55 protein-coding genes and 2 tRNA genes (1 of these 57 only partly in view) are annotated in these 56,370 nt (G+C 62.0%); 39 read left to right on the forward strand and 18 right to left on the reverse strand.

Annotated elements, in window-relative coordinates:
- On the forward strand, positions 1-318 hold a 318-nt coding region (locus F3H98_RS19160), incomplete at its 5' end, for a response regulator transcription factor (RefSeq protein WP_244621794.1).
- 158 nt (positions 319-476) lie between these two features.
- Here F3H98_RS19160 and F3H98_RS19165 read toward each other — a convergent pair.
- Complete coding sequence (locus F3H98_RS19165) at positions 477-1,148, reverse strand: TetR/AcrR family transcriptional regulator (protein WP_149761955.1); 672 nt, start codon at positions 1,146-1,148, stop codon at positions 477-479.
- A gap of 117 nt (positions 1,149-1,265) precedes the next feature.
- Here F3H98_RS19165 and F3H98_RS19170 point away from each other — a divergent pair, with 117 nt between their 5' ends.
- The 5 genes from F3H98_RS19170 (at position 1,266) to F3H98_RS19190 (ending at position 6,810) form a co-directional block, all read left to right on the forward strand.
- Entirely contained in the window at positions 1,266-2,477 is a 1,212-nt protein-coding gene (locus tag F3H98_RS19170) for an HlyD family secretion protein (protein ID WP_149761956.1), read from the forward strand.
- A 61-nt stretch (positions 2,478-2,538) separates the two neighbouring features.
- Positions 2,539-4,140 carry a DHA2 family efflux MFS transporter permease subunit gene (locus F3H98_RS19175; RefSeq protein ID WP_425294858.1) on the forward strand — a complete coding sequence of 534 codons (1,602 nt, stop codon included), beginning with the start codon at positions 2,539-2,541 and terminating at the stop codon, positions 4,138-4,140.
- 40 nt (positions 4,141-4,180) lie between these two features.
- Complete coding sequence (locus tag F3H98_RS19180; RefSeq protein WP_149762082.1) at positions 4,181-4,645, forward strand: MaoC family dehydratase; 465 nt, start codon at positions 4,181-4,183, stop codon at positions 4,643-4,645.
- A 69-nt stretch (positions 4,646-4,714) separates the two neighbouring features.
- Positions 4,715-5,350, forward strand: coding sequence for a VOC family protein (locus F3H98_RS19185; RefSeq protein WP_188130470.1), 636 nt, complete (start codon positions 4,715-4,717; stop codon positions 5,348-5,350).
- Between the two features lie 176 nt (positions 5,351-5,526).
- The gene (locus tag F3H98_RS19190; protein ID WP_149761959.1) at positions 5,527-6,810 is read left to right on the forward strand and encodes an epoxide hydrolase family protein; all 1,284 of its coding nucleotides are present in this window, start codon (positions 5,527-5,529) and stop codon (positions 6,808-6,810) included.
- Between the two features lie 11 nt (positions 6,811-6,821).
- On the opposite strand, the gene F3H98_RS19195 is transcribed toward F3H98_RS19190, so the two are convergent.
- Positions 6,822-7,316 carry a MarR family winged helix-turn-helix transcriptional regulator gene (locus F3H98_RS19195; RefSeq protein WP_149761960.1) on the reverse strand — a complete coding sequence of 165 codons (495 nt, stop codon included), beginning with the start codon at positions 7,314-7,316 and terminating at the stop codon, positions 6,822-6,824.
- A 150-nt stretch (positions 7,317-7,466) separates the two neighbouring features.
- On the opposite strand from F3H98_RS19195, the gene F3H98_RS19200 reads away from it, so the two are divergent.
- Complete coding sequence (locus tag F3H98_RS19200) at positions 7,467-7,862, forward strand: Ohr family peroxiredoxin (RefSeq protein ID WP_149761961.1); 396 nt, start codon at positions 7,467-7,469, stop codon at positions 7,860-7,862.
- A gap of 174 nt (positions 7,863-8,036) precedes the next feature.
- On the opposite strand, the gene F3H98_RS19205 is transcribed toward F3H98_RS19200, so the two are convergent.
- The 3 genes from F3H98_RS19205 to F3H98_RS19215 form a co-directional block, all read right to left on the reverse strand.
- Positions 8,037-9,911: an adenylate/guanylate cyclase domain-containing protein gene (locus F3H98_RS19205; protein WP_149761962.1), complete on the reverse strand. Its 1,875-nt coding sequence runs from the start codon at positions 9,909-9,911 to the stop codon at positions 8,037-8,039.
- Positions 9,912-10,018: 107 nt separating this feature from the next.
- Complete coding sequence (locus tag F3H98_RS19210; protein WP_149761963.1) at positions 10,019-10,810, reverse strand: hypothetical protein; 792 nt, start codon at positions 10,808-10,810, stop codon at positions 10,019-10,021.
- A gap of 320 nt (positions 10,811-11,130) precedes the next feature.
- Positions 11,131-13,536: a putative bifunctional diguanylate cyclase/phosphodiesterase gene (locus tag F3H98_RS19215; protein WP_149761964.1), complete on the reverse strand. Its 2,406-nt coding sequence runs from the start codon at positions 13,534-13,536 to the stop codon at positions 11,131-11,133.
- 347 nt (positions 13,537-13,883) lie between these two features.
- On the opposite strand from F3H98_RS19215, the gene F3H98_RS19220 reads away from it, so the two are divergent.
- Positions 13,884-15,275, forward strand: a complete 1,392-nt coding sequence (locus tag F3H98_RS19220; RefSeq protein ID WP_149761965.1) for an aminotransferase class I/II-fold pyridoxal phosphate-dependent enzyme — start codon at positions 13,884-13,886, stop codon at positions 15,273-15,275.
- A gap of 11 nt (positions 15,276-15,286) precedes the next feature.
- The gene (locus tag F3H98_RS19225) at positions 15,287-15,688 is read left to right on the forward strand and encodes a response regulator (RefSeq protein ID WP_149761966.1); all 402 of its coding nucleotides are present in this window, start codon (positions 15,287-15,289) and stop codon (positions 15,686-15,688) included.
- A 384-nt stretch (positions 15,689-16,072) separates the two neighbouring features.
- Here F3H98_RS19225 and F3H98_RS19230 read toward each other — a convergent pair whose 3' ends face one another.
- A complete protein-coding gene (locus F3H98_RS19230; protein WP_149761967.1) occupies positions 16,073-17,962 on the reverse strand; it encodes an ATP-binding response regulator in 1,890 nt (629 codons plus the stop codon).
- Between the two features lie 288 nt (positions 17,963-18,250).
- Between F3H98_RS19230 and F3H98_RS31140 the strand changes: the two genes are divergently transcribed.
- Entirely contained in the window at positions 18,251-18,412 is a 162-nt protein-coding gene (locus F3H98_RS31140; RefSeq protein WP_188130472.1) for a hypothetical protein, read from the forward strand.
- 76 nt (positions 18,413-18,488) lie between these two features.
- Here the strand turns inward: F3H98_RS31140 and F3H98_RS19235 are convergent, their stop codons facing one another.
- The gene (locus tag F3H98_RS19235) at positions 18,489-19,067 is read right to left on the reverse strand and encodes a TetR/AcrR family transcriptional regulator (RefSeq protein ID WP_149761968.1); all 579 of its coding nucleotides are present in this window, start codon (positions 19,065-19,067) and stop codon (positions 18,489-18,491) included.
- Between the two features lie 203 nt (positions 19,068-19,270).
- On the opposite strand from F3H98_RS19235, the gene F3H98_RS19240 reads away from it, so the two are divergent.
- From F3H98_RS19240 to F3H98_RS19250, 3 genes are read left to right on the forward strand one after another with little or no spacing between them, the layout of a single operon-like run.
- Positions 19,271-19,783, forward strand: coding sequence for a (2Fe-2S)-binding protein (locus F3H98_RS19240; RefSeq protein ID WP_149761969.1), 513 nt, complete (start codon positions 19,271-19,273; stop codon positions 19,781-19,783).
- The gene (locus F3H98_RS19245) at positions 19,780-20,838 is read left to right on the forward strand and encodes an FAD binding domain-containing protein (protein ID WP_149761970.1); all 1,059 of its coding nucleotides are present in this window, start codon (positions 19,780-19,782) and stop codon (positions 20,836-20,838) included. The genes F3H98_RS19240 and F3H98_RS19245 overlap by 4 nt, the downstream gene beginning before the upstream one ends.
- Positions 20,828-23,080 (forward strand): xanthine dehydrogenase family protein molybdopterin-binding subunit, encoded by a 2,253-nt coding sequence (locus tag F3H98_RS19250; RefSeq protein WP_149761971.1) that lies wholly within the window; start codon positions 20,828-20,830, stop codon positions 23,078-23,080. Before F3H98_RS19245 ends, F3H98_RS19250 begins: the two co-directional genes overlap by 11 nt.
- 193 nt (positions 23,081-23,273) lie before the next feature.
- Here F3H98_RS19250 and F3H98_RS19255 read toward each other — a convergent pair.
- Positions 23,274-23,348 (reverse strand) — tRNA-Thr (locus F3H98_RS19255).
- A gap of 155 nt (positions 23,349-23,503) precedes the next feature.
- Between F3H98_RS19255 and F3H98_RS31145 the strand changes: the two genes are divergently transcribed.
- The 10 genes from F3H98_RS31145 (at position 23,504) to F3H98_RS19300 (ending at position 29,654) form a co-directional block, all read left to right on the forward strand.
- Positions 23,504-23,680 (forward strand): hypothetical protein, encoded by a 177-nt coding sequence (locus F3H98_RS31145; protein ID WP_188130473.1) that lies wholly within the window; start codon positions 23,504-23,506, stop codon positions 23,678-23,680.
- 135 nt (positions 23,681-23,815) lie between these two features.
- A complete protein-coding gene (gene murA / locus F3H98_RS19260; RefSeq protein ID WP_149761972.1) occupies positions 23,816-25,108 on the forward strand; it encodes a UDP-N-acetylglucosamine 1-carboxyvinyltransferase in 1,293 nt (430 codons plus the stop codon).
- 188 nt (positions 25,109-25,296) lie between these two features.
- Entirely contained in the window at positions 25,297-25,731 is a 435-nt protein-coding gene (locus tag F3H98_RS19265) for a DUF2948 family protein (RefSeq protein ID WP_149761973.1), read from the forward strand.
- A gap of 2 nt (positions 25,732-25,733) precedes the next feature.
- Entirely contained in the window at positions 25,734-27,026 is a 1,293-nt protein-coding gene (hisD, locus tag F3H98_RS19270) for a histidinol dehydrogenase (RefSeq protein WP_149761974.1), read from the forward strand.
- Positions 27,027-27,032: 6 nt separating this feature from the next.
- Positions 27,033-27,518, forward strand: coding sequence for a UPF0262 family protein (locus tag F3H98_RS19275; RefSeq protein ID WP_149761975.1), 486 nt, complete (start codon positions 27,033-27,035; stop codon positions 27,516-27,518).
- Between the two features lie 5 nt (positions 27,519-27,523).
- On the forward strand, positions 27,524-27,973 hold the full coding sequence (locus F3H98_RS19280; RefSeq protein WP_149761976.1) for an arsenate-mycothiol transferase ArsC: 450 nt from the start codon (positions 27,524-27,526) through the stop codon (positions 27,971-27,973).
- Between the two features lie 113 nt (positions 27,974-28,086).
- Positions 28,087-28,305 (forward strand): translation initiation factor IF-1, encoded by a 219-nt coding sequence (infA, locus tag F3H98_RS19285; protein WP_149761977.1) that lies wholly within the window; start codon positions 28,087-28,089, stop codon positions 28,303-28,305.
- A gap of 38 nt (positions 28,306-28,343) precedes the next feature.
- On the forward strand, positions 28,344-28,973 hold the full coding sequence (locus F3H98_RS19290) for a Maf-like protein (protein ID WP_149761978.1): 630 nt from the start codon (positions 28,344-28,346) through the stop codon (positions 28,971-28,973).
- Positions 28,974-29,049: 76 nt separating this feature from the next.
- Positions 29,050-29,265, forward strand: a complete 216-nt coding sequence (gene yacG, locus F3H98_RS19295) for a DNA gyrase inhibitor YacG (RefSeq protein ID WP_149761979.1) — start codon at positions 29,050-29,052, stop codon at positions 29,263-29,265.
- A 313-nt stretch (positions 29,266-29,578) separates the two neighbouring features.
- Positions 29,579-29,654: transfer RNA gene (locus F3H98_RS19300), tRNA-Phe, on the forward strand.
- A gap of 199 nt (positions 29,655-29,853) precedes the next feature.
- Here the strand turns inward: F3H98_RS19300 and urtE are convergent.
- The 5 genes from urtE to urtA all read right to left on the reverse strand — a co-directional run bounded on the left by urtE (position 29,854) and on the right by urtA (position 35,806).
- Entirely contained in the window at positions 29,854-30,549 is a 696-nt protein-coding gene (gene urtE, locus F3H98_RS19305) for an urea ABC transporter ATP-binding subunit UrtE (RefSeq protein WP_149761980.1), read from the reverse strand.
- Positions 30,550-30,735: 186 nt separating this feature from the next.
- Positions 30,736-31,482, reverse strand: a complete 747-nt coding sequence (gene urtD, locus F3H98_RS19310; RefSeq protein WP_149761981.1) for an urea ABC transporter ATP-binding protein UrtD — start codon at positions 31,480-31,482, stop codon at positions 30,736-30,738.
- A gap of 3 nt (positions 31,483-31,485) precedes the next feature.
- Entirely contained in the window at positions 31,486-32,712 is a 1,227-nt protein-coding gene (gene urtC, locus F3H98_RS19315) for an urea ABC transporter permease subunit UrtC (protein WP_149761982.1), read from the reverse strand.
- Between the two features lie 13 nt (positions 32,713-32,725).
- Positions 32,726-34,315, reverse strand: a complete 1,590-nt coding sequence (gene urtB, locus F3H98_RS19320; RefSeq protein ID WP_149762083.1) for an urea ABC transporter permease subunit UrtB — start codon at positions 34,313-34,315, stop codon at positions 32,726-32,728.
- Between the two features lie 213 nt (positions 34,316-34,528).
- Positions 34,529-35,806 carry an urea ABC transporter substrate-binding protein gene (urtA, locus tag F3H98_RS19325; protein ID WP_244621800.1) on the reverse strand — a complete coding sequence of 426 codons (1,278 nt, stop codon included), beginning with the start codon at positions 35,804-35,806 and terminating at the stop codon, positions 34,529-34,531.
- On the opposite strand from urtA, the gene F3H98_RS31150 reads away from it, so the two are divergent.
- The 14 genes from F3H98_RS31150 to F3H98_RS19390 all read left to right on the forward strand — a co-directional run bounded on the left by F3H98_RS31150 (position 35,778) and on the right by F3H98_RS19390 (position 47,520).
- On the forward strand, positions 35,778-36,032 hold the full coding sequence (locus F3H98_RS31150; RefSeq protein ID WP_188130480.1) for a hypothetical protein: 255 nt from the start codon (positions 35,778-35,780) through the stop codon (positions 36,030-36,032). The genes urtA and F3H98_RS31150 overlap by 29 nt on opposite strands.
- 285 nt (positions 36,033-36,317) lie before the next feature.
- Positions 36,318-37,649 carry an ABC transporter substrate-binding protein gene (locus F3H98_RS19330; RefSeq protein WP_149761984.1) on the forward strand — a complete coding sequence of 444 codons (1,332 nt, stop codon included), beginning with the start codon at positions 36,318-36,320 and terminating at the stop codon, positions 37,647-37,649.
- A gap of 63 nt (positions 37,650-37,712) precedes the next feature.
- Entirely contained in the window at positions 37,713-38,711 is a 999-nt protein-coding gene (locus F3H98_RS19335) for a carbohydrate ABC transporter permease (RefSeq protein ID WP_425294857.1), read from the forward strand.
- Positions 38,708-39,655: a carbohydrate ABC transporter permease gene (locus F3H98_RS19340; protein WP_149761985.1), complete on the forward strand. Its 948-nt coding sequence runs from the start codon at positions 38,708-38,710 to the stop codon at positions 39,653-39,655. Before F3H98_RS19335 ends, F3H98_RS19340 begins: the two co-directional genes overlap by 4 nt.
- A complete protein-coding gene (locus F3H98_RS19345) occupies positions 39,652-39,858 on the forward strand; it encodes a hypothetical protein (RefSeq protein ID WP_149761986.1) in 207 nt (68 codons plus the stop codon). Before F3H98_RS19340 ends, F3H98_RS19345 begins: the two co-directional genes overlap by 4 nt.
- A 3-nt stretch (positions 39,859-39,861) precedes the next feature.
- Positions 39,862-40,971, forward strand: a complete 1,110-nt coding sequence (locus F3H98_RS19350) for an ABC transporter ATP-binding protein (protein WP_149761987.1) — start codon at positions 39,862-39,864, stop codon at positions 40,969-40,971.
- Complete coding sequence (locus tag F3H98_RS19355) at positions 40,964-41,980, forward strand: ABC transporter ATP-binding protein (protein WP_149761988.1); 1,017 nt, start codon at positions 40,964-40,966, stop codon at positions 41,978-41,980. Before F3H98_RS19350 ends, F3H98_RS19355 begins: the two co-directional genes overlap by 8 nt.
- Positions 41,981-41,997: 17 nt before the next feature.
- Positions 41,998-42,600, forward strand: a complete 603-nt coding sequence (dhaL, locus tag F3H98_RS19360) for a dihydroxyacetone kinase subunit DhaL (protein ID WP_149761989.1) — start codon at positions 41,998-42,000, stop codon at positions 42,598-42,600.
- Complete coding sequence (gene dhaM / locus F3H98_RS19365; RefSeq protein WP_149761990.1) at positions 42,597-42,986, forward strand: dihydroxyacetone kinase phosphoryl donor subunit DhaM; 390 nt, start codon at positions 42,597-42,599, stop codon at positions 42,984-42,986. Before dhaL ends, dhaM begins: the two co-directional genes overlap by 4 nt.
- 16 nt (positions 42,987-43,002) lie before the next feature.
- Complete coding sequence (locus F3H98_RS19370) at positions 43,003-43,314, forward strand: HPr family phosphocarrier protein (RefSeq protein ID WP_149762085.1); 312 nt, start codon at positions 43,003-43,005, stop codon at positions 43,312-43,314.
- On the forward strand, positions 43,298-44,890 hold the full coding sequence (gene ptsP, locus F3H98_RS19375; RefSeq protein WP_149761991.1) for a phosphoenolpyruvate--protein phosphotransferase: 1,593 nt from the start codon (positions 43,298-43,300) through the stop codon (positions 44,888-44,890). The genes F3H98_RS19370 and ptsP overlap by 17 nt, the downstream gene beginning before the upstream one ends.
- A gap of 2 nt (positions 44,891-44,892) precedes the next feature.
- Positions 44,893-45,321 carry a hypothetical protein gene (locus tag F3H98_RS19380; RefSeq protein WP_149761992.1) on the forward strand — a complete coding sequence of 143 codons (429 nt, stop codon included), beginning with the start codon at positions 44,893-44,895 and terminating at the stop codon, positions 45,319-45,321.
- A 36-nt stretch (positions 45,322-45,357) separates the two neighbouring features.
- Positions 45,358-46,344, forward strand: coding sequence for a dihydroxyacetone kinase subunit DhaK (dhaK, locus tag F3H98_RS19385; protein ID WP_149761993.1), 987 nt, complete (start codon positions 45,358-45,360; stop codon positions 46,342-46,344).
- Positions 46,345-47,013: 669 nt separating this feature from the next.
- Positions 47,014-47,520, forward strand: a complete 507-nt coding sequence (locus F3H98_RS19390) for a DUF2380 domain-containing protein (RefSeq protein WP_149761994.1) — start codon at positions 47,014-47,016, stop codon at positions 47,518-47,520.
- 42 nt (positions 47,521-47,562) lie between these two features.
- Here F3H98_RS19390 and F3H98_RS19395 read toward each other — a convergent pair whose 3' ends face one another.
- The 3 genes from F3H98_RS19395 to galE form a co-directional block, all read right to left on the reverse strand.
- Complete coding sequence (locus tag F3H98_RS19395; protein ID WP_188130474.1) at positions 47,563-48,366, reverse strand: SphA family protein; 804 nt, start codon at positions 48,364-48,366, stop codon at positions 47,563-47,565.
- Between the two features lie 295 nt (positions 48,367-48,661).
- Entirely contained in the window at positions 48,662-49,327 is a 666-nt protein-coding gene (locus F3H98_RS19400) for a glutathione S-transferase family protein (RefSeq protein WP_149761996.1), read from the reverse strand.
- A 120-nt stretch (positions 49,328-49,447) separates the two neighbouring features.
- Positions 49,448-50,509, reverse strand: a complete 1,062-nt coding sequence (gene galE / locus F3H98_RS19405; RefSeq protein WP_149761997.1) for a UDP-glucose 4-epimerase GalE — start codon at positions 50,507-50,509, stop codon at positions 49,448-49,450.
- A gap of 282 nt (positions 50,510-50,791) precedes the next feature.
- Between galE and hemA the strand changes: the two genes are divergently transcribed.
- Positions 50,792-52,069 (forward strand): 5-aminolevulinate synthase, encoded by a 1,278-nt coding sequence (hemA, locus tag F3H98_RS19410; RefSeq protein ID WP_149761998.1) that lies wholly within the window; start codon positions 50,792-50,794, stop codon positions 52,067-52,069.
- Between the two features lie 69 nt (positions 52,070-52,138).
- Here the strand turns inward: hemA and F3H98_RS19415 are convergent, their stop codons facing one another.
- A complete protein-coding gene (locus tag F3H98_RS19415) occupies positions 52,139-53,308 on the reverse strand; it encodes a pyridoxal phosphate-dependent aminotransferase (protein ID WP_149761999.1) in 1,170 nt (389 codons plus the stop codon).
- Between the two features lie 116 nt (positions 53,309-53,424).
- Positions 53,425-53,844 carry a large conductance mechanosensitive channel protein MscL gene (mscL, locus tag F3H98_RS19420; protein ID WP_149762086.1) on the reverse strand — a complete coding sequence of 140 codons (420 nt, stop codon included), beginning with the start codon at positions 53,842-53,844 and terminating at the stop codon, positions 53,425-53,427.
- Between the two features lie 261 nt (positions 53,845-54,105).
- On the opposite strand from mscL, the gene F3H98_RS19425 reads away from it, so the two are divergent.
- Positions 54,106-56,370, forward strand: partial view of a hybrid sensor histidine kinase/response regulator gene (locus F3H98_RS19425; protein WP_149762000.1) — the 5' portion only. It continues 1,230 nt past the right edge of the window; 2,265 of the gene's 3,495 nt are visible here — the first part of the coding sequence; its start codon is at positions 54,106-54,108; the stop codon falls past the right edge of the window.

Below are 56,370 nucleotides of genomic sequence, written 5' to 3' on the forward strand. Positions count from 1 at the left end.
CAAACGCTGCTTGATGCGGTGATCGCGGGCATTGCGATGGACGCGGCGCGGCGCGAGGAAGCCCGGATCGTCAAGCGCAATGTCGACCGCCTCGAGACGCTGACGCCCCGCGAGCGCGAGGTGCTGCATGAAGTGGCGCATGGACGCCTCAACAAGCAGATCGCCTTCGACCTCGCCATCAGCGAAGTGACGGTCAAGCTGCATCGCGGCAATGTCATGCGCAAGATGGAGGCCGCCTCCATCGGCGAGTTGATACGGGCATGGGAAACGCTGCCCGAGCCGATGCGCGAGCCTGGCGCGGCGAAGGCTTCGGCTTGAACCATCCTCGCAGCCGTCTACAGCGCGTAGCGCCGAATGGGACTCGGCGGCCACGCTGCAGCTTGTTGTTTATGCGCGTCGTTTCTCCCGAAACCGAGGACACTTTCGGGCGACGCATCAGCGATCCCGCGGTCGCGCCAATCCCCGGATGGAATTGATCACGGGATAGGGTCATGGAGGCTCCGCGGCCGGCACCCGTCGAGGAAAAGACGCGCGCAGTACTGCGCCCGCCTCGCAATCTCGGACCGATCCGGTGGCGTGCGCAGGCCGAGCATGATGGCGCGCTGCGGCTCCATGATCATCATGCCTCTGAGCATGCCAACGGCAATCGTTGGATCATCCACCTCGATTTCCCCGTGCTCGTGTTGTCGTTTCAGCCATTCCTCCATGGTTTCGGTGGTGCGGCGGATGGCGATTTCGAAGAACGCTGCGGCGATCTCGGGAAAGCGATCGCTCTCCGCGAAGACGAGGCGGAGGTTCGAAACGGTGTCCGGGTCGAGGCTCAAGTTTCCGTAGGTGATGAGTATGTGCTCGAGGGCCTGCTCGATCGGCAGAGTATCGAGATGCTTCTCGTCCATCTCCAGCACGAAGCGCGATATCCGATCGGAGATGACGTTTTGGAACAGCTCGGCCTTGGTCGGGATCAGGCGGTACATCGTCTTCGTCGACACGCCCGCTCGCTCGGCCACGCGAACCATGCTGGAGCCCGCATAGCCATCGGCATGAAACTCCTCACGCGCCGCGGCGAGGATCAGTTGCCGCGTCTCTTCGTCGGGCCGGATCTGCGGACGTCCGCGAGAGCGTTTTATAACTTTGGTATTATGGACCATGTTCGTTTTCCAAATTCCATTGACAACCGTTTGTGGCACGACTATTTACGAAACTATCAGTTTTCCTAAATAGAGCAAGCCGGATTTCCGGCTCTCGCTGGACGAAAAGGGACGGCCATGAGCCAGCACCAGACAGTCTTCACAATGGAAAAGTCACTTCCGGCTGGTGAGGCGGCGCCTGGCATCGAAATGCCGCAAGACCCCGTCTCAGCCCCCCAGGTGCCTGCGGTGGTTGCCGATGCACCAAAGCCGGTTCGCAGGCGGTGGCTGCGTCCGCTGCTCTTCGCCAGCGTGGCTGTGGCTGCCCTGGCGGGCGCGGCCGACTTCGGCTGGAATTACTGGACGGCGGGTCGCTTCGAGGTGTCGACGGACGACGCCTATGTGAAGGCTGACAGCACCACCATCGCTCCGAAAGTCTCGGGTTATATCGCCACGGTGCTCGTCGGCGACAACGAAACCGTAAAGGCAGGGCAGATACTGGCCCGCATCGACGATCGCGATTTCAAGGTCAGCCTCGAGCAGGCCAAGGCCCAGGTGGAGGCAGCCGAAGCCAACATCGCCAACAAGCAGGCGGCCCTCGCCGCTCAGCAATCCGCAATCGACGCGGCCAAGGCGACTGTCGAAGCGGACAAGGCCGACGAAACCTTCGCCGAGCAGGACGACCAGCGTTATGCCAGGCTGGCGAAGAGCGGATACGGCACAGTTCAGAACGCGCAGCTGGCCGCCTCTCGCATCGCCGCCGCGCGTGCCGCGGTTACGCGGGACGTCGCAACGCTTGCCAATGCGACCCGGCAGCTCGACGTGATCAGGGCCGAACTCGCCCAGGCCGAGGCGGCGCTCGACAGCGCCAAGGCAGTTGAAGATCAGGCCGAATTGAACCTCTCCTACACCGCCCTCGTCGCCCCCATCGACGGCGTGATCGGCAACCGCACATTGCGGGTCGGCCAGTACGTCCAGGCGGGCACGCAACTGATGGCCGTGGTGCCAACCCACGCCGCCTACATTGTCGCCAACTACAAGGAGACCCAGCTCACCAAGGTGCGCACCGGACAGAAGGTGGAGATCGAAGTCGATACCTTCCCCGGCCAGGTCTTCCAGGGGCATGTCGACAGCATCTCGCCCGCCAGCGGCCAGGAGTTCGCGCTGCTGCCGCCGGACAACGCGACCGGCAACTTCACCAAGGTGGTGCAGCGCATCCCCGTGAAGATCGTGCTCGACGATGGCAGCCCGCTTTCGGTGGTGCTGCGGCCGGGCATGTCGGTCTACCCGACCATCGACACCAAGCAAGCAATGACCGAAGTCGCCTCGGCATCGGGGCGTGTCAACTGAGGCCGATCAGCCCCCTATCTCACCAGCCGAGGCCCGGCAGGAGAGTGCGATGTCCACCACAATGCAATCAGTTTCGCCTGGCTCTCCTGCCGCCCCTGCTGCGGCCGTCACTTCCGAGAGAGCCAGCGCCACCGCATGGATCGCAGTACTCGCCGGTATGATCGGCGCGTTCATGGCGATCCTCAACATCCAGATCACCAACGCGTCCCTGCTCGAGATCGAGGGCGGCATCGGCACCGGTGTCGACAACGGCGCCTGGATATCGACCTCATATCTCATCGGCGAGATCGTGGTGATCCCCCTCACCGATTATTTGAGCCGCGTCTTTTCGTTCCGGCGCTACATGCTGGCAAATGCCATCCTGTTCCCGCTCTTCTCCGCCGCCTGCTCCTTCGCCCATGACCTTGGGACGATGATCGTGCTGCGCGGCCTGCAGGGCTTCGCAGGCGGCGTGCTGATCCCGATGGCCTTCACCATGGTGCTGACCAAATTGCCGAAGGCGCAGCAGCCGTTCGGCCTGGCGCTCTTTGCGCTGTCGGTTACCTTCGCCCCCGCGATCGGCCCGACCATCGGCGGTTACCTGACCGAGAATTATGGCTGGCAGACCATCTTCTTCGTCAACACACCGCCCAGCATCGCGATGGTCATCGCACTCTACTTCACGCTGGAAAAGACGCCGATGCAGCTGTCGCTGCTCAGACAAGGCGACTGGGCCGGAATCGTCACCATGGCGATCGGGCTCTCCGCTCTGCAGACCGTGCTCGAGGAGGGCAACAAGGACGACTGGTTCCAGTCGCCGTTCATCGTCAAGCTCGCCCTGACGGCCGCCGTGTTCCTGATCGCCTTCGTGATCATCGAACTGACCGTCGAGAAGCCGCTCGTGCAGCTGCGCCTCCTGAAGCGCCGTAACTTCGGTATCGGCGTCCTGGTCAACGTGCTGGTCGGCGTTGCGCTGTTCGGCACGGTCTACATCCTGCCGCAGTATCTCGGGCAGGTGCAGCGCTATAACGCAGAGCAGATCGGGCTGGTGCTCGCGTGGACCGGCCTGCCGCAGCTGCTCATTATTCCGCTTGTTCCGCTGCTGATGAAGCGGTTTGATGCCCGCTACATCGGCTTTGTCGGCATCAGCATCTTCGCTGCGAGCTGTTTCATGAACATCACCCTTTCACTCGACAGCGCCGGCGACCAGTTCTTCGTGCCCAACATCGTGCGCGCCATCGGCCAGGCACTGGTGCTGACGCCGATTACCGTGATCACGACAGCCGGCATTGCCCCGAGCGAGGCAGCTGCCGCATCCGGGCTTACGAACATGCTGCGCAACCTCGGCGGTGCGGTCGGCACGGCTACGCTCGCGACGGTGCTGACCAAGCGCGAGCAGTTCCACTCGAACATCATTGGCCAGTCGGTCACAACCTTTCGGGATGAGGTACGCGACAGGATCAACGACCTGACGCAATATTTCATGACGCATGGCGTGACTGATCTTGCCGTTGCGCAGCACAAGGCGATCGCCGCAATCGGCGCGACCGTGCGCCGTCAGGCCCTCATCCTGGGCTTCAGCGACACCTTCGCCGTGATCGGCGTGGTGCTTGCGCTCGCCGCAGTGGCGCTGCTTTTCACCCGAAAGATTGAGGTCGGCGGTGCGGGTGCGGGCGCCCACTGAACTGCTGACCATCGAAACTGACCAAGCCAAGGAGGAAATGATGAGCAACGCCGCGTCCCCTCGCCTTTATCTGGACGAACTCCATGTCGGACAGCAGTTCAAAAGCGCGACCCATACGATTGACGAAGCACAGATCAAGGCGTTCGCGGCTCAATTCGACCCGCAGCCGTTCCATACTGACGAGGAAGCGGCCAGGGACACATTCTTCAAGGGCCTGGCGGCAAGCGGATGGCACACAGCCGCCATCACAATGCGTCTCAACGTGGAGTCCGGCTTGCCCTTGGCTGGTGGAATCATCGGGGCGGGAGGCGAGATCAACTGGCCGGCTCCGACGCGCCCTGGCGATACCCTGCACGTGGAAAGCGAGGTGATCGAGATCACGCCTTCGCGTTCGAAGCCCGACCGGGGCATCGCAGCCATTGTGAGCCGCACGGTCAATCAGCGCGACGAGGTTGTCCAGATCCTCAAGGCCAAGCTCGTCGTTTTGCGCAAAGCAGCAAACTGAGGCTCGCCACAGCGCTGCCAGCAGCCGCCAGCGTTACCATTCTCAACGTCCAAATCTATGGAGATAAAAATGAGCGATACTTCGACAGCCACAAAACCAGCGGTAGACCTGAAGCTGGAAGTCGTCATCATCCCTGTTGCAGATGTCGACCGCGCCAAGAAATTCTATGGCGGCCTGGGCTGGAGGCTCGACGCCGACTTCGTTAATGGCGAGGCGTTCCGGGTCGTCCAGTTCACGCCGCCTGGCTCTCCTGCCTCGATCCACTTCGGCAAGGGGCTGACGTCGGCAGCGCCGGGGTCGGCGCAGGGGCTCTATCTCATCGTTTCCGACATCGAGGCAGCACGCACCGAACTCATTTCTCAGGGCGCCGATGTCAGTGAAGTGTTCCACCGCACCGCCATCGGAGGACCCACGGTCAGCGGCCGTGATCCGGAACGGCGCACCTATAACTCGTTCGCAACCTTCAGCGATCCGGACGGCAACAGCTGGCTGTTGCAGGAAATCACCGCGCGACTGCCCGGGCGCGTGGAGGCGGGCGACACGACGTTCACCTCATCGACAGAACTCGAGGCCGCACTCATACGTGCCGCGACCGCGCACGGCGAACATGAGAAGCGCAATGGTGGCCAGCACGATGAGAACTGGCCCGCCTGGTACGCCCAGTACATCGTCGCCGAGCAGGCCGGCAAGACGCTCCCGCAGTAGGCAGCAACGGTAGGTTCGGCCCGAATTTGAAATGGCCACCGGTCTGCGCAGCTATCGCATGCACATACCCCGCCACCCGAGCATCGTGAACAAGCACTGCCGAGGCTCGGGTGGACCGCCCGCTGCAGGGACCAATCGTAAGTATCCACAACAGATCACTTAGATCGGAGGATATCATGTCAGCACTGTCGCTTACCCGGCGCGAATTGCTTGCTGCCACCACTGCAGCCGGCGCCGTCAGCCTGTTTCCACGAGCCCTGCGCGCGGCGGCCGGCCCCGAGGCAATCCACCCGTTCACCATTGATTTTCCTGACGCGGACCTCGCCGATCTGCACCGGCGCATCCAGGCGACCAAATGGCCGGACAAGGAACAGGTGCCGGATACAACGCAGGGCGTGCAACTCGCGACGATGCAGCAAATGGTGCAGCACTGGGCCAATCACGACTGGCGCAAGGTGGAGGCACGGCTTAACGCGGTGCCAAATTTCATCACCGAGATCGACGGGCTCGATATTCACTTCATTCATGTTCGTTCGAGGCATGACGACGCATTGCCGATGATCGTCACACATGGCTGGCCCGGCTCGATAATCGAGCAGCTTAAGATCATCGGTCCGCTGACCGACCCCGAGGCGTACGGCGGGACGGCGGCGGATGCCTTCCACCTCGTAATCCCATCGCTGCCAGGCTACGGCTTTTCCGGAAAACCGGCGGCGGTCGGCTGGAATCCTCCTCGCATCGCGAAAGCATGGGCGGTGTTGATGCAGCGCCTCGGCTACACGCGGTATGTGGCGCAGGGTGGCGACTGGGGCAATGCCGTCACCGAGTTTATGGCGGTACAGGAGCCGCCTGGATTGCTTGGCATCCACACCAACATGCCGGCGACGGTGCCGGCAGAGATTTCCAAAGCACTTGCAGCAGGCAGTCCGCCGCCCGCCGGGCTCTCACCCGACGAGAAACATGCCTGGGACCAGCTCGACTTCTTCTTCAAGAACGGCCTGGGCTACGCAATCGAGATGAACAACCGCCCGCAGACGCTGTACGCCCTCGCCGATTCGCCCGTAGGATTAGCGGCATGGATGATCGACCACGACGATCGCAGCCAGAAGCTGATCGCCCGCGCCTTCGCCGGCCGGACCGAGGGGCTGTCGAAGGACGATATCCTCGACAACGTCACACTCTACTGGCTCACCAATACCGCGATCTCGTCGGCGCGCCTCTACTGGGACAACGCGCACCATCCGACGGGCGGCTTCTTCGACCCTCGGGGCATCAAGATCCCGGTCGCGGTGAGCGCCTTCCCCGATGAGCTCTATCAGGCGCCCCGCAGTTGGGCGGAGAAGGCGTACGCCAAGCTCATTCACTACAACAAGCTCGACAAGGGCGGTCACTTCGCCGCCTGGGAGCAGCCTGAGATTTTCTCAGAAGAGCTTCGCACGGCATTCAGACCACTGCGATGAGGCGAGCCGTATCACTCTGGTCGAGCCTGCGTGGCTCGCAGGAGGTTGTCGCGCAGCCTTGCCACGGTCTGCTGCACCACCGGGAAGTCGTCTCCAAGCCCAGTCGCATCAAACAACGCCGCGCCGGGATTCATTTCAACCAGCTTGCGACCGGCGGGCGTCAGGCTCAGCCGCACCTGCCGTTCGTCGGCGGGATCGCGCTGGCGTCGGACATAGCCCATGGACTCCAGCTTTTTGAGGATGGGCGTCAGCGTGTTGGACTCCAGGAAGAGCTTTTCGCCGAGCGCCCCCACGGTCTGGTCGTCTGCGTCGGAAAGCGCCACCATCGCGATATATTGGGTGTAGGTCAGGCCGAGCTTGTCCAGGATCGGCTTGTAAGCCCGACCGAAGGCCAGATTCGCCGAATAGATCGCAAAGCACAGAAAGCTTGAAAGCTTGCCGCCGCTGCTGTCGGCCTGCTGAGAGAGCCCGGAATCATCAGGATATTTCGCTGTTTGGGTGGGCATAGGCACACATCCTATAGGGTTTGTGGTTCGTCCCTATATAAATCGTATGCGATTTAATCGCAATGGTATTGACATCGGTTCCAAGGGATATATATAGATCGCATCCGATTAAAACGGACGCGATATAAATCGAATGGAAAAAATTTCGCTATGACTGAGAAAGTTGTCTTTACCGGTAAGACCCACAACACTGGTGGCCGCGACGGCGGCACGCGCAGCAGCGACGGCCAACTGGACCTGCGGTTGTCGCAGCCGCACCCGGCCGCCGAAAACCTCTTCGGCGCTGCCTGGTCAGCCTGTTACATCGGCGCGATCGAGCTCGCCGCCGCACAAAGAAAGATCAAGCTCCCCGAGGGTCCCGCTGTCGACGCAGAAATCGATCTGAACGTCAACGACGGCTCCTATTTCCTGCGGGCGCGCCTCAACGTCAGCCTGCCGGGCATCGACCGAGATATTGCACACGAACTGATCCACGCGGCCCACGAGATCTGCCCCTATTCCAAGGCGACGCGCGGCAACATCGACGTTGCAACCAACCTGATCTGAACGAAATCAGGTCACCATTCGCGGGCGGCGCCAGGATGACGCCGCCCGGATCCATGCAAGCAATCTGCCCAATGGGCTACGCGATATCGCAGAGAAAGGCGGTCCTTGGCATCAGGCTTAGCGGCGAGATGGAACCTTATCTCGCAAGTCCGCGAAAGCAGATGGCAGCTCGGTTTAGGTGCCGGGAGGTCCCGGCGGCAGGCCAGCCTTTTTAAGATCGGCGACCTCTGCCTCCAAGATCTTGGGATCGCTGTAAAAATACGAGCTTGCCCAGGTGGCGCAGGTGAAGTCCGGACGCATCGCCAGCGCTGCTTTGACTTGTGCCCGGGCCTCGTCGAGCTTGTCGAGCCGAACCAGGTTGATGGCTCTGAGAAGTGGCACGTCGACCCAGTCTGCGGCATCCTCAAGACTGGCCAGCGCTTTCTCCTCCTCGCCGAGTACCGTGTAAGTCCAGCCACGCCTGTAGTTGTAGACGGCCTCTTGACCAGGCTCCCTCTTCGCAGCGTCTTCGATCCATTCGAGACCTTTTTGCGGCTGTCCATTTTCAACGAATGTCGCGGCAACATTACCGAGCATGAAGGCGTCGTATGGAGCAAGCTGACGTGCCGTCTCCGCCTCCCGAAGGGCAGCTTCCGGATGTCCTTGCGCAGAAAGTGCACGCGCCAGAAGGAAGTGTCCCAGCCGGCGGACATGGGGCGAGACGGAATCGCCTTCCAACCCTTCCCGTGCCAGTTCAACGGCGCGGTCGACGTCGTGCTTCACATCGTTGCTCCAGAAATTGAAGACGTTCTGGAAGTGATACCAGCCAAGCTTGATCTTCAGCAGACCGGAGCCCGGAAACTTCGCCAAACCCTCCCGCCAGATCGCCTCCGCCTTGTCATTGTCGGCTCTCGACTGAGCGTTCATGAAGACGTCGTGGCCGCGAAGGTAATAGTCGTACTCTCCGAGCTTGGTCACGTCCTTTCCCCAGGCATCGCGATACTGCGCCTGCTTGATCTGCCCCATCTCGCCTGTCAAAGAGCTGATGATCTTGCCGGTGACCTCGTCCTGCAGCCCCCAAGGGTCGGCGCCCGCCTTGTCGAAGCGCTCCGCCCACACATGTTCGCCCGATTTGCTGTCGATCAACTGGGCGACGATGCGCACCATGTCGGCATCCTTGCGGACGCTGCCTTCGAGCACGTAGTCGACGTTGAGATCTTTGCCGATCTGGCGCACGTCGGTGGCCTTGCCCTTGTAGGCGAAGGACGAGTTGCGGGCGACCACCGAGAGATCGGGGGAGCGCGCAAGCATCGAAATGATGTCTTCGCTCACCCCGTCACTGAAATAGCCGAAGCCGGGATCGCCGCTCATATTGTCGAACGCGAGCACGGCTATCTTGGGAACTCCGGTCCCGGCAACCGGCAAGTCGCGTTGCTGCCGGCCGAGATAGAACCAGCCCGCGGCAAGAACGACCGCGGCAAGCGCAGCGGCCGCCGCGATCCAGCGCAACGAACCCCAGTGGCGCCGAGACAGCAAGCTCTTGGCCGGTGGCGGATCAGCCAACCTGATGCGGAAGACCGGCACAGGCTCGGCAATATTCTTGACCCGCTGCTCGCCCATCGATTCGAAGCCAAACGCGAGCTTCTTCTCCACTTCCTTGGCGACCTTGCCTGACACGTAGATGCCGCCAGGTTCGGCGATCTGCTCCAGTCGAGTGGCGATGTTGACGCCCTCGCCGTAGCGGTCGTCGCCCTCGACGATCACTTCCCCGAGATTGATGCCGATACGAACCTCGATACCCTCAGGTTCCGGGACCGCAGCATTGCGCTCGGCGAGGCCTCGCTGCAACGCCACCGCGCATTCGACCGCATCCACCACGCTGGAGAATTCGGCGAGCAGGCCGTCTCCCATCAGCTTGAAGATACGGCCATGGTGACGGGCGATTTCCGGCTCGAAAAGCTCTTTGCGGCCCCTTTTCAGGCGCTCGAACGTGCCTTGTTCGTCCCGCTCCATGTGGGCGGAATAGCCAACAACGTCTGCTGCGAGAATGGCGGCAAGCTTACGATCCATGGTCTCCCCCATGAGGATCGCTTTGTCTAAATATATTAGCACGCCTCTAATAAGCAGTCATCCGGCCTAGGGGACGCCTGTGAAGGACTGCCTAGCGGTTCTCAGGCTTAGAACCGCACCACCATTCCGAGAATCGGGCCCTGTTGCACGACATCGAAGACAAATCCATCGTTGCTGTAGTCGACGCCCAAGGCCCGGTACCCTGCCACCGCCGAAATCTTGTCGTTGAACCGGTAGCCGATCGCTCCGGCGACGTCCCAGTCGAGGTCGGCTTCGCCGCCACCAACGAGGCCCCATCCGGTCAAATAGACCTTTGGCGTGATCGCATAATTTCCGCGAAGTCCCGCCATGGCATCGACCCACGTCGCGCCATCGCTCACCGACACGCCATCCAGAACACCGCCGCTGAAGGAGATGTCGTTGTCGACCGACCACACCCTGGCGCCACCGACGACTTCAAGACGTGCGGCTTCGGTGTCGATCAACGCGTAGCCTGCGCCGATCAAACCCGCAAACGTCTCCGACGACACCGTTGCGCTGGACGCTAGAATGCCTCGGGGGGTGCCGGCGGAGCCCGATATCTTTGAGTACATGATGTCGCCGAAGATGCTGTAGCGGCCGTAGCGCGCTTCGGTGATCGCCATCGCGGCGAAGTCCAGGTGGTCGAAGATGTTGCTGAAGCTCGCGTCGATATCGACCGGCGGCAGTCCGAACTGTCCGACTTCCCCGGATAGTCCCGCTGCCCAGAAGTAAGGGGCGACCGAAAAGGTCCAGCCCGCTTCGGTAACGATTTGCTGGGGCTCCGGCGTCACCGGCGTATAGACGTCTGCGGCTGTCGCGCCGTCGGCAAGCATGAGAATTCCGGCACATGTCGCCGCGCATACCAAACCGAGTTTCATCACATTCCCCTCCAGCAGCTCAAGTTTTGTCTGGATTTCCCTCGTCGTGCTCTAGATTTTGACCGCGGTACGGCACATCAATTCCTCAAGCTTACTTCTTCGGTATCCGCGTGGACAGCCTTTTGCTTGTCCGGCACGTCTGCAGACTACCGGTCGCACACGCTCCCCGCCACTGTCCTTATGGGCATTCCAATCGTTGCTGACTGTGTTTTCACTTGTCCGACGGGCACAGTCATACCAGCGATGGCCGTTATGTTGTCGCCGAGTTGACGTGCGGTGGCACCCATCTTGAAGATTGTCCCCGCGGAAGAGACCTCTGCTCATCCCGCTTTTTTTGAAGCTGCCTTCGTCAGGCGTCGCCCACTTCCACCTGTAAAACTCACCGTTGCAAAATGGGTGAGAAGGTAGCTTGCAAGGTCAAGCTCGCTCAGCGGCTTCGCAAAGTAGTAGCCCTGAAGCTGGGTGCACGCGATCTTGCGGAGAAACTCGGCCTGCGTCTGGGTTTCCACCCCCTCGGCTGTGATATGCATGCGCAGGGTTTTCCCGAGAGATGCAATCGAGCGGAGGATATCTCGCGCCACCGCATCCTCTGTCAAAGCCGCGACGAAGGATTTGTCGATCTTGATCTTGTCGAACGGAAATTTGAGCAAATACGACAAGCTCGAGTAACCGGTGCCAAAATCGTCCATGGCAACAGTGACACCCAGCGCTTTGAGGTCGGTCAGCTTGGCAAGCACCTCGTCCGGGCATTCGATCAGGAGACTTTCTGTGATCTCCAGCTCCAGACGGCTCGGGGAAAGACCGGACTGCGCCAGCGCATCGCGGACGACTGCCGCGATATCGGACGCCTCAAAATGCTTGGCCGAGAGATTGACTGCAACGAGAAGTTCATTGGGCCAACGGCTTGCCGCCATGCAGGCCTCGCGGATGGTCCAATCGCCGATCTCGCGAATGACACCAATCTGTTCGGCGATCGTGATAAATTCCGCTGGCTGTACCATGCCGCGGATAGGGTGGTTCCAACGGATCAACGCCTCGAAGCCACTCGGCTTGTTATCGTCGGCGGAGACCAGTGGCTGGTAGTGAAGCACAAATTCGCCGGCTTTCAGCGCTTCCCGCAACTCGACTTCGAGCATCCGGCGCTCCCGCGCCTCCGCGTCCATCTGAATTTCGAAGAACCGATAAACGCCACGGCCATCGGCCTTGGCCCGGTAAAGGGCGAGATCCGCATTGCGCAGGATCTGATCCGGGCGAGTGCCATTCTTCGGCGCCATCGCGATACCGACCGAAACTCCAATTGAAACTGTCTCGCCGTCGAAGTCGTAGGGTTCGCTTACAGCATCAATGAGCCGAAGAGCCAACGCCGCTGCGTCCTGCGCCCCGCAGTGGCTTGTGACAATGATGGCAAACTCGTCACCGCCCAAGCGCGCGGCAAAATCCGTCTCTCGCAACTGAGCGTGGATGCGCTGGCCCACCTGAATGAGCAGCTTATCGCCGGCCAAGTGGCCGCGGCTGTCATTGACTGACTTGAACTGATCCAGGTCGAGATAGAAGACCGAAAACGGGCAGCCATAGCGCTCCAGGCGAGCCACGCAGTGCTTCAGATGCTCGGTGAATTTCGCGCGGTTTGAAAGGCCGGTCAGAGCGTCGTGGTGTGCGAGAAAGTTGATGCGCCGCTCGGCGTTCTTTTCCGCCGTGATGTCGGAGGCTGTTCCGATGTAGCCTACATATTGGTCCGCCTCGTCGAAGGCCGGCTTGCCTGTCAGCCGCCACCAGCGCTGCTCTCCGCCGTGCTTGATGGTCGCCTCGATCCCCTGAAAAGTCATTCGCCTGGCAATGTGCCGCTCGAGTTCGGCGGCCAGCAATTCACCGTCATTGCACTTTCTGCGGAAGAAATCACAGAAGCCCTCCCCCGAAAGCTCCTCCGCCTGACAGCCGGCAGCCGCCGCAAAGCGTGCGGAAGGCCGCACGATGCGCCCATCGCTATCCAGCTCCCACAGCCAGTCACCGGAGTTTTCTTCGAACTCCTTCAAGAGCAAACTGATGATGTTGCCCTGCTCCCTGACCCGAGACTCGGTGAAGAGGTGCCGGACGACTTTCCTGACGAGACCCGCGCTCGTCATTGCTGCTATGGATGAGCAAGTCAGAAGGAGCACGACAAGGACATTGGCTTCGGCGGCGTTGTCCAACATCGAAGCCGCCCACAGCGCCCCGCCCAGCACGGGTAGCCCCAGAGCGAGCGCAGCCTGCGGGAAAATGGCAAGGGCGAAGCACGACGCAGCGAGAACACCGACGACCGCTATCTCCACGGTCAGCTTCAGAGCGGCTTCCGCTCCAGGCAACAGAAGGATCGGCAGGATCCCCCAAAACAGGCCCTGGACAAGCGCGGCCAAAGCCACAACACGAGCGGAATCCGCCAAGGCGGCCCACGCGCCGGAATCCTTGCGCGATCCCAACCACACCGCCATGCAGAAAAACTGCACCGCGTGCAGCCCCGCAGCCCAAATTATCACGAAATGGAAAACCTGCGTCCCGGCCGTGAGCGCCAGAAGCAGAAACGAGGTGATTACCGCTCCCGCAGCCAGGATCGGCATCGTTTGCACGAGCGAGTGAATTTGCTCTTTTTTGAACTGCGCCCTGAGGACCGGGCCCAGATGATGCGCGCCGACCAGCTTATCTATAGGCGCGCTCAATGACCAGAAGAAGTGACTAATACGCACGCTCACCCCCGCCTTAACCCCAAAGCGAAAATAGGCGCAAGTGCTTAACGTTCCGTGTTTTGCGTGCAGTACTTTCAGAAAATACTTGAAAGCGCCAAAGAAGTCATAGACCCATCTTCACTAAACCAATGGTTGCACCATAGAAAAATTTACACCTGCGCTCCATTGGATTTGGCGCAAATCGCTAGTTATACGCCGTAGCTTCATTGTAATACTCCGATTGTGTCGTCGTCTAAGAAGTCTTCCCCCAGTATCCGTTACGTAAAATAAACCAAGGAGCTTAAAGGGATGTTCAAGCCTTTTCGCCATGTTTTGAGAGCGCGACATGACCGCGCCGGGTTTCGGGGGAAACAATGAACAACGCGAATAGCAAGATATCGCATGAAGGTGAGCGGGTGCCACAGGCAGCCCTCGTCGGAAGTGTAAGAGATTTTCGCACGCCGGCGGGAACGGACCTGCTCGGCCGTGTCGCGGGTTTCTTCGACTGGCAGGAAGTTCGTCGTCGGCACAATCTATGGCCCTACGCGAAATCGACGGCCACGGCCCCAACGACCCGTTGCCTGGCACGAACCGATTCCGGCCTGGAAATTTCCGGCGTCAATTTCGCCTCGCAGGATTATCTGAGCCTTTCGTCCCATCCTGCGATCAAACAGGCGGCGATCGACGCGATCTCGGAATACGGCGTCCATAGCGCTGGATCGGCGGCGCTGCTCGGCAACACGCGGCACTCGCTGAAACTGGAAGAGGCCATCTCGGACTTCGTCGGGGGGCGCGAAGTGGTGCTCTATCCCACCGGATGGTCAGCGGGATTTGCTTCAGTCCAGGGCCTGGTCAGGCCAAACGATCACGTCGTGCTCGACGTCCTGGCGCATTCCTGTCTACAGGAAGGCGCGCGGGCAGCCACGCAAAACATCCATTTTCATGGCCACCTCAACGTCGAGAGCCTTGCACGCCGGCTCGAACGGATCCGCGCCAATGATGCGGTAAATGGTATCCTTGTCGTGACGGAAAGCCTGTTTTCCATGCATTCCGACACGCCAGACATCGGCGCCATGAAAGCGATTTGCGATCTCTACGATGCGAAGCTTCTGGTCGATTGCGCCCATGATTTCGGATGCATAGGAGAGGACGGCCTCGGTCACCTCGGCCTGCAAGACATGCTGGACAAGGTCGATATCGTTGTGGGGAGTTTCTCCAAGACCTTCGCGTCGAACGGCGGCTTCATCGCAGTGAAGACCCGAGCCGTTGCGGAATACCTCAAATATTTTAGTGCGACCCAGACCTTCTCGAACGCATTGTCTCCGGTCCAGGCGGCGTCCGTCCTGACGGCCTTGGAGATCGTCCGTTCCGAGGAAGGAAAACAGCGCCGGCGCGCCCTCATGGACAACATCCTCTATGTGCGGGCCGAGATGTCGAAGGCCGGACTGGAGACGCTTGGCGACCCTTCGGCAATCGTACCCGTCCGGGTGGGCGCGGAGGGACTTGCCCGCATCGCGTCGCGCGAACTCGCCTCGCTCGGGGCGATCGCCAATCTTGTCGAATATCCGGCTGTCCCGCAGGGCGGAGCACGTTTTCGTGTGCAGGTCATGGCCGACCACAAGCGCGATGACATCGATTTGCTTGTGGGCGCCATGCAAACGGCGATGCGCAATGCGGATCTCGAATTCCGCTCCTATCGCGAAACCGGGTCGGAGGCTGCGCAAACGGCGCCGCAACGGCTGGAAATGACGTCGGACGCGGCCTAGGGAAAATTGCAATGGAAAGGATAGTAATCCCGCCCAGGCTCCTCGCCGTTGACGATGACCCGTCCTCCGCAGAACTCGTGGTGCGAGTGGCTGAACGTTGCGGATATGAGGCTTTCGCCACTTCCGATTCGCGGGGCGTCGTCAACCTGGTCGATGCGCTGAAGCCCGATCTTCTGGCCGTCGACATCTGCATGCCGAACATCGATGCGGCAAGACTGTTCGAGCTTCTTGCGGCGTCAGGTTACGGCGGGCGCATTCTGATCGTCAGCGGACAAGATCATGCCGTCCTGGCTGAAACCCGTGCAAAGGCCGAGTCACTCGGACTTTCCGTGCCCTATGTCCAGCAGAAACCGCTGGATTTTCACAAACTGAGGGCAATGCTTGCGGCGCGAGGCGTCCGGCCAGAAGCATAAGGACTCTCGGCTGTCCCCTTCCCGATCCGCACCCTTGGCCGACGCCGCCCGGGGGATTGTGGGGCGGCCGCGGCCCCGGGCCTACGCGCCATATTATCGAGGGGCCGCACCGGGTCGACAGACTTTGGGTCAGACCGCCGGCTGCAAGCATCTGGCGGCCTGACTCAAAGGCGTTCGCGATCAATTACAAGAATGACGAAAAGCTCCGGACCGGCTTTGCGTCGGGTTATTCAGGCCGGAGCTTTCGGATCGCCGCGATGCCGCCAGGCTGTCCTCGGCGAACCCGGTGCGCCGTAGCTCTGGCATTCCACGCGAACGCCGCGCGTGATCGCATTGACCCTGCGACAAGCATCAAAATCTTGAGCCGTCACCCATTGTGGCCTTTCACACTGCCTGAGGCAGGTTGGAAACGCCCTTGCTGGTTTGCTGCTGTCTGTGCAACTTGGCGCTGGCCAGAACCCCTGTGAGCTTGCGGCCGTCGAGGGGCTTTGCCACAAAACCGTCGGCGCCGTTGTCGATCGCCGCCTTCCTGTCTTCCAGTATGCTGGTGATAACAATTGGAATGGCGGCCGTGGCGGGATCGGCACGCAGGCTGCGAAGCACCTGCCAGCCGTCGATTCCTGGCATGAGGATGTCCAGCAATATCGCCGACGGGCGGACAGTTCTCGCAAGCTGCAGCGCGGCTTCCGGTGCATCCGTGGCGATCGGACTATAACCTTCCTTCACCAGCAGACGTTCAGCCAGTTGGAGAAATTCGCGGTCGTCGTCAACAATCAGTATCTTGCCCTGCACGCCGTGCTGGGTGGAGGCGCCAGACAATCCAGCAAAGCCGCTTTTGCGCTCCTTGGCTTCGGCGTTGGCTGCAATCATGGACTGTCGGTCTTCGTTATTTGGCAAAGCGGCAGTCGTGACCGGCACATGAATGGTGAAACAGGAACCACGCCCCAACTCGCTGTCCACCGTAATTAGGCCGCCCATCAGCCGGCAGAGGTTCTGGCTCAGCGACAGGCCAAGTCCCGTTCCGCCAAACTTTGCCGCGATCGCCGGGCTCGCCTGCGAGAAGTTGGTGAACAAATTGGCCTGCTGCTCCTGGCTGATTCCGAGGCCCGAATCCTCCACGCCGATCCTCAACCACGGTTTTCCATCCACATCCACCTGATCGACCGAAAGCGTGATATGGCCGTTGTTCGTGAACTTGGCGGCGTTACTCAGAAGATTGAGCACAGCTTGGCGAAGCTTTGTCGCATCAACGTGAACCGCGCCCAGACTTTCGCCACGGTGGACGGAGAAGATATTGGTGTTCTTGGCGGCGAGCGGCCGGCCTGTGAATTCCACTTCGTCAATAAACTTGTCGAGATCGACCACCTCCTGGTGGAGATCCATTCTTCCTGCTTCGATTTTTGAAATGTCCAGTATGTCGTTGACCATGGCCAGCAGGTGCTTTCCTGCCGCGCTGATCTTTTGCAGGTCGGCGATCTGTTCCCCGCGACCGTCGAGTTCGGCATCCTCCAGCATTATCTCACTGTAGCCAAGGACAGCGTTGAGCGGTGTTCTGAGCTCATGGCTCATCTTGGCCAGGAAATCCGATTTCGCGCCGTTGGCCCGTTCCGCTTCATCCTTGGCTTCGGTCAGCATCAGCATCGTCTCACGGTGCCGGTCGATTTCCCTCAGGAGTTCCGACTGCGAATCCACGACGCGCGTGTAGTAGCTCGCCATGAAGAACACATAGGTGGTCGCGCAGAAGGCAGAGATTATCCCCACTCCGACCATCTCATGAATCGGGATATGGGAGGGGAAACTGTTTTCCTGAAGGAACGCCAGATAGAACGCACCCAACCCGACCGCGGTCTGCGTAAAGATCACGGCGCGCGTCAGCAGGCTCGAGCCGAGATAGAAAAAGGCCAGCAGCGGAACAACCAGAAGCCACATCAGGAACGGCGAACTTGCACCGCCGTAGTGATACGACCCCCAGAGGATCGCGAAGCTCAGATTGAGCACGGATGTTATTGCCAGCCACGTATAGTGGCGGGCAAGTGGCCGCACAGCGAACGGAAATACCCAGAAAGCGAAAATCGACAGCGCCAGGATATGGACATGCGGCCACGGATTCTGGTCGTTCAGAAAAAGAAACAGCGGGATCGGAAAGCCAAGAAACGGTCCGAAGAGATGGCTGATGAGGAACATCCGCACGCGCTTCTTGACATGCGGATCGACCTTCAACGCGTCAGGCGTGAACCAGTCCAAAGCTGCTTCAAGTCGCCTTAGCAGTCCCATTGCCCCGTCCCCCGACAGCTTGGTCCCGATCTTGTCGGATAGTATTTTAGAACTCGTTAAGCTCGTAATAGGCGTGAAAGCGACATGGACATTGCCGTTCTATTTGAAGCTCGAGCCAAGCCCGCGAGGCGTCGAGAGGCCCGGCGCAACAAATGTACCAGCGGCGTATGACATCTACTTGCAGGGACTGGAGTTACGAGCATCGTGACGCGCCGGAAGCATGCGCACGCCTCCGCATGGAACCTTAGGATGCCATGGCAGTTTGTCTCGGCAACCAAGGAACTGGCCATGACCAAGAAAATCAACGCCCCACCGCCGAAACCCGGCCCGAAGAGAAAGCCTGCACGCGGTCGCGATGCACAAGCGTCGCCGGAACCTGAGCATATCGATCCGCCGCCGCGAGACGTGCGCGAGGCGCCGACTCCAAACCCGGACGATGCGAGAAATTAGATAGCTGCCAGCGGTGGTGCCTTGATACGCCTACCCGCGTGGCCGCAGTCAGACGTCAGGCAACACAGGGTTAGCCTCAGCGCTTGCGCAGCCCGTCGACGAAGATGTCGACCAGGCGAAGCGCAGTCGGCTGCCAGTCAGCCGTTCCCTGCGAATAGAAAATGCCGACAAGGGTCCGCAGAAGATCCTCCGGTGCGATATCGGCGCGTAGCTTGCCCTCCGCGACCCCGCGATGGAGCAGCAGTCCGATCGCATTTGTCAGTCGCTCGAACGAGTAGGCCTTCAACTCGGTGGAACCGTGCGCGACGAGTTGGAATGCCTCGATCATACCCTTCTTGGTCGCCACGAGGCGAACGTTGGCATGCAGCCATTTTCGCAACGCCTCGACCGGGTCGGGGTCGCGGGCGAGCTCTTCCGCGAGTTCGCCGAGGTGATCCACCTCGTGGCGGTAGACCGCTTCGAACAAATCCTCGCGCGTGGGGAAATGGCGATAGAGCGTGCCGATGCCGACACCCGCCTGCCGTGCGACGGCATCCAGGCTCGCTTGAGGGCCGCCTGCGCTGAAGACATGCGCCGCCGCCTCAAGCAGGAGTTCGCGGTTGCGGATGGAATCCGCACGTGGTTTGCGCCTTGCCTTTACGGTCTCAGTTCCCATTTTTTCCAAACAGGGCTCGTCCCCCCTTGATAAACGGAGGCATCCTCCGTATAACTAGCATGCAGGCCGGGAAAACGCACCAAGGCACGCATTCCCGGTCAGGGCAGTCGGACGGTCATTTCGGAACCCTCCCGGCGCCCGCATCTTCTGCCGCAGACTGCGGCTTCGATCCATACATCACAATCACTGAATGGAGTACTTTGATGTCGCTCTCCATTACTCTCACCGTCAATGGACAGTCGCGCATAATCGCGCTCGACGATCCGCGCGTGATGCTGCTCGACCTGTTGCGCGAGCGGCTCGACCTGCCGGGAACCAAAAAGGGGTGCGACCGGGGCCAGTGCGGTGCCTGCACCGTGCTCGTCGACGGACGACGCGTCAATTCATGCCTCGCGCTGGCCGCTAGCCTCGATGGGGCGACAGTCACCACAATCGAGGGACTTGCCGAGGGCGAGATGCTGCATCCGGTCCAGGCGGCCTTCATCGCCCATGATGGCTTGCAATGCGGCTACTGCACGCCGGGCCAGATCATGAGCGCTGTCGGTCTGATCGCGGAAGGCCATGCCGGGGATGATGCCGAGCGCATCCGCGAGCTGATGAGCGGCAATATCTGCCGCTGCGGCGCCTATCAGGGCATCACCGAAGCGGTGCTTGAAGCGCAAAGAACGCTCGCCGACAGAAATGATGCCGAGCGCAACAGGAAGGATGCGGCATGAACCGGTTCGACTACATTCGCCCGGCCAGCATTCCCGAAGCGGTCGCGGCAGCGGCCGAGCAGGGCTCGGCCTATCTTGCCGCAGGCACCAACCTGCTCGACCTGATGAAGGGTGGCGCGGCGCGGCCGCAGCGGCTCGTCGATATAACGCGGCTGCCGGGCCTCGACCGCATCGAATGGCAGCCTGACGGCGGCGTTCGTGTCGGCGCCATGGTTCGCAATGCGGACCTGGCCTATGACGAGCGCTTCGCCGGAACCTTCCCGGCGGTCGCGGAAGCGCTGCTGTCGGGTGCTTCCGCGCAACTTCGCAACGCGGCGACCGTCGGCGGCAATCTGATGCAGCGCACGCGCTGCGCCTATTTCCACGATCTCGCGAGCGCCTGCAACCGGCGGGCGCCAGGCTCCGGCTGTGACGCGTTGGGCGGCGAGAGCCGCCTGCACGCGGTTCTCGGGTGGAGCGAGCACTGCATCGCCACCCACCCGTCCGATTTCTGCGTGCCGTTGACGGCGCTGGACGCGGTGGTCGAGGTGGAAGGCCCGCATGGCCGCCGGGAAATTGCGGTGGATGCGCTGCACATGCTGCCCGGCGCGACGCCGGAGCAGGAGACGTCGCTCTTGCCTGGCGAACTGATCGTGGCGCTGAGGCTCCCGGCGGAAGCCGCGGCCTTCTCGCGCAATGCCCGCTACTTGAAGCTGCGCGAGCGCACATCCTATGCCTTTGCAGTCGTCTCCGCGGCGGCAGCGCTCAAGATCGAAGGCGGTGCGATCCGCGCGGCGCGTATCGCGCTTGGCGGCGTCGCTGCCAAGCCGTGGCGCGCGCGTGACGCTGAGGTTTCCCTCGTAAGCCTGCCGGCCAGTCCCGAGGCATTCATCCACGCCGCCAACCTGGCCCTCGCCGAGGCTCGGCCGTCCGGCGACAACGCTTTCAAGATCGAACTGGCGCGCCGCATTGTCGTCCGCGCCCTGACGCTTGCCCTTGAGGGGACGCCGGAGACCATGCCTGCGCTGCCGGCTTCGCCCCTCTCCATGAACCCTGGAGTAAACCATGTTGCATGAGACCGTTTTGCGCCAACATGCCCGGCATGGTTCGAATGCCGGCCAGCCGCTGACGCGCCGCGACGGTGTGCTCAAGGTCACCGGCCGTGCGACCTATGCCGCCGACAACCATCCAGAAGGCATGCTTTATGCGGTGACCGCCGTCAGCCGCATCGCACGCGGCCGTGTGACCGCGCTCGACGTCGACGCCGCCAGGGCGCATCCCGGCGTCGTCGAGGTGATCACGCCAGCCAACCGGCCGCCGCTGGCTCACGATCCCGACGAGAAGATGCCGCCCTTCGGCTTCCGGGTGGAGGTACTGCAGGATGATAGCGTGCGCTACGTGAACCAGCCGATCGCGCTGGTCGTCGCCGAAACGCTGGAGGCAGCAACGGAAGGCGCTGCCCTGCTCAATCCGCAATATGAAGCCGAGAGTGCCCGCACAGGTCCGCACAACGGCGAACACTTCGCGCCGCCGGCAATCGGTGTCGGCGCGCCGCCGCGGACCGCGCATGGCGATGTCGAGGCCGGCCTTGCCGCTGCCGCGCGCGTGACGGAGGCGGAATACGTCACGCCGCCGCAATACCACAACGCGATGGAGCCGCACGCGGTCGTCGCCCAGTGGGACGGCGACCGGCTTACCCTGGATATGCCCAACCAGGCGCTGGCGCTGAGCTGTGCGTCCTATGCGGCCTATTTCGGCATTCCGGTCGAAAACGTGGTGATCCGTTCGCCCTTCCTGGGCGGCGGCTTCGGCTCGAAGGCGATCCTCAATGGGCCTCACATCCTGGCGATCGTCGCCGCACGCATGCTCAACAGGCCGGTGAAGCTGGCGCTTACGAGGACACAGATGTACGGCCCGGTCGGTCATCGCGGCCGCACCTGGCAGAAGCTGCGCATCGGTACGGACAGCGATGGCCGCCTCACGGCGCTTCACCATCATGCACTTTGCGCCACATCGAGCTTCGACGAATTCATCGAGCCGGCCGCCAACGCGTCGCTGCCGCTCTATGCCAGCCCCGCCATCCTTTCCGAGCACGAGGCCCTCCGGCTCGACATCGGCACGCCCGGGCCGATGCGCGCGCCCGGCGAGGCGTCCGGATCGGCGGCACTCGAAGTCGCGATGGACGAAGCGGCGGAGGCCTGCGGCATGGACCCGCTCGCGTTCCGGCAGGCGAACTATGCGGAAACCGAGCCGGGAACCGGCAGGCCGTTTTCGTCCAAGGCACTGCGAGAGTGCTACACCGAAGGGGCCAAGCGCTTCGGCTGGTCCCGCCGACCGCTTGCGCCGCGCACAATGCGAGACGAAAACGGCTTGCTGGTCGGCTGGGGCATGGGTACTGCGGTGTTCCACTGCCCCCATTTCCCGGCGCAAGCACGCGCCACATTGCGTGCCGATGGCTCTGCATTGGTCGAAACTGCGGGCGCCGACATGGGACAAGGCGCGTGGACCGCGCTCGCCCAGATCGCTGCTGAAGCGCTTGGCCTTGAACCGGATCAGGTGGAACTTCGCTCGGGCATTTCGACACTTCCGGACGGCGGCATTGCCGGAGGCTCCGGCCATACGGCAAGTGCTGGACTGGCGCTCCACAATGCGGGAGATGACGCGATAGCCAGACTTGCCGAGATTGCGGTGGCCGATCCGGCGTCGCCGCTGTTCGGCGCCGGCAACATCGGCGTTGTGGCCCGCAACGGACGGCTTCACCGCCGCGATGACGAAGGACGCAGCGAAAGCTATTCCGACATTCTGGCGCGCGCGGACCGCAGCGAGGTCATTGGCACCGCGAAGGCCGCCCGCGACCCGGCGGTCGCTGAAGCCCATGCGATGTTTTCGCACGGCGCCGTCTTTGCCGAGGTGAAGGTCGACCCCGACCTCGGCCAGGTGCGCGTGAGCCGCCTTGTCGGCGCCTTCGCTGCCGGCCGCATCATCAATCCCCGTCTTGTGCGCAGCCAGTATTTCGGCGGCATGATCTGGGGCCTATCGTTCGCGCTGCAGGAGGAGGCGATCACCGACCGAAGGACCGGGCGGATCATGAATGCCGATCTTGCCGAGTATCATGTGCCGGTCAACGCAGACGTGCCCTCCCTCGATGCAATCCTGGTGCCGGAGGACGATCTTTACGTCAATCCGCTCGGCGTGAAAGGGGTCGGCGAGATCGGCATCACCGGCACCGTGGGTGCGATCGCCAATGCGGTCTGGCATGCGACCGGGGTGCGCGTCCGGCGCTTCCCGATCCGGATCGAAGATCTGCTCGTCAACTAGTCAGCAAGAGTGCCCCGCATTCGGGAACCAAGGCCATCCCTCAGTGGGGTGGCCTTGCGTCAAAGCGGCGTGTGTGCACCAACTCCCTCAAGCTAACGCCCTTTCGCCATGCCGGCGCCGAACGGTGCATAAGCGCCTTAAGGGCGGCCCTCGGTCCAACTAAGCAGACTTCTGATTTGGAAGGAGAAACGCATGGTGCTGCCAGAGAGGATTGAACTCTCGACCTCTCCCTTACCAAGGGAGTGCTCTACCACTGAGCTACGGCAGCTAAAAGCGAGTGCGGGCGCCTTCTGCCATATCAATCCGGCATGCGCAAGCGATGTGTGCACAATGATTGAAACTTGCGGCAATCGCCATCGGACAGCCACAATAAGGCATAGTTTGCATCTGCATCGGCAATTATCTCGCGGGGGATCGCAGGCGATGGCCAAAAAAGTCGCGGAGAAGGATGGGAAAGACGACTTGCGCAAGGCCCGGCTGGCCGAGGAACTGCGCGCCAACCTACAGAAACGCAAAGCGCAATCGCGCTCGCGGCGCACGGGTGACGCCGACAGCAGACCGGAAGGCATCGCGGCCAGCGCCAAGAACTCGAAAGACTGATTCCCGCTGCCGCCTACCAAAACGGGTATGCTGCCGGTCATGAAACGCAATTCCTTGAACGATACGGCCCGATAGTCTAGACGGACCGATCACATTCAAACTGAGACCGGCCTTCGCCCGGAGAAATGCTCCCACATGGATCGCATCCGCATCGTCGGCGGCAATGAACTGACCGGCAGAATACCGATTTCGGGCGCCAAGAACGCCGCCCTCCCGCTGATGATCGCGTCGCTCCTGACCGACGACACACTGACGCTCGAAAACGTGCCGCACCTGGCCGACGTGGAACAGCTCATCCGCATCCTCGGCAACCACGGCGTCGACTATTCGGTGAACGGCCGTCGTGAAAAGCAGCAGGAAGGCTACGCGCGCACCATCAATTTCACCGCGCGCAGCATCGTCGACACCACCGCGCCCTACGAGCTCGTCTCGAAGATGCGGGCGAGCTTCTGGGTGATTGGACCGCTCCTGGCGCGCATGGGCGTGGCCCGCGTCTCGCTGCCCGGCGGCTGCGCCATCGGCACGCGGCCGGTCGACCTGTTCATCGAGGGACTGCAGGTACTCGGCGCCGAAATCGACATCGACAGCGGCTACATCAACGCCAAGGCGCCCAATGGCCGCCTCGTCGGCAACCGCTACGTGTTCCCGAAAGTCTCGGTCGGCGCCACCCATGTGATGATGATGGCGGCGAGCCTTGCAAAGGGCGAGACGGTGCTGGAAAACGCCGCGCGCGAGCCGGAAATCGTCAATCTCGCCGACTGCCTCAACGCGATGGGCGCAAAAATCAGCGGCGCCGGCACATCGACCATCACCATCGATGGCGTCGATTCGCTGTCGGGGGCTCGCCATGCGGTCATTCCGGATCGCATCGAGACGGGCACCTACGCCATGGCGGTGGCGATGACCGGCGGCGACGTGACACTGGAGAATGCACGCCCCGATCTCCTGCAGGGCGCGCTCGACATCATCGCGCAGACCGGAGCAGAAATCATCCCGGTCAACTCCGGTATCCGGGTGAAGCGCAACGGCGCCGGCATTTCGCCGGTAGACGTCACGACCGAACCCTTCCCCGGCTTCCCGACCGACCTGCAGGCGCAGTTCATGGGCCTGATGACCATGGCCAAGGGCAAATCGCGCATCACCGAGACCATTTTCGAAAACCGCTTCATGCATGTGCAGGAACTCGCCCGCCTGGGCGCCCACATCACGCTCGCCGGGCAAACGGCGATCGTCGACGGCGTCACAAAGCTGAAGGGGGCGCCCGTCATGGCGACCGACCTTCGCGCCTCGGTGTCGCTGGTCATTGCCGGCCTCGCCGCCGAAGGCGAAACGACGGTCAACCGCGTCTACCATCTCGACCGCGGCTTCGAGCGGCTGGAAGAAAAGCTGTCCGGCTGCGGCGCCACCATCGAACGCATCTCCGGCTGATCGAAATCCGGCACGAGCAGTTCCGGTTCTTTCAGAACCGGTAACTCGCTCTAACTATTTGTTTTGCCGCATTTATGCGACGCCAAATGTTTCCTCTTGGCTGCAAAATGCTCTATCGGTTGCACCGCACCCAAAGACCGCCTAACAAGGCCGGAAATGCAACGCTCCGGACAAGGCGCCGATATTCCATGGACCAGCTCAAGCTTGTCGCCCTCGACGAACAAGATCTGAATATCATCTCGGCGCATGTCCAGGACGCTGTGATGAAGATCGGCGACCTGGAATTCCTGCCGCGAGCCAAGCGCTTCGTGGTTCCTATGAACCGTTTTGCCTGGGAGGCGGTTTCGGGCGTCCTGCGCAAGCGTGGCGAAAGACGCCAGAGCGTGCTGCATTTCGACCGGGTGCTTTCGGCCAAAACGGCGGGGATGGACCGCGACAAGCCAGCCGACATCCTGTCCCTGCTGGCGATCCGGTTTGCCGAGGCGGAGACACCGGCCGGCGCCATCGAGCTCGACTTTTCCGGCGGCGCCACCGTCCGCCTTGAGGTCGAGTGCATCGAGGCCCGCCTCGCCGATCTGGGCGCCGCCTGGGAAGCCTCCTCGCTGCCTTCCCACAAGGTGTGACCATGGCGATATTCTTGCGGCAGTCAGACCCGGATTTCGAACGCCAGTTCCAGGAATTTCTCGGCACCAAGCGCGAAGCCTCGCCGGAAGTCGACGCAACCGTCCGGCAGATCATCGCCGACGTGCGCCAGCGCGGCGACGCGGCATTGAAGGAGCTGACGCTCAAATTCGACCGCGCCGACCTCGACCGGATCGGCATGGCGGTGACGCCGGCAGAGATTGCCGCCGCCTATGAGGGCGCCGACCAAGAAACCGTGGCGGCCCTGAGATTCGCGCGCGACCGCATCCATGCGCATCACGCGCGGCAGATGCCGAAGGACGACCGCTACGTCGACCCGATCGGCGTCGAACTAGGCTCGCGCTGGACAGCGGTCGAGGCGGTAGGGCTTTACGTGCCGGGCGGGCTCGCCAGCTATCCGAGTTCGGTGCTGATGAATGCGGTGCCGGCAAAGGTCGCCGGCGTCGAGCGCATGGTGATGGTGGTGCCGCCGACCGGCGGCGGCATCGACCCGCTGGTGCTGATCGCCGCCGACATCGCCGGCATCACCGAGATCTACCGCGTCGGCGGCGCCCAGGCGATCGCCGCCCTTGCCTACGGAACCGAAACGATCCGCCCGGTGTCGAAGATCGTCGGCCCCGGCAACGCCTATGTCGCCGCCGCTAAGCGCCAGGTATTCGGCGCCGTTGGCATCGACATGATCGCCGGGCCGTCGGAGGTGCTGGTGGTCGCCGACAATGGCAACGATCCGGAATGGCTGGCCGCCGACCTTCTGGCGCAAGCCGAACATGGCATGGGGGCGCAGTCGATCCTCATCAGCGACGATGCGGATTTCGCCCGCCTGGTGGAAGCCGCGGTCGAGCGCCAATTGAAGAGCCTGCCCAAGGGAGAGCTCGCCGCGGAAAGCTGGCGCGACTTCGGCGCACTCATCGTCGTCGATTCGCTCGACGACGCCTTGCCGCTGGTCGACCGGATCGCCGCCGAGCATGTCGAACTCGCCTTCGACGATGCCGAAGCCTTCTTCGGCAGGATGCGCAACGCCGGCGCGGTGTTCATCGGCCGTCACACACCGGAGGTGATCGGCGATTATGTCGGCGGCTCCAACCACGTCTTGCCGACTGCCCGTTCGGCGCGTTTTTCTTCCGGCCTCTCCGTGCTTGATTTCGTCAAGCGCACGTCCGTGCTGAAGCTCGGGCCCGAACAGTTGCGCCAGTTGGCCCCGGCGGCGATCGCGCTCGCCAAGGCGGAAGGGCTCGAGGCGCACGGACGCTCCGTCGCGATCCGGCTGAATATGTAGGCGGCGATGGCGAAGAGCGGCTCCGACCATGCAAAACTGATCGACGTCCAGCTGGACGAATCGATCGGCCGGTCGACGCCCGACGTCGAGCACGAGCGCGCCGTCGCCATCTTCGACCTGATCGAGGAAAACAGCTTCGCCCCGGTCAACGACGCGGGTAGCGGCCCCTACCGGCTTAAACTGTCGCTGATCGATGCCCGCCTGGTGTTTGCCATCTCGCGCGAGAACGGCGAGGACGTGGTGACGCACATCCTGTCGCTCACCCCCTTTCGGCGCATCGTGAAGGACTATTTCATGATCTGCGAAAGCTATTACGACGCCATCCGGTCCTCGACGCCGAGCCATATCGAGGCGATCGACATGGGACGGCGCGGCCTCCACAACGAAGGCTCGCAGACGCTGATGGACCGGCTCGCCGGCAAGGTCGAGATCGACTTCGACACCGCGCGCCGCCTGTTCACGCTGGTCTACGTCCTGCACTGGCGCGGCTGAGCTGAATGGCGGACGGCCGGGAGCAGCCCCAGGCGGAAATACCGAGATCGGTGCTGTTCATGTGCGGCATGAACGCGGTGCGCTCTCCTATGGCCGAAATCCTGGCGCGGCAGGTGCTTCCAGCCACCACCTTCGTTGCTTCGGCGGGTGTGCGGGCGGGCGAACGCGACCCGTTCGTCGATGCTGTTCTGGCCGAGGAAGGGCTGTCGCTCGACAGCCGGCAGCCAAGGACCATCGACGACCTGGAAGACAATTATTTCGACCTGGTCGTGACTCTGGCGCCGGAAGCGCACCACGCCGCACTGGAACTGACGCGCGCGATGGCAGTCGATGTCGAATATTGGCCGACAGCGGACCCGACCACCGCCACCGGAACGCGCGAGCAAATCATGGCGGCCTACCGCGACGTGCGCGAACGGCTGAAAGCGCGCATAGGCAAGCGATTCGGCCTGTAAATAGAGGCAGGACAACCGAAGAATAAGCGTGTTCACAAAGAACACATAATCATATAGGTTCCGCGCCAATTCCGGCACGAGAGCCGGAGAGACAATCCAAACAAAGGTATCGAATGCCGAAGGAAGAAGTCCTAGAATTTCCGGGTATCGTGACGGAGCTGCTGCCCAACGCGATGTTCCGGGTAAAACTCGAAAATGAACACGAAATCATCGCCCATACGGCCGGTCGCATGCGCAAGAACCGTATCCGCGTTCTCACCGGCGACAAGGTTCTCGTCGAAATGACGCCATACGACCTATCCAAGGGCCGTATCACCTACCGCTTCAAGTAGGCGGCCGCGCTCGCTGCCGACAGGATCCATCGACCGCCATGAGTGTCCTCCAGAAGCTGGTGCTTGCCTCAGGGTCGCCGCGCCGGATCGAACTACTGCAGCAGGCCGGCATCGAGCCGGAGCGGCTTTTCCCTGCCGACATCGACGAAACGCCGCTGAAGGCCGAGCATCCGCGTTCGCTTGCCAAGAGGCTCTCGCGAGGTAAGGCCGAAAAAGCCTTCGAGGCGCTGAAAACCGATGCCGAGGCAGCAGGATCGTTTGTTCTTGCTGCCGATACGGTGGTGGCGGTGGGACGCCGTATCCTGCCCAAGGCGGAAATGATCGACGAGGCGTCCAACTGCCTGCGCCTTTTGTCGGGACGCTCGCACCGCGTCTATTCGGGCATCTGCCTGGTGACGCCGGCCGGCAAGGTGCGCCAGAAGCTGGTGGAGACGCGTGTGCGTTTCAAGCGCCTGTCGCGCGACGAGATGGAAGCCTATCTCGCGTCGGGCGAATGGCGCGGCAAGGCTGGCGGATACGCCGTGCAGGGACTTGCCGGCGCGTTCGTGGTCAAGCTTGTCGGTTCCTATACCAATGTGGTGGGGCTGCCGCTCTACGAAACCGTCGGCCTTCTGACCGGCGAGGGTTTCGCTGTGCATTTCAACTGGCTTTCCGGCGCGAAAACCTGACCTATCTTCCGGCAAAACCATAATCTGCTTCGGAAACGGTTCCCCGTCTTCCGGGTCATGGCCTGGATATCCAGCAATGAAGCAATCCGCGAAAGTCACGCCCCTTCGCCCGAAGCACCCTTGCCCGATCTGCGGCAAGGCTTCGGTGCGCGACATCTACCCGTTCTGTTCGGCCCGCTGCAAGGACATCGACCTCAACCGCTGGCTCTCCGGCAGTTATGCGATACCGGTGCGTGACGACGAAGAAGAGATCGACGGCGGCTCCAAGCGCGACAGCAATCCGGCAAACTAGAAGCCATGCCTGGAGTCCGGGCTTGGCTGGTATATCTTCAGGGCTTTGCGCCGCCGGCGGCTGGCCGCCGGTTTTCGCTCTCCAGCAATTTTTTCATTCAAAAATAAACACTTAGGGTAGAAAATTGCCTCCGCGTTGTGCCATCCCGCCATCACAGTGAGGTGCGCGCATTTTGCCACGGCGATTCCGTCACCAAAATGGGTGGAGGTGGCTGGACAGCCCGGATTCTCGTGCTATAACCCACGCGCTTTCGGGCGGTGGCGCAGCGCCGCTGCAGGTCGGGATACCAACCCGAGCGTTCGAAAGACGGTATGCCCAGATAGCTCAGTTGGTAGAGCAGCGGACTGAAAATCCGCGTGTCGGTGGTTCGAATCCGCCTCTGGGCACCATCTTCTTCTATCTCACGCCAGTTCGCTTCGCTCACGGCTCCGATGGGGCGGCCTGAACGGCCGACGGGCAGTCGCCCTTGCGAACCCTTCGAGTTCGAATATGCGCCGCTCAGGCGCACCAAATTTTACACTAAATGAAACTTCAAACCGCCCGAAACCAGAGCGAACTGCTGGCGCAGCCCGGCTGGCGCGGCCGGCGTCAAACGGTCAGGAATTTCCGGACGTCGGGCCTATCGAGATCCGAAGCCGGCCCGGTGTGCACGATCTGGCCGCGGTCCATGATGTTGACCTCGTCGGCGAGTTCGCGGCAAAAATCGAGATACTGTTCGACAAGAAGCACGGCGATCCCGGCGGTGTCGCGCAAATAGCGTATGGCGCGGCCGATATCCTTGATGATCGACGGCTGGATGCCTTCGGTCGGCTCGTCGAGCACCAAAAGCTTCGGCCGCATCACCAACGCGCGCCCGATGGCCAACTGTTGCTGCTGGCCGCCGGAAAGATCGCCGCCGCGTCGGCCAAGCATCTGCTTTAGCACCGGAAACAGCTCGAACACATGCGGCGGCACATTGCGGTCGACGCGCTTGAGCGGCGCAAACCCGGACTCCAGGTTTTCGCGCACCGTCAGCAGCGGAAATATCTCGCGGCCCTGCGGTACGAATGCGATGCCCGACCGGGCGCGATCATACGCCGCGCTCCGGTCGAGCGCCTTCCCCTCGAAGGCTATGCTTCCCGATGTCAGCCGATGATGGCCGGCGATCGATTTCATCAAACTGGTTTTGCCCACGCCGTTGCGACCGAGCACGCAGGTGATCTTCGCCGCATCCGCCTTGAGCGACACGCCGCGCAGCGCCTGGGCCGCGCCATAGTGGAGGGTGGCGTCGGTCACCTCAAGCATGGCTGGCAATCCTGAAACCTGGTCCCCCTGCACCCCCGGGGACGGGGGTGGCCGACCTTCTGGCAGGCCAGAGGGGGTTCGTGAAAACTCTGATTGCGCGCGTGAACCGGGCGAACAGGCGCCCTGCCCCGCCCGAGGCGGCCGCCTCCACCTGAAATCTGTTCAAATCCACACGCCACCACATGCCTAGCGCCCCAGATAGACTTCAACGACGCGCTCGTCGGCTGACACGAAATCCAGCGTACCTTCCGACAGCACCGAGCCTTCATGCAAACAGGTGACCTTGACGCCGAGCTCGCGAACAAAATGCATGTCGTGTTCGACCACGATGACCGAATGCTCGCGGGCGATGTCCTTGAGAAGCCGCGCCGTTTCTTCGGTCTCGGCGTCGGTCATGCCGGCTACCGGCTCGTCGACCAGCAGAAGCTTCGGGTCTTGCGCCAGAAGCATGCCGATCTCCAGCCATTGCTTCTGGCCGTGCGAAAGGTTTGCCGCGAGATCGCCCCGCCGGTCGCCCAGCCGCGTGATGCCCAGGATGTCATCGATGCGGCAGTTTTCTTCAGCCGAGCGGCGATGGAAAAGTGCCGGAAAGATCGAGCGCGGCCCTTTGAGTGAAAGCAGAAGGTTGTCCTCCACCGAATGGCTTTCGAAGACGGTCGGCTTCTGGAACTTGCGGCCGATACCCATCATGGCAATCTCCGCCTCGTCGTGGCGGGTGAGATCGATGTCGCCGTCGAAAAAGACCTCGCCGCTGTCTGGCCGTGTCTTGCCCGTGACGATGTCCATCATCGTCGTCTTGCCGGCACCGTTGGGTCCGATGATGGCGCGCATCTCGCCGCGATCGAGCACCAGAGAAAGGTCGTTGATCGCGCGGAACCCGTCGAAAGAGACCGACACGCCGTCGAGGTAAAGGATGGTGTTTCCCCGGCTCATCGTTCACTCCGCCGGTTGTGGTTCTGGTAAGCCCGGCTCGTCTTTCCAGCCGCTGACCTTGTCGGACGAGACCCGAACGATCGCGGGCGGTTCCGCCGGCGGCGGCGATGCTTCCGCCGAAGCGGCATGGCGGACCTTCGTGTAGCTCCGCCACTGATCCCACATGCCGACGATGCCTTTCGGCAGGAACAGCGTGACTGCAACGAACAGGCCACCGAGCGCGAAGAGCCAGAGTTCCGGCAAGGCACCCGTGAACCAGCTCTTGCCGGTGTTCACGAGGATGGCCCCTATGATGGGACCGACAATGGTGCCGCGACCGCCGATGGCCGTCCAGATGACAACCTCGATCGAATTGGCGGGGTCGAACTCGCCCGGGTTGATGATGCCGACCTGCGGCACGTAAAGCGCGCCGGCGATGCCCGCCATCACCGCCGAGACCGTAAAGGCAAAGAGCTTCACGTTCTCAGCCCGCCAGCCGAGGAAGCGGGTGCGGCTTTCGGCGTCGCGCACGGCCATCAGCAGCTTGCCGTATTTGGAGCCGACGATCCGCCAGGTGACGAAGACTGCAAGCGCCAGCGCCAGCGCGGTCGCGGCAAACAGCGCGGAGCGCGTGCTGCTCGCCTGCACGTTGAAGCCCAGAATGTCCTTGAAATCGGTGAGGCCGTTGTTGCCGCCAAACCCCATGTCGTTTCGGAAGAAGGCAAGCAGCAGCGCATAGGTCATCGCCTGGGTGATGATCGAGAGATAAACGCCGGTGACCCTGGAGCGGAAGGCGAACCAGCCGAAGACGAAGGCCAGCAGTCCAGGCACCAGCATCACCATCAGGGCGGCGAACCAGAATTGGTCGAAACCGTACCAGAACCACGGCAGTTCCTTCCAGTTGAGGAACACCATGAAATCCGGCAACAGCGGGTTGCCGTAGACGCCGCGGTCTCCGATCTGCCGCATCAGATACATGCCCATGGCATAGCCGCCGAGCGCGAAGAAAGCTCCATGGCCGAGCGAAAGGATGCCGCAATAGCCCCACACCAGATCGAGCGCCAAGGCGAGCAGCGCATAGCAGAGATATTTGCCGGTGAGCGCCACGATGTAGCTCGGCAAATGCAGGCCGCTTGTGGGCGGCACGGCCAGGTTCAGGATGGGCACGATCACCGCCGCTGCCAGCAGCAAGAGGATGGCGATCAGGATGCGGCGATCCGCGCCCGCGGCGAAAAAGCGGCCCGTAATCATGCAAAGGCCCCGATCATGCTTCCACCGCCCTGCCCTTGAGCGCGAACAGGCCGCGCGGGCGCTTCTGGATGAACAGAATGATGAGCACCAGCACCAGGATTTTACCCAGCACGGCGCCGGCATAGGGTTCGAGGAACTTGTTGAGGATGCCGAGCGAGAAGGCGCCGACCAGTGTGCCCCAGAGATTGCCGACGCCGCCGAACACCACGACCATGAAGCTGTCGATGATGTAGCCCTGGCCGAGATTGGGCGACACGTTGTCGATCTGGCTGAGCGCCACCCCGGCAATGCCGGCGATACCCGAACCCAAAGCGAATGTCAGCGCATCGACCCATGGCGTGCGTATCCCCATCGACGAGGCCATGCGCCGGTTCTGGGTAACGGCGCGCATCTGCAAGCCCCACGGCGTGCGTTTCATCACGTAGAGCAGGATGGCGAAAACCCCGAGCGAGAAGACGACGATCCACAGCCGGTTCCAGGTGATCGCCAACTGACCGATTTCGAAACCGCCTGACATCCAGGATGGATTACCGACCTCGCGGTTGGTAGGGCCGAAGATGGTGCGCACCGCCTGCTGCAGGATCAGCGATACGCCCCAGGTGGCGAGCAGCGTTTCCAGCGGGCGGCCGTAGAGGAAGCGGATGATGCCGCGCTCGATGGCCAGTCCGACCGCACCAGCAACCAGGAAGGCGAGCGGCAGTGCGATCGCCAGCGACCAGTCGAACAAGCCGGGAAAGGAGGTACGGATGACGTTCTGCACGACGAAGGTGGTGTAGGCGCCGAGCATCACCATCTCGCCATGGGCCATGTTGATGACGCCCATGACGCCGAACGTGATGGCGAGGCCGATCGCCGCGAGCAGCAGCACCGATCCCAGCGAGACACCGTACCAGACGTTTTGCGCGGCATTCCAGATGGCGAGTGTTCCGGTGATGCCAGCGATGGCGCCTTCGGTGGCTTCTTTGACGGCGCCGTCTTCGGCGCCTGTTGCAAAGGCGGTGAGCAACGAAAGCGCATCGCGATCACCGCGCGCCTTGAGCACTGAGATGGCAGCGAGCTTTTCGCTTGCCGGCAGGTCGGAGACGAGGACGGCGGAGGCGCGGGCCTGCTCGAGCTGCTTTTTGACGCTGGCGACCGCCTCGTTGAGGATCGCCGCATCGAGCGCCTCGATGGTTGCCGCATTGGGCGTCTTGAACATAGTGCGCGCGGCGGCAAGGCGGGCGGCGGGATCGGCGGAACTCAGCGTCAGTCCACCCAGGGCATCGCGGATGGTTCGCCGCAGCGTGTTGTTGACCTTGATCTTGGTAACCTCGGCTTTGGCGGCTTCGCCTGCGCCGTCGCCGTTCAATGGATCGGCGAGCAGGATGGCCTGGCCTTGCTCCTTGCCGATGAAGACGCTCGCGTCGGCCTTGCGGAAATAGAGTTCGCCGTTTGAGAGCGCGGTCAGCGAGCGCTCGACCGACGGATCCCCGGTTGCGGCCAGTTCCCCCACGATTTGTACAGTTGCCTGGAAGTTTTTGGCTGTAGCGAATTTGGCGATGATGGTCCGCAGCGCAGCTTCGTCGGCCTGGGCTGGTGGAGAGAAATGGAAGATCAACGCCATGGCGAAGAAAAGGATGGCGAAGACATCCCTCCATGTTGTCGACCAGTGTTCGACCGAACGCCCGTCACTCGAGGAGGCGATGCGGGACAGACGTGGGCAATTTGGAACGGATTTGTTCATGTCGTTTGGTTGTCGCTCAAACAAGGCTTCCGGGCGGATGGGAGAGAAATCGGCCCGGAAGCTGCGCGGTATGACGCGTTACTCAGCCACGGCTCAGTTGATGCCCTTGCCGCCGCATTTGCCGGTGGCGACGTTGAAGTTTCCGCACGACAGCGGCGCCCGCCAGTCGGCGATCAGATCCTTCGAGTCCGGCAAATAGTCGGACCATTCGTCGCCAACCACGAGGCCCGAGGTCTGCCAGACAGTCTCCATCTGGCCGTCAGCCTGGATCTCGCCGATCAGCACCGGCTTGGTGATGTGGTGGTTGGGCATCATGGTCGAGAAGCCGCCCGACAGGTTGGGCACCGAGACGCCGATGATGGAATCGATCACCGCGTCGGCATCGGTGGCGCCGGCTTTCTCGACTGCCTTCACCCACATGTTGAAGCCGATGACATGGGCTTCCATCGGGTCGTTGGTGACGCGCTTCGGGTTCTTGGTGTATTCCTGCCACTTGGCGATGAAGTCGGTGTTTTCCGGCGTGTCGACCGACTGGAAGTAATTCCAGGCGGTCAGGTGGCCGACCAGCGGAGCGGTGTCGAGACCGGCGAGTTCTTCCTCGCCCACCGAGAAGGCGACGACCGGAATGTCCTCGGCCTTGATCCCCTGGTTGCCGAGCTCCTTGTAGAACGGCACGTTTGCGTCGCCGTTGATGGTCGAGACGACAGCCGTCTTCTTGCCGGCGGAACCGAAATTCTTGATGTCGGTAACGATGGTCTGCCAGTCGGAATGACCGAACGGCGTGTAGTTGACCATGATGTCTTCCTTGGCCACGCCCTTCGATTCGAGATAGGCCTGCAGGATTTTGTTGGTGGTCTGCGGATAGACATAGTCGGTGCCAGCGAGCACCCAGCGCTCCACGGATCCTCCGTCCTCGCTCATAAGATACTCGACCGCGGGAATGGCCTGCTGGTTGGGGGCAGCACCTGTGTAGAAGACATTGCGCTGGCTTTCCTCACCTTCATACTGGACGGGGTAGAAAAGCAGCGAGTTGAGTTCGTCAAACACCGGCAGAACGGATTTGCGCGACACCGACGTCCAGCAGCCGAAAACCGCAGCCACCTTGTCCTTTTCGATCAGCTCGCGCGCCTTCTCGGCAAACAGGGGCCAGTCCGAGGCGGGGTCGACGACGACGGCCTCGAGCTTCTTGCCGAGCAGGCCGCCTTTCTTGTTCTGCTCGTCGATCAGGAACAGCATCGTGTCCTTGAGCGTGGTTTCCGAAATCGCCATCGTCCCCGAAAGCGAGTGGAGGATGCCGACCTTGATTGTCTCTTCCTGAGCGATCGCTGGGGCGGAGAAGCTCATGCTTGCCGTGATCGCCGCGGCTGCCATGAAATTCGTGTATGTCGAGAAATTACCCCTCATGGTGGACACCTCCGAACAGGGTTGCTGCAATGCAATACGCAAAGCAACCACCGTGCCAGTTGGAGAAGCGCCGCCCACAGCCGTTTCTATTGGAGCGTTATCAAGCGTTTATGCCCTGTGGCCTATTGGTCGGCGGTCAACCATGCCAAAGCCCATATGCCGTTTCTTTGCGCAGAATGAAATGACCGTCTAAAAAATAGGCACTCTCATTAATCGCGCCCTATGCGGCCGACATCCGTGTCTGGCGGAGCAGATCGACAGAACGAGTCTCGGAAACGATACGACCCCACGGTGATGGCTGGGTCGAAGGATAGAATGGTTGTGCAGCGCAGCACACTTTCCCACTTGTTTGTTTAGTGATTTGTGCTTTTACTAAACAAAACTACTAAACATCGCTTGATGCGGGTTTGAGCCCCTGAGGAGAGGGGTTGGAGTTTTGAGGCCGTCAATCCGATGGCCTCGCTAATGGGAGGAAGGCATGAAATCGACGTTGAAAATGTCGGTCGGCCTGGCTGCGGGGTTACTCGCCTCGTCCGCCATGACGAGCGTTTCGCAGGCCGAAGATCTGACGCTCTGCTGGGCCGCGTGGGACCCGGCGAACGCCCTGGTCGAACTGTCGAAGGACTTCACCGCGCAGACCGGCATCGGCATGAAATTCGAGTTCGTCCCGTGGACCAACTATGCGGATCGGTTCCTCAACGAACTCAACTCCAAAGGCAAACTCTGCGACCTTATCATCGGTGACAGCCAGTGGATCGGCGGCTCTGCGGAAAACGGCCACTACGTCAAGCTCAACGATTTCTTCGACAAGGAAGGAATCAAGATGAGCGACTTCGTCGACGCGACCGTCGTCGGCTATTCGCAATGGCCGAAGGGCACGCCGAACTACTGGGCGCTGCCGGCGATGGGCGACGTGGTTGGCTGGACCTATCGCAAGGACTGGTTCTCGAATCCCGAGCTGCAGAAGGAATTCAAGGAGAAGTACGGCTGGGATCTGGACGCCCCCAAGACCTTCGACCAGTTGAAGCAGGTCGCCGAATTCTTCCAGAACCGCGAGATCGACGGCAAGAAGGTTTACGGCGCCTCGATCTACACAGAGCGCGGCTCCGAAGGCGTCACCATGGGCGCCATGGACGTGCTCTACTCCTATGGCTTCAAGTACGAGAACCCGGACAAGCCCTACGATATGGAAGGCTTCGTAAACTCCGAGAAATCGGTGAAGGGCCTCGAATTCTACAAGTCTCTCTACGACTGCTGCACGCCTCCCGGCGCCTCGAACAGCTACATGGGCGAAGGCGTGGACGCCTTCAAATCCGGCCAGGTGGCGATGCACATGAACTTCGCCTTCACATGGCCCGGCCTGCAGAAGGACGAGGCGGTCGGCGGCGAGAAGGTCGGCTTCTTCGCCAACCCGGCGGGACCGGACGGCGAGCAGTTCGCCCAACTCGGCGGCCAGGGCATCTCGGTGGTGTCCTATTCCGACAAGCAGGAATCGGCGCTGAAGTACATCAAATGGTTTGCCGACAAGGATGTGCAGGCCAAGTGGTGGTCGCTCGGCGGCTTCTCCTGCCTCAAGGCTGTTGTCGAAGACCCCAAGTTCCCGGAAAGCCAGCCCTACGCCAAGACCTTCCTGGACTCCATGGCGATCGTGAAGGATTTCTGGGCGGAGCCGAGCTATGCCTCGCTGCTGCAGGCCTCGCAGAAACGGTTCCATGACTACGTGGTGGCCGGACAAGGCACCGCCAAAGACGCGCTGGACGGCCTCGTGGCCGACTGGACCGAAATTTACCAGGACGACGGCAAGATGTAGCCGTCGCGCCTCCCAAGCCCGCCCCGCGCCATGTAGAGTGGCGCGGGGCGGAGATGCCTGAACATGCAAGATTTGCCCAGCGGAAAATCTGTCGTGACGGACACTACCACGTCGATATTGGATCGGGCGGCGGAAGCTGCCGTGCGGGCGACGCCAGGCACCCTGGCCAGGCGCATACGCGGTCTGTCCGACCGGATGGTTGCCTGGATATTCATCGCGCCGACGATCGTGCTGTTGCTCGCGATCAATATCTTTCCACTGATCTGGGCGATCCAGCTTTCGTTCACCAACTACCGGGCGAACCGCCCGAACGAGCCGATCAAGAACATTGGTCTGTCCAACTATTCGCGCATCCTGACCGACACGGACACCTGGATCGCCATGCAGGCGACCGCGCATTTCGTGTTCTGGACGATCCTTCTTCAGACGTTGATCGGCTTCACGCTCGCCTATCTTATCGACCGGAAGTTCCGCGGCCACGCCTTCTGGACGACCATTATCCTGGTTCCGATGATGCTGTCGCCGGCGGTCGTGGGCAACTTCTGGCGCTTCCTCTATGAGCCACAGATCGGGCTCTTCACCTACATCATCTCGTTCTTCACCGGCATACCGCCGACAGACATACTGATGCTTTCCTCGGTGAAGCTGGCGCCGTGGGCCATCATCATCGTCGACACCTGGATGTGGACGCCTTACGTGATGCTGATCTGCCTTGCCGGCCTGCGCTCCATTCCCGACTACATCTATGAAGCGGCAGAGGTCGACCGTGCTTCCAACTGGCGGCAGTTCTGGTCGATCACGCTGCCGATGGCGCTGCCCTTCATCATGCTCGCGGTTCTCTTCCGCGGCATCGAGAACTTCAAAATGTTCGACATGGTGAACTTGCTCACCGGCGGCGGACCGGGCTCGACCACCGAAGTCGCGTCGATCACGCTGAAACGCGAGGCTTTCGAAAAGTGGCGCACCGGCTTTTCGTCGGCGTTCGCCATCATCCTCTTCGTCGCCGTTTTCGGGCTCGCCAATATCTACGTCAAAGTTCTGAACAGGGTGAAAAGCCGATGAGCGCCACCGCCCATTCAGTCGTCGAGCCGAGCACGGCATCGAAGCGCGTCGCTGCAACGCTGGTCGTCGTCTATGCGCTGATCTCGATGATCCCGCTGCTCTGGATATTCGCCACGAGCTTCAAGACGCCGCCCGATTCGATCGCCTATCCGCCGAAGGTGCTCTTCACGCCGTCAATCGAAGGGTATTGCAACCTGTTCACGACGCGCACCCGCCAGACGCCGGAATACATTAGCTCGCTGCCGCCGGCGACTTCGTTCTGCGACGAGACAACGCGCAAGCGCAACATGGTGATTGCCGGGCCCTCAAACTTCCTGCCTCGCTTCGTCAACTCATTGGTCATCGCCTTCGGCTCGACATTCTGTGCGGTGTTCCTCGGCACACTTGCCGCCTATGGCTTCTCGCGCTTCCGCGTGCCTTTGGCCGACGATCTCCTGTTTTTCATCCTGTCGACGCGCTTCATGCCGCCGATCGCCGTGGCGATCCCGATCTACCTGATGTACCGCGAGTTCGGCCTCTCCGACACCGCGCTCGGCATGATCCTGCTCTACACGGCAGTCAACGTGTCGCTGGCGGTGTGGCTGCTCAAGGGCTTCATCGACGAGATCCCCAAGGAATACGAGGAAGCCGCAATGATCGATGGCTACACGCGGCTTCAGGCTTTCCGCAAGGTTGTGCTGCCGCAAGCAACCACCGGCATCGCGGCGACGGCTATCTTTTGCCTGATCTTCGCCTGGAACGAATACGCCTTTGCTTCGCTGCTCACCTCCGGCACGGCGCAGACCGCCCCACCCTTCATCCCCACCATCATCGGTGAAGGCGGACAGGACTGGCCGGCCGTGGCTGCCGGAACAACGGTGTTCCTGGTGCCGATCCTCGTCTTCACCATCCTGCTCAGGAAACAGCTCCTGCGCGGCATCACATTCGGGGCGGTGCGCAAATGAGCGCGGCGACGGCAAAGAAGCGGCGCTCCAACTGGCCGGTCTGGCTGCGTCGCGGGCTTTTGGAAAACATCGCGACGGCGATCATCGGCACCGGCTTCCTGATGCTGTTTCAGCCCTTCGCATTGACACTCTACACCTGGTCGTTCGTCACGATGCTTTTCGGCACCGCGATGTTCATCGTCGTCTCGAAGTTCCCGGAGTAGGCGATGGCCGAGATTCGCGTCCAAAACCTGAGGAAGGAATTCGGAGCGTTCGTGGCGGTCGAGGATTCGAACTTCGTCGTCAATGACGGCGAGTTCTTCGTCATGCTCGGGCCGTCCGGCTGCGGCAAGACGACGACGCTCAGAATGATCGCCGGGCTGGAGTTGCCGACCGGGGGACAGATCCGGCTCGGCGGCGAAGATGTGACGATGCTGCGAGCCCGCGAGCGCGACATCGCTTTCGTCTTCCAGCTCTTCGCGCTCTATCCGCACATGAATGTGCGCAAGAACATGGGTTTTCCCTTGCTCGCCCAAGGCATGCCGAAGGCCGAGATCAAACAGCGGGTCGAGGAGACGGCGAAGCTGTTGCGCATCGACCATCTGCTCGATCGGCCGGTGTCGGGGCTTGCCGGGGGCGACCGCCAGCGCGTAGCGCTCGGCCGCGCCATCGTGAGACGGCCGAAATGCTTCCTGATGGACGAGCCGCTCGGCACGCTCGACGCGGAATTCCGCGACCTAATGGTCCACGAACTGCGCGAACTGCACAACCGAATCCACGCAACCACGGTCTATGTCACGCATGACCAGATGGAAGCGATGTCGATGGCCGACAAGATCGCGGTCATGAATCACGGCCTGATCGAGCAGTTCGGCACGCCCAAGGAGATCTACGACCATCCAGCGACAATGTTCGTCGCCGATTTCATCGGCTCGCCGCCGATGAATTTCTTGAAATTCGGCGGCGGATTGCAGAAAGGCGCCAAGGAGATCGTCGTCCAGGGGGCAAGCATCGCAGTACCGGAAATCCGCGAGGATTTCGCGCCGGCCGACTTCGCGCTCGGGGTCAGGCCGGAGCACATCCGTTTCGACGACGCCTCGAAACTTCGCGGCGCCATCTACGGCACCGAATATCTCGGCACCACGCAGATCGTCGCCGTCGAAACTGCCGACGGTATGCTGAAGGCGCGTGTTCCGGCCGACATCGAGCTGCGCATGGGAGAGCCGGTCGGGCTTTCCTTCAACGCCCAGCGCCTGTCGCTCTTCGAACAGGCGTCCGGGCGCGCCATCGCCACAAGTGCGAGAGTACGCGCAGGGGAAAGAGCAACGCATGGCTGACGTTTCCCTGCGCAATGTGTCGAAGGCCTTCGGTGACACCGAGGCCATCAAGGACCTGACGCTGAGCATATCGGATGGCGAGTTCGTGGTGCTACTCGGGCCGACCGGTGCGGGAAAGACGACGCTGCTTCGCCTCGTCGCCGGGCTGGAAAGGCCCGACAGCGGCTCCATCGTGATCGATGGGCGCGACGTCACCAAGCTCGAACCGGCCTGGCGCGACGTCGCCTTCGTGTTCCAGCAATACTCGCTTTATCCGCACCTGACCGTTGCCGAGAACCTTGCCTTCCCGTTGCGTTCGCCGGCGCGCAAGTTGACGGAGGACGAGATCAGGATGCGCGTCGCCGAGGTGGCGAAGTTGGTGCGCATCGACCACAAGCTGGGCAACAAGTCGACGCGGCTTTCCGGCGGCGAGATGCAGCGCGTGGCGATCGGCCGCGCGCTGGTGCGAAAGCCCGCCATCTACCTGATGGACGAGCCGCTCTCCTCGCTCGACGCCAAGCTGCGTGGCGACCTGAGGCTTGAGCTGAAGCGTATCCAGGCCGAGCTGGGCGCGACCATGCTCTACGTCACCCACGACCAGATAGAGGCGATGACGATGGCCGACCGGATCGGCATCCTCGCAGAGGGTCGGCTGGTGCAGATGGGAACACCGAGGGAGATCTACACGGAACCAGCGAATCTGCATGTTGCCGCCCGCCTCGGCCAACCGGCCATCAACCTGCTGCCAGCCGACCTGATTGCGGACGCAGCCGCTCCCACCGGTACGAAAACCATTGGAGCGCGCACCGAGCATCTGACAATCCGCAGGGCCGAAAATGGCCATGCCCACGGGACAGTTGACTGGGTCGAGCATTTGGGCGACCAGAACCACCTGCATCTGACAGTCGGGAATCGCAAGCTGGTGACGTTGACCGACCCGGACTCCCTGTTCAAAAAAGGCGACCGCGTCACCATCCAGCTAAGGGCGCCACTCTATTTCGACGGCGCAGGCAACAGGATTGCGGGATGACGATGGATGCCACGGCCATGAGCAAGATTGATCTTCCGGCGCTGATCGATGCGGTTGCCGACACGATCTCGGAGCATGCTGACGAACTGACGGCTCTCGATCAGGCGATCGGCGACGGTGACCATGGTCTCAACATGAAGCGCGGCTTCGAGGCTGTACGCGCCGAATCCGCCGCTCTGGCGGGTCAACCCCTGCCCGAGGTGCTCAGGGCCATCGGCACCAAGCTGGTGATGACGGTAGGTGGCGCGTCCGGACCATTGTTTGGGACACTGTTCATGAGCATCGGCAAGGAGCTGCCAACTGAACCCAGCCGGGCGGACCTCGCTGCAGCGTTGGCGAAGGCGATCTCCGCGGTTGCCGCGCGCGGCAAATCGCAGGCGGGGCAGAAGACCATGCTCGACGTGCTTTATCCGGTGCAGGCTGCCGTCGCGGCTGGCAAATCCCCTGGCGACGTGGCCGATGTTGCCGATGGCGCCGCCGAGGCAACCAAGCCCCTCAAGGCGATACGCGGCCGCGCATCGTTCCTGGGTGACCGCTCGATCGGGCATGTCGACCCCGGTGCGCGCTCTTCGGCGCTGATCGTGCGGGCGGTCGCGAAAGTCATGGAGCACAGCGCATGAAGAATGTCGGCATAGTGATCGTATCGCATTCACCCAAGGTCGCCGAAGGCACGGCTGACATGGTGCGCCAGATGGTTGGCGAGGAGGTGCCGCTTGCGTGGTGCGGCGGCAATCCCGACGGCGGGCTCGGCACCCAGGTCGGTGCAATCATGGAGGCTATCGACAGGGCATGGTCCGAAGCCGGTGTTGCCGTGCTCGTGGATCTCGGCGGCGCCGAGACAAATAGTGAAATGGCGATCGAGATGATAGGCGGGCCGCGGGCGAGCCGCATCGTGATATGCAATGCCCCAATCGTTGAAGGCGCAGTGATGGCTGCGACGGAGGCATCGGGCGGGGCTTCGCTCAAGGAAGTCGTGGCGACGGCGCATGAGCTCGCGCCGGCGTGATGAACGGGAACATATGATGTCGGCGACAGCAATGGCACAGGTTGAAATCACCCACGCGGTCGGGCTCCACGCCCGCCCTTCGGTGAAGTTCACCAAACTGGCAAAGACGTTTACCGCCAACATCGAGCTGGCGCTTGCCGCCGAAGGGCCGTGGATCGACGCAAAAAGCATCGTAAAGGTGATGGCAGCAAGGGCTCCCATGGGCACGGTGCTGCACTTGCGTGCAAGTGGCGAAGGCGCTGAAAGCGCTGTCACGGCTTTGGTCGCGCTGGTCGAGCGCGATTTCGACGAAGCCGCCGAGGGCGAAGCCCATGTCCGGACCGCTTAGGCTGACCGGGACACCCGCTTCAGGAGGCTATGCGGAAGGCCCGATCTTCTGCATGGACAACGACGCAGCCAGCTATCTTTCAAAGGGTTCGGACGCAGCGGAAGCAGCGGCGCTGAAGACTGCGATTGCAGCGGCGTCCGAACAGCTCGCCGCTCTTGCGGCCACCACGACCGGCGAAGCCACCGACATGCTGGAGTTTCAGCTTGCCATGCTTGCCGACGATTCGCTCTCGGCCGCGGCCTTCGATGCAATCAAGGCGGGGACGCCGGCGGACAAGGCATGGTCCGCCGCGCTGGCCGGTGAGATCGCCGGCTACGAGGCTGCCGAAGACGAGTATTTCCGGGCGCGGGCGGCCGACCTCAAGGATATCCTCCAGCAGGTTCTCGATGTTCTGACGTCCGCCGGAAACCGGGCTCCGCCGCCGGGTGCGATCCTGTTCGGCGAAGACATAACACCGACGCGTTTCCTGGCGACGGACTGGTCTGCCGGCGGCGGCATCGCGCTGGCGAAGGGCAGTTCGGCAAGCCATGTGGCGATGCTGGCGCGCTCACGCGGCGTGCCGATGATAGTCGGGCTCGGCAGCGCAGCCAGGGAGATCGCCGGCCTTGCGCTGCTCGACGCCGAACACGGCGGCATCGTGCTCCAACCGACCTCGGGCGACATCGAAACCTTCCGCAAGTTCTCGACCGCCTATGGCGAGCGTTCGCGTCGCGCCGAAGAGGGCGTGATGAAGCCGGCGATGACAAAAAACGGCGTGCCGGTACGCGTTCTCATCAACGTTGCCGATCCCGTGGACCTCGACCGCATCGACATCAAGAGTTGCGACGGCGTCGGCCTGATGCGCACCGAGTTCCTGTTCAGCAAGGTGACTGGCCTGCCTGATGAAGAGGCGCAGTATCGCGCCTACCGCAAGGTGCTCGAATGGGCCGCGGACAAGCCTGTCACGATCCGCACCATCGATGCCGGCGGCGACAAGCCGGTGCCGGGCTTCACCGTCGAGGAAGGCAATCCGTTTCTCGGCTTGAGAGGCATTCGTTTGGCCCTCGCGCGTCCGGATGTTTTCTCTGCCCAGGCGCGCGCGCTGCTCAGGGCGGCGGTCCACGGCAATCTGAAGGTGATGTTCCCAATGGTCGCTGTGCATGAGGAATATGCGCGCGCCACGGCACTGTTTGCCGAAGAGGCGAAGAAACTTGCAGCGGCCGGCGAACCCTATGCAATGCCGCCGCTCGGCATCATGGTAGAGGTTCCGTCTGTGGCGATTGCCCCGGAACTCTTTTCCGATGTCGCCTTCTTCTCCATCGGTTCGAACGATTTGACGCAGTATGTGATGGCCGCGGCGCGCGACAACACGGCTGTGGCAACGCTCAATTCCGCAACGCATCCCGCAGTGCTCCGGTTGATCGCCGACGTTACGGAATTTGGCCGGCAGCACCACATTCCAGTCAGTCTCTGCGGCGACGCAGGCGGCGACGCGGCCGCGATACCGCTCCTGCTCAAGGCAGGCCTGCGCGACGTATCCGTGGTCCCCGCGCAACTGGCGCTCGCCAAGGCCGCGATTGCCGGCGTCACGGTGTAGAGATGGCGAGAAAGCCGTCGCCCGTTCCGATCGATGCCGAAGCTGCAATCCGTACCTACAAAAGCGTGCTGTCGGCCGTCATCGAGCAGCGCCCGTCCGGTACGCGCCAACGGCTTGCCGACGCACTGGGCAAGCATCGCAGCTTCATTACGCAGATCACCAGCCCGACCTATTCGACGCCGATACCTTCGAAACACCTCACAGCAATCTTCTCGGTCTGCCATTTTAACGCGCTGGAGCGCGACGCGTTTCTTGCTGCCTACCGCAACGCGCACCCGGGAAAAACTTCTGCCGACGGCGAATTGCGCCGTACGCGCCACATCTCGCTGACCGTACCCGACCTCGGCGACGCCAAGCAGAACGCCGCGCTGGATCGCGCGATCAACGAATTCATCCACAGGATCACCAGCATCGCCGGCAAGGGCAACTGAGACGGCGGGCAGAGTTTCGCCGCAACGGGAGGGAACATGAAGAAGTTCATCAACGCCGTCGACACTGTGTTGACCGAAAGCCTCGATGGTTTCGCCGCGGCGCATTCCGACATCCTGATGTTGGGCGGCGGACACAAGTTCATCCGCCGCAAGACGCTGAAGCCCGGCAAGGTGGCGCTGATTTCGGGAGGCGGCTCCGGTCACGAGCCGCTGCATGGCGGGCTGGTTGGCCACGGCATGCTCGACGCTGCCTGCCCCGGCCAGGTTTTCACTTCGCCGACGCCCGACCAGATGATGGAGGCGGCGGCCGAGGTCAACACCGGTGCGGGATGCCTCTTCATCGTCAAGAACTACGAAGGCGACGTGATGAATTTCGACATGGCCGCCGAAATGTCGGAAGACGTCATGCAGGTCGTCACCAATGACGACGTGGCCGTCGAAGATTCGCTCTACACGACCGGTCGTCGTGGTGTTGCCGGCACGCTGGTGGTCGAAAAGATCGTCGGGGCGGCTGCAGAGGAAGGCCTCGCGCTCAAGGAACTCAAGGAACTCGGCGACAAGGTCAACCGCGCGACCCGTTCGATGGGCGTCGCGCTGACCTCGTGCACCGTGCCTGCAGCCGGCAAGCCGAATTTCGAGATCGCCGATGACGAGATGGAGTTCGGTGTCGGCATCCACGGCGAGCCTGGCCGCCGCCGTGCCAAGCTGCAGCCAGCCGACGCAATCGTCGAAGAAATTTGCGCGGCAATCGCCAGTGACTTCGGGGCGGCCCTAAAAGGCGACGCACTGCTCTTCGTCAACGGTTTTGGCGGCACGCCCTCGATGGAGCTCTACCTGATCTACAACAGCGCGCGAAAAATGCTGGAAAAGCGTGGCGTCAGGATCGTGCGTTCATTGGTTGGCTCCTACGTGACCTCGCTCGATATGGCCGGTTGCTCGATCACACTGACAATGCTCGATGACCGGGTTGCAAGTCTCTGGGATGCACCCGTCCACACGGCGGCATTGAGGTGGGGTCTGTAAAATCGCGTAGCCAATCCTGGGGAGGGTTGGCTTGGTCGCCTCGGGCGCGCGAAGCGCCGTCCGGCGGTGGCACACGTCGACTACATCCGCTAACATTCAGGCCGGATCATGCGAGGAGATCGGAAATGTCACGACTTCGCGAATTGTTGATGATCCTTGTCACTATGTGTGTTCTGGCGGGCTGCCAAAGCAACACTGCCGGGCAACCGGGCTACGTGCCGTCCAACTGCGCGATGCCCGGCTCGACCTGTAGCAGCAACAGATAGAAATCGGACCAGTGAGCGCGCCAAGTCCTTCACCCGGTCTTGATGCAGTCCCTCGATTTGGAAACATGAATGCGAGGGGGAAAATCCCCGCCATGTTCAGGGTTTCTCCCGATAGCAATCACCCGCTGGATAAGGGACTATTTGCACGTCGTAACCAGGATGCGCGACAAACCCGGTGGACGTGAGGCTTCCCCCAAGTCCCCCTCGGCCCACTCCACCGGGTAGCTTCCATCGCCGTTCCTCGCCACCAAACGATTGTCTGACCCAGAGCAGATATCCCGCACTGATTGGAACGCTCGCGCAGAAGCACTCGGCTACCGCGCGATCCTGCGGCGAATGAAATTCACCGCGGTTGAGTTCCGCAACGGTGTAGAATGGCCATCACAGTCACGGGAGGACTTCCATGCGCCTTCGCACATCGATTGCCTTGATGACGTTGCTTTCCGGCGCCTGCCCGTTTGCATACGCACAGCAGGCAAAGCCGATATCAATCGAGGTGTTTCCTTTCGAACTGGAGGACAAGAGCGCCGGGGCGGGAATAATCCCCCCGGATGATTACGACAGGCGCTATCTGTCGGAGTCGACGCAAGTCGCGAAAACCATGCTCTCGCAGTCCGGACGTTTTACAGTCATCGATGCGCCCGCGATCGACGAGAAAGCCATTGCGCCGCACGGATTGCGCAACTGCGGCGGCTGCGAGGGTGAGATTGCCAAGAACCACGGAGCGTCACTTGCACTGCTGGGTGTCGTAACGCGCGTCAACCGAACGGAACACACCATGTTCATTCGCATCCTTGATGCTGAGACCAGAAAACCTGTTTCCGGAGGCTTTACCGACCTTCGCATGGGCGCGAATTACGCGTGGCCCCGCTCCGTGAAATGGCTGATGACAAACCGAATTTTGAAATAGGTCGACGCAGCAGAAACCGTTGCGCCCGCCAGCCGCTGCCGCTCAGAACTTTCCGGCAACGTTGAAGAAAATCGCGTTGCCCTTCATGCGGTTCTCGACGGACACTTCGTGCACCCATTTCAGCTTGAAATCGATCTCTGTGTTCTCGCCGAACTTGGCCTTGTAGTTGACCAGCGGCCCCAGCCCTATCGAGCGACCCTTGAAGCCATTGTTGGCGTCGGCAAACGTGCTGCGGTCATCCTCGAACTGGTAGAGAAAGCCAGCGACCGCACCGAAAGCCAGTTCCTTGGTGACGTTTTTGGTAACAGACAGGTCGAGATGAGCCATCGCGCCGCTGTAGTAGTCGGTGTCGGTGTTCTTTGTGTTGATGTCGACGCCAAGGCTGGCTGAGAGATCGAGGCCATGCTCGGGCACAAGATATGTGAACGCGATCGCCGGCGTAAATGTCCAATAGTTCAGGCCGATAAAGGCAATATCGCCCTTTTCCCACTCTCCGGTGGGCGCGGTTACCGTCAATGATGCGGAGAAGAACCTGTTGAAGGCTTCGTTGTGCCAGCCAAGCAAGATCGGCGTGATCGCGATGTCGCCTATTCCGGTCACGTCCTGCACCGTTTCAAATCGGCCGACGTCGGCCTCGGCCTTGGTCCAGCCTATCGGGAGCGAGCCCTGGACGGCATAGGTCCAGTTGCCGGGCAGATCCAGGTTGGGAACGTAGACGCCCGCCAGCACGGTGTTCCAGATATCGGCTTTCAGGCCCAGAGCGATCTGGTTGTCGCCGAATGGCACGTTTGTGCCGGCGCTGCCGTTGTAATAAACATTCGCCATCGCCCAGTATGCACCGGGCATGGGCGGCACTATCCCGGCGCCGGGACCAGCATACGCGCCGGGTATGTAGCGCCCGGCAACCGCCTCGGTGGCCTTCGCCTCCTGAGCGCAAGCGGCGGCTGCGAATGCTATGGCCGCCGCGTACAGGCATGAAACCGACCTTGTCATTTTGTCCCCTCTCCGGGTGCGATCGATGCCGCCTCCCACGGAAGTACCAGAGTGCCCACCGGCAGATTAGTGAATCACCGGTCGAGTTACTTTCTCTGATCCCCTCGATGTTGTCGACACCATCCTGCAATCGCCGGTGTATGCGGCGCTAGTCCCGCAACATCAGCGCCGGCGCGCCGCTGCCTTGCTCGGCGCCCGCCTTTTCCTGCGCTAAGATGGCGGCGAGGAAAGCTGGCCGAGTCGACAACCGTTTCCAGTAGGCCTGCAAGGCATCCGAAAAATCGCCGTCAAGGCCGAGCGCATTGGCAAAGAGCAGCGCGTAACCGACCGAGATGTCGGCCATGGTGAAGCGTCCGGCGCAGTAATAATCCTGACGGGTCACGATGGCGTCGACCGCGCGCAGGCGGGCCAGGAACCAGCGCGCGTAGTCCTGCGCCGCTTGCGGCAGACGGCGCTCTTCGGGCTCAAGCCGGCTGTAGCGCAGCACGATGGTTTGCGGAAAGGTCAGCGTCGCCTCGCCGAAGAAAAGCCCGTTGAGATAGGTCCCGTAAGCGGGATCGTCCGGCCCGACCTTCAGTTCCGCGCTGCCGTAGCGCTCGGCGAGATAGGCACAGATGGCGGCGGATTCCGTCATCCTCGTCTCGCCATCGATGAAATAGGGAATGGTGCCGAGCGGATTGATCTCGAGATAGTCGCGTGCCAGGAACCGCGGCGGAAACGGCAGCATTTTCAACGCATAGTCGAGGCCGATCTCTTCCAGCGCCCACAGCGCGCGAAACGAACGTGCGTTCTCGCAGTGATAGAGTGTAATCATCGTGCCTCGACAGGATGGCTGCGTCCTGGCCCAGCGCTAAAACACAACGGAGCGCATGTCGAGCGGCAAGCGAAAGCCGACCTTTGCGCGTCTGAAAAGACGCGCGGCGCCTGGCGCCGGTCAGGATTTGGCGCGTGTGGTGCGGGTCGTCGGCGGCGAAAGCCAGCTGTCCGTCAGCGGGGTCTGGATGCCGTGCACGATGTTCTTGCGGGAAAGCAGCCGTTCCCAGTTGAGCGCGTCGGCGACGATGCGGTCGAGATCGTCGTATTTCGGCGTCCAGCCAAGCTCGCGGCGCGCCAGATCGGAATTGGCGATGACCGCCGGCGCGTCACCCGGGCGGCGGGCGCCGAAGCGGACGTCGAAATCGGCACCATGCACGCGGCGAACGCTGTCGATCACTTCAAGCACCGAATAGCCGCGGCTGTAGCCGCAATTGGCGATCAGATCGCCGCCGCCGGCACGCAACCGCTGCAAGGCCAGCCGGTGGGCGGCAACCAGGTCGCTGACGTGGATATAGTCGCGGATACAAGTGCCGTCCGGCGTCGGATAATCGGTGCCATGAACCTGCATCCAGGGGCGCTTTCCCAGCGCGGTTTCGCTGGCAACCTTGATCAGGTGGGTAGCGCCCGGCGTCGACTGGCCGGAGCGGCCCCGCGGATCGGCCCCCGAGACGTTGAAATAGCGCAGGGCGGTGTAGCGCAGGCCGTGTGCTGCGGCGGTGTCGCGCAGCATCCATTCGGTCATCAGCTTGGACGCGCCATAGGGGGATTCCGGCTTCAGCGGTGCGTCTTCGCGCACCGGCTCGAGCCCGGCGCCACCGTAGACGGCGGCAGTCGACGAAAAGATGAAATGCGCAACGTTTTCCCGCACCGCTGCTTCCAGCAGCGAGCGCGTCTTCACGGTGTTGTTCTCGTAGTAACCCAGCGGGTCGGCGACCGATTCCGGCACGACGATGGAACCGGCAAAGTGGATGATGGCATCGACGCCGTGCTGACGGATCACCGACGACACCAGGTCGATGTAGCCGACATCGCCGACGACGAGTTTCGCCTCGGGCGCAACGGCCCATTCAAACCCTGTCGACAGCCGGTCGATCACGACGACATTCTCGCCGGCATCCAGCAGTTCCCACACCATATGACTGCCGATATAGCCGGCGCCACCCGTCACGAGAACAGTCATGTTCAACGTCTCCCAACGCCCGGTTTAAGGTCTGCGCACGGAAAACTAGCCAGGAAGCCTTAAAATTCCGTACGGCGCGGTTGTGTGGGCAATTTCACTGAATACTTGAAACTGTCGCAGCATTCTCTGGCTTTTTGGGGAAGCAAACCGGGCGCATGTTCGTTGAAGCGCCATGCATCGGGCGACGCAGCAGGTGCTTGGGCGTGGCATTATGACCCCATTGGTACAATGGACTGCCAAATGCCCTGCAATTATGATCCGCCCGTCAACTGGGAACCCGTCATGAACTACCAACGGTTCTTCGAAGAAGCGATCGACCAGATCCACGCCGAGCGCCGCTACCGCGTCTTTGCCGACCTCGAACGCATCGCCGGCCAATTTCCGCGTGCCATCTGGCGCGCCAACGGCCGCGCCGAAGAAATCACCGTCTGGTGCTCGAACGACTATCTCGGCATGGGTCAGCATCCCGACGTCATCGCCGCGATGCAGAACGTGGCCGGCCGCATGGGCTCCGGCGCGGGCGGGACCAGAAACATTTCCGGCAACAACCATCCGCTGGTCGAGCTCGAGCATGAACTCGCCGACCTGCATGGCAAGGAAGCCGGCCTGGTGTTCACCTCGGGTTTCGTCTCCAACGAAGCCGCCATCTCAACCATCGCGCGGCTGCTGCCGAATTGCCTCGTGCTTTCCGACGAACTCAACCACGCCTCGATGATCGAGGGCGTGCGCCGTTCCGGCGCCGAGAAGAAGATTTTGCGCCACAACGACATGGCGCATTTGGAAAGCCAGTTGCAGGCCGCCGGCCGCGAACGCGCCAAACTGATCGTCTTCGAGAGCGTCTATTCGATGGATGGCGATATAGCGCCGATCAAGCAGATCGCCGACCTCGCCGAAAAATACAACGCGATGACCTATATCGACGAGGTTCACGCGGTCGGCATGTACGGCCCGCGCGGCGGCGGCATCACCGAGCGCGAAGGGCTCGCCCACCGCATCGACATCATCGAGGGCACGCTTGCCAAAGCCTTCGGGACGCTCGGCGGCTATATCACCGGCACCCGCACCGTGGTCGACGCAGTGCGTTCGTACGCACCGGGCTTCATCTTCACCACGTCGCTGCCGCCGGCCATCGCCGCCGCGGCGACGACGGCCATCCGCCATCTCAAGACCTCGCAGCAAGAGCGCGACGGCCAGCAGCGCCAGGCGCAGCGCACCAAGGAAGTGCTTTCAGCCGCCGGCCTGCCGGTGATGCCTTCGCAAACGCACATCGTGCCGTTGCTCGTCGGCGATCCCGAACTCTGCAAGATGGCTAGCGACCGGCTGCTCGGCCTGCACGGCATCTACATCCAGCCGATCAATTACCCGACGGTGCCACGCGGCACCGAGCGGCTGCGCATCACGCCAACGCCATTCCACTCCGACGCGTTGATTGACGCGCTGCAGGACGCGCTGGTCGAGACCTGGGACGCGCTCGGCATTCCCTATGGCGAAACAGGCCGCCCGGCGGTTGCCAAGTCCGACCGCATCATCCCTCTGCTGGTGCCGAAGTCCGGCGGCTGAGATTTTTCCACCGATTTGCGCGGCCGAAAAATCGACCGTGCCTCGCCTTCTGAGACGCCGGTCCCCGAACTAACCGCGGCTTTCGATCCAATTCGCCAGCCTTGTCGCCGCCTCTTCGAGCTGGTCGAGGTTGCGGTGGAAGCATAGCCGGAAAAAGCGCTCGCCGCCGGCGCCGAATGCCGTACCGGGCGCCAGACCCACATTGGCGCCATCGACGATGTCGAAGCAGGCCTGGCGTGAGTCGGTAACGCCGTCGACCGAGAAGAACAGGTAGAACGCCCCTTGCGGGACGCTGAACCGCGCCCGGCCGGTCTTGGCCAGGATGCCGCAAACCAGGTCGCGGGCCTTGCCGGCGCGCTCGATCTGCCCGGCCAGGAAGGCATCGCCCTCGTCGAGCGCGGCGATAGCGCCGCGCTGCATGAACTGCGCGACACCCGAAGTCGAGTACTGCACGAGATTCTCGAAAACCTGCTGCAGCGAGGGATGGATGCGCAGCCAGCCGATGCGCCAACCGGTCATCGCCCAGTTCTTCGAGAAGGTGTTGACGAACAGGATGCGGTCCTCGTCATCCATGATGTCCATGAAGGACGGCGCGCGCTTTGCGCCGTAGTAGAACAGCGCATAGATCTCGTTGGCGATGATCCAGAGATTTTTCCGCCGCGCCAGGTCGAGGATCGCCTTCAGTGTCTCTGTATCCGCCGTCCAGCCGGTCGGGTTGGAAGGCGAGTTGACGAAGATCGCCGTGGTGCGTGGCGTGACCGCCGCCTCCAGCCTGCCGACATCGCATGTCCAGCCATTGTCCGAGCTGTCGAGTTGCACGGCAATGGGCGTGGCGCCCGCAACACCCGCCGCACCTGGAAAATTCGGCCAGGCCGGGCTGAGATAGAGCACTTCGTCGCCCTTGCCCGCCACCGCCTGCAAGGCCAACTGGATCGCCTGCATGCCGCCGCCGGTGACGATGAACTCTTCCCTCGGAAATTCCCTGCCGAAATGGCGGGTGTGGTAGCGGGCGAGAGCCTGCCTCAAGTCCGGGATGCCGCGCTGCCAGGTATAGAAGGTCTCGCCGCCCTGAAGCGCCCGGTTGGCGGCGTCGGCGATGAAGGCCGGCGTCGGCAGGTCGCCCTCGCCCGCCCACAGCGGGATCAGGCCTTCGCGGCTGCGTCCGTAATTCGCCACGGCGACAATGCCGCTTTCGGGCGCAAGACGGGCTTCCGCCCGGAGGTTTTCAAACAGGCTCATCGGGTATCCATGGTTCTGGTCAGGGTGATACGCCTAGCCTGTTTCAGGCCCCGCGAAAACGGAAAACCCCGGCCGAAACCGGCCGGGGTTTTGGTCCAGAGCGTTGCGCGGGCCAGCTATTTCCTGGCGAGCAGGTCGCGGATTTCGGTAAGCAGCTGAACGTCGGCCGGCGGCGGAGCGGCCTCCGGCGCCGGCTTCTCCTTCTCGATCCGCCGCCGCATATTGTTGACAGCCTTGACCAACAGGAAGATGACCCCGGCCAAAATCAGGAAGTTGATAACGACCGTGATGAAGTTGCCATAGGCGAAAACTGGCCCCTGCTTCTTGGCATCTGCCAGTGAAGTGGCGGTCACCGCGTCTGAGAGCGGAAAGAAATAGTTGGAGAAATCGGCGCTCCCCGCCATGCCAACGATCGGCATGATGATGTCGCCTACCAGGGAGTTGACGATGAGGCCGAAGGCGCCGCCGATGATCACGCCGACGGCGAGATCCATCACGTTCCCCTTGGAAATGAACTCTTGAAATTCTTTCAGCATCGTCATCTCTCCTTGGCTGAACCGGCTGCGCGCAAAACGTTTCCGATCCCCTTTTTGATCGCCAGCCGTGCGGCACCATAACAAAAAGCCGGGAAGGCAAAACCTGCAAAAATCCCGGCGTCGGAGTTTTCCAGCCGAAATGCTGGCCACTGAATCGGCTTGCAGTTCGCAACGAAGTGTCTAGGCGAGGCTGATGGACATACCGTCCAAGCTGTGGTTGCCTCTTGCTGTTGGCTGGTCGCCCGGGAGGAGCTTTTCGACGTGCAGGGCTGGATCGTCGTCATCATCGCGATCGCCTATGTGACGCTGCTGTTCGCCATTGCAAGCGCCGGCGACCGCTGGGCGACGAAGCGGGGTGTCGGACGGCCGCGCCCTTACATCTACTCGCTCAGCCTCGCCATCTACTGCACCTCATGGACGTTTTTCGGCTCGGTCGGGCTAGCGTCCGAGCGTGGCCTCGAATTCATCGCCATCTATATCGGCCCGGTGCTGGTGTTCCTGTTCGGCTATCCCCTGCTCAGCCGGATCGTGCGGCTGGCCAAGACCGAAAAGATCACCTCGATCGCCGATTTCCTCAGCGCGCGTTACGGCAAGAGTTTCGCCGTCGGGCTGATCGCGACGCTGATCGCCATTGTCGGCGCCATTCCCTACATTGCCCTCCAGCTCAAGGCGATCTCGGGCTCGGTCAGCCTGATGGTCGAGCATTACAACGGCTCGCCGCCCTCCTTCGACCCGTTCGTCAGCGACATTTCGCTGATCGTGGCGATGCTGCTGGCGTTGTTTGCCGTGCTGTTCGGCACCAGGCATGCCGACGCGACCGAGCACCAGGACGGGTTGGTACTGGCGGTCGCCGTCGAGTCCGTGGTGAAGCTCGCCGCCTTCCTCGCCGTCGGGCTCCTGGTGACGTTTTCCCTGTTCGGCAGCCCTGCCGATCTGATCGCGACGCTGGCGGCCAGCGACAGCGTGGAGGAAGCGCTTGCCTACCGCACCTCGATCGGCACCTGGCTGGTGATGACCGGCCTCAGCGGCTTCGCCATCATCATGCTGCCGCGGCAGTTCTACGTGATGATCGTAGAGAACCGCAACGAAAGCGAACTGCGCAAGGCGACCTGGGTGTTTCCGCTCTACCTCGTGCTGATCAATCTGTTCGTGCTGCCGATCGCGCTGGCGGGGGCGGCAATTGTCGGCGACCGCACCAGTGCGGACCTCTATGTCCTGTCGCTGCCGCTGCTTGCCGGCCACGATTTGCTGGCCATGGCGGCGTTCATCGGCGGCCTGTCGGCGGCGACGGCAATGGTTATCGTCGCCAGCGTCGCGCTGTCGATCATGATCTCCAACGATCTGGTGATCCCGCTGTTCGTGCGCCGCCTGCTGAAGAACGAGGGCCGCGAAAACGAGGACTGGTCGGCGCTCATCCTCAACATCCGCCGCGCCGCGATCTTCAGCATCCTGTTCGTGGCTTTCCTCTACTACCGCGAGAGCACCAACAATGCCCGGCTTGCCTCAATCGGCCTGATGTCGTTCGCGGCGATCGCCCAGTTTGCACCCGCCTTCTTCGGCGGGCTGGTATGGCGTGGCGCCAATGCACGCGGTGCCGCTCTCGGCATGGCCGCCGGCATCGTCGTGTGGGCCTACACGCTGCTGTTTCCGTCGCTGGCCGTCCCCGGCACCGACATCCTGGTGCACGGCCTGTTCGGCCTGGATTCACTCAGGCCGCAGGCGCTGTTCGGCACGGTCGCCGAACCGCTCAACCATGGCGTCATGTGGAGCCTGTCGATCAATACCTTGTTTTTCGTGCTCGGCTCGCTGTCGCGCGCCTCGATCCCGCTCGAACGCATCCAGGCATCGATCTTTGTGCCGCGCGACGCCAATCCGATGCCGAGCCTGCGCCGCTTCCGCACCGCGGTGACCGTCAATGATCTCAAGGACACCATCTCGCGTTATCTCGGCGTCGAGCGTACCGAACGTTCCTTCCAGTCCTTCGAAATCAGCGAAGGAAGCATCCTGAACGGCAGCGAGCCGGCCTCGATGGCGGTGATCCGCTTTTCCGAGCAGCTTCTGGCAAGTGCGGTCGGCTCTTCCTCGGCACGGCTGATCCTCTCGCTGCTCTTCCAGCGTCACGACAGCGTATCCAAGGACGCCTTCCGCCTGCTCGACGACGCGACCGAGGCGCTGCAGCACAACCGGGACCTCCTGCAGATCGCGCTCGACCAGATGGAACAGGGCATCACCGTCTTCGACAAAGATTTCCGGCTGACCTGCTGGAACAGGCAGTACCGGGCGCTGTTCGACCTGCCCGACGAGATGGGCCAGGTCGGCGTCTCGCTTGACCGTGTGCTGCGCCATCTCGCCGAACGCGGCGACATTCCCTTCGACGCACGCATCACTACGCTCAACCGGCTGACCAGCTTCGGCAATCCCTGGCAGATCGAGCTCAAGACCAGCGGCCGCATCATCGAACTGCGTTCCAATCCGATGCCGGACGGCGGTATCGTCGCCACCTATGCCGACATCACCCAGCGCGTC

The organism is Neomesorhizobium albiziae (assembly GCF_900114255.1).
Classification (GTDB): domain Bacteria; phylum Pseudomonadota; class Alphaproteobacteria; order Rhizobiales; family Rhizobiaceae; genus Neomesorhizobium; species Neomesorhizobium albiziae.

Bases quoted from the DNA above. Each gene is read 5' to 3' on its own strand.
- F3H98_RS19165 (WP_149761955.1), bottom strand. From the start codon at position 1,148: ATGGTCCATAATACCAAAGTTATAAAACGCTCTCGCGGACGTCCGCAG.
- F3H98_RS19170 (WP_149761956.1), top strand. From the start codon at position 1,266: ATGAGCCAGCACCAGACAGTCTTCACAATGGAAAAGTCACTTCCGGCT.
- F3H98_RS19175 (WP_425294858.1), top strand. From the start codon at position 2,539: ATGCAATCAGTTTCGCCTGGCTCTCCTGCCGCCCCTGCTGCGGCCGTC.
- F3H98_RS19180 (WP_149762082.1), top strand. From the start codon at position 4,181: ATGAGCAACGCCGCGTCCCCTCGCCTTTATCTGGACGAACTCCATGTC.
- F3H98_RS19185 (WP_188130470.1), top strand. From the start codon at position 4,715: ATGAGCGATACTTCGACAGCCACAAAACCAGCGGTAGACCTGAAGCTG.
- F3H98_RS19190 (WP_149761959.1), top strand. From the start codon at position 5,527: ATGTCAGCACTGTCGCTTACCCGGCGCGAATTGCTTGCTGCCACCACT.
- F3H98_RS19195 (WP_149761960.1), bottom strand. From the start codon at position 7,316: ATGCCCACCCAAACAGCGAAATATCCTGATGATTCCGGGCTCTCTCAG.
- F3H98_RS19200 (WP_149761961.1), top strand. From the start codon at position 7,467: ATGACTGAGAAAGTTGTCTTTACCGGTAAGACCCACAACACTGGTGGC.
- F3H98_RS19205 (WP_149761962.1), bottom strand. From the start codon at position 9,911: ATGGATCGTAAGCTTGCCGCCATTCTCGCAGCAGACGTTGTTGGCTAT.
- F3H98_RS19210 (WP_149761963.1), bottom strand. From the start codon at position 10,810: ATGAAACTCGGTTTGGTATGCGCGGCGACATGTGCCGGAATTCTCATG.
- F3H98_RS19220 (WP_149761965.1), top strand. From the start codon at position 13,884: ATGAACAACGCGAATAGCAAGATATCGCATGAAGGTGAGCGGGTGCCA.
- F3H98_RS19225 (WP_149761966.1), top strand. From the start codon at position 15,287: ATGGAAAGGATAGTAATCCCGCCCAGGCTCCTCGCCGTTGACGATGAC.
- F3H98_RS19230 (WP_149761967.1), bottom strand. From the start codon at position 17,962: ATGGGACTGCTAAGGCGACTTGAAGCAGCTTTGGACTGGTTCACGCCT.
- F3H98_RS31140 (WP_188130472.1), top strand. From the start codon at position 18,251: ATGACCAAGAAAATCAACGCCCCACCGCCGAAACCCGGCCCGAAGAGA.
- F3H98_RS19235 (WP_149761968.1), bottom strand. From the start codon at position 19,067: ATGGGAACTGAGACCGTAAAGGCAAGGCGCAAACCACGTGCGGATTCC.
- F3H98_RS19240 (WP_149761969.1), top strand. From the start codon at position 19,271: ATGTCGCTCTCCATTACTCTCACCGTCAATGGACAGTCGCGCATAATC.
- F3H98_RS19245 (WP_149761970.1), top strand. From the start codon at position 19,780: ATGAACCGGTTCGACTACATTCGCCCGGCCAGCATTCCCGAAGCGGTC.
- F3H98_RS19250 (WP_149761971.1), top strand. From the start codon at position 20,828: ATGTTGCATGAGACCGTTTTGCGCCAACATGCCCGGCATGGTTCGAAT.
- F3H98_RS31145 (WP_188130473.1), top strand. From the start codon at position 23,504: ATGGCCAAAAAAGTCGCGGAGAAGGATGGGAAAGACGACTTGCGCAAG.
- murA (WP_149761972.1), top strand. From the start codon at position 23,816: ATGGATCGCATCCGCATCGTCGGCGGCAATGAACTGACCGGCAGAATA.
- F3H98_RS19265 (WP_149761973.1), top strand. From the start codon at position 25,297: ATGGACCAGCTCAAGCTTGTCGCCCTCGACGAACAAGATCTGAATATC.
- hisD (WP_149761974.1), top strand. From the start codon at position 25,734: ATGGCGATATTCTTGCGGCAGTCAGACCCGGATTTCGAACGCCAGTTC.
- F3H98_RS19275 (WP_149761975.1), top strand. From the start codon at position 27,033: ATGGCGAAGAGCGGCTCCGACCATGCAAAACTGATCGACGTCCAGCTG.
- F3H98_RS19280 (WP_149761976.1), top strand. From the start codon at position 27,524: ATGGCGGACGGCCGGGAGCAGCCCCAGGCGGAAATACCGAGATCGGTG.
- infA (WP_149761977.1), top strand. From the start codon at position 28,087: ATGCCGAAGGAAGAAGTCCTAGAATTTCCGGGTATCGTGACGGAGCTG.
- F3H98_RS19290 (WP_149761978.1), top strand. From the start codon at position 28,344: ATGAGTGTCCTCCAGAAGCTGGTGCTTGCCTCAGGGTCGCCGCGCCGG.
- yacG (WP_149761979.1), top strand. From the start codon at position 29,050: ATGAAGCAATCCGCGAAAGTCACGCCCCTTCGCCCGAAGCACCCTTGC.
- urtE (WP_149761980.1), bottom strand. From the start codon at position 30,549: ATGCTTGAGGTGACCGACGCCACCCTCCACTATGGCGCGGCCCAGGCG.
- urtD (WP_149761981.1), bottom strand. From the start codon at position 31,482: ATGAGCCGGGGAAACACCATCCTTTACCTCGACGGCGTGTCGGTCTCT.
- urtC (WP_149761982.1), bottom strand. From the start codon at position 32,712: ATGATTACGGGCCGCTTTTTCGCCGCGGGCGCGGATCGCCGCATCCTG.
- urtB (WP_149762083.1), bottom strand. From the start codon at position 34,315: ATGGCGTTGATCTTCCATTTCTCTCCACCAGCCCAGGCCGACGAAGCT.
- F3H98_RS31150 (WP_188130480.1), top strand. From the start codon at position 35,778: ATGCTTGCCGTGATCGCCGCGGCTGCCATGAAATTCGTGTATGTCGAG.
- urtA (WP_244621800.1), bottom strand. From the start codon at position 35,806: ATGGCAGCCGCGGCGATCACGGCAAGCATGAGCTTCTCCGCCCCAGCG.
- F3H98_RS19330 (WP_149761984.1), top strand. From the start codon at position 36,318: ATGAAATCGACGTTGAAAATGTCGGTCGGCCTGGCTGCGGGGTTACTC.
- F3H98_RS19335 (WP_425294857.1), top strand. From the start codon at position 37,713: ATGCAAGATTTGCCCAGCGGAAAATCTGTCGTGACGGACACTACCACG.
- F3H98_RS19340 (WP_149761985.1), top strand. From the start codon at position 38,708: ATGAGCGCCACCGCCCATTCAGTCGTCGAGCCGAGCACGGCATCGAAG.
- F3H98_RS19345 (WP_149761986.1), top strand. From the start codon at position 39,652: ATGAGCGCGGCGACGGCAAAGAAGCGGCGCTCCAACTGGCCGGTCTGG.
- F3H98_RS19350 (WP_149761987.1), top strand. From the start codon at position 39,862: ATGGCCGAGATTCGCGTCCAAAACCTGAGGAAGGAATTCGGAGCGTTC.
- F3H98_RS19355 (WP_149761988.1), top strand. From the start codon at position 40,964: ATGGCTGACGTTTCCCTGCGCAATGTGTCGAAGGCCTTCGGTGACACC.
- dhaL (WP_149761989.1), top strand. From the start codon at position 41,998: ATGAGCAAGATTGATCTTCCGGCGCTGATCGATGCGGTTGCCGACACG.
- dhaM (WP_149761990.1), top strand. From the start codon at position 42,597: ATGAAGAATGTCGGCATAGTGATCGTATCGCATTCACCCAAGGTCGCC.
- F3H98_RS19370 (WP_149762085.1), top strand. From the start codon at position 43,003: ATGTCGGCGACAGCAATGGCACAGGTTGAAATCACCCACGCGGTCGGG.
- ptsP (WP_149761991.1), top strand. From the start codon at position 43,298: ATGTCCGGACCGCTTAGGCTGACCGGGACACCCGCTTCAGGAGGCTAT.
- F3H98_RS19380 (WP_149761992.1), top strand. From the start codon at position 44,893: ATGGCGAGAAAGCCGTCGCCCGTTCCGATCGATGCCGAAGCTGCAATC.
- dhaK (WP_149761993.1), top strand. From the start codon at position 45,358: ATGAAGAAGTTCATCAACGCCGTCGACACTGTGTTGACCGAAAGCCTC.
- F3H98_RS19390 (WP_149761994.1), top strand. From the start codon at position 47,014: ATGCGCCTTCGCACATCGATTGCCTTGATGACGTTGCTTTCCGGCGCC.
- F3H98_RS19395 (WP_188130474.1), bottom strand. From the start codon at position 48,366: ATGCCCGGTGCATACTGGGCGATGGCGAATGTTTATTACAACGGCAGC.
- F3H98_RS19400 (WP_149761996.1), bottom strand. From the start codon at position 49,327: ATGATTACACTCTATCACTGCGAGAACGCACGTTCGTTTCGCGCGCTG.
- galE (WP_149761997.1), bottom strand. From the start codon at position 50,509: ATGACTGTTCTCGTGACGGGTGGCGCCGGCTATATCGGCAGTCATATG.
- hemA (WP_149761998.1), top strand. From the start codon at position 50,792: ATGAACTACCAACGGTTCTTCGAAGAAGCGATCGACCAGATCCACGCC.
- F3H98_RS19415 (WP_149761999.1), bottom strand. From the start codon at position 53,308: ATGAGCCTGTTTGAAAACCTCCGGGCGGAAGCCCGTCTTGCGCCCGAA.
- mscL (WP_149762086.1), bottom strand. From the start codon at position 53,844: ATGCTGAAAGAATTTCAAGAGTTCATTTCCAAGGGGAACGTGATGGAT.